The organism is Pseudoalteromonas sp. S4492, assembly GCF_005886115.1.
In the GTDB taxonomy this organism is placed as follows: Bacteria; Pseudomonadota; Gammaproteobacteria; order Enterobacterales; family Alteromonadaceae; genus Pseudoalteromonas; species Pseudoalteromonas gelatinilytica.
On the sequence record NZ_PNCP01000036.1, the window covers coordinates 230,686 to 278,093 of the forward strand.

Consider the following 47,408-nt stretch of genomic DNA (forward strand, 5'->3'; position numbering starts at 1 on the left):
TAGAGTGCGATTTGTGTGCGCCCTGTTGGAGAGGTTTTACAACCCGCTAAAACTGCGGTTGCTAACACAGCCATCATTAACTTTTTCATACTAGTCCTTCAAATACTTAGTGCAATTGAGGCTAATATAGCAAAGCATTGCTTAATTTTATATGAAAATGAACAATCACCCACTCAGTTGTTATCATTTGGTTAATTCTTTTACTTAGCAGGCAAACTAAGTTCACCACAGTGATTCACACTGCTACAATAGTGACCTACTATTTGATGAATGAGTAAACAATGCCTTCCCCTGAGACTTTAAATAAACGCATTTTATTGCCTTTGCTGGCAAGTATTGTCGCGATTACGCCTTTGGCAATTGATTTATATTTACCCGCGATGTTGGTGATTGCCAACGACTTGCAAACAACCATGCCAAATGTGCAAATCTCGCTTAGCATTTATTTAGCAGGTTATGCCCTTGGTATGCTGTTTTTTGGCCCCATTGCTGATGAGCTTGGTAGGCGATTACTCGCTAAAGTGGGCTTAGCATTGTTTGGGATTAGTTCGTTAGCACTGGCGTTCTGTACTAACATCGAATTATTTTGGTCTTTAAGGGCCGTGCAAGCATTCACTGGCGCTGCTGCAACCGTCGTAGTGCCGGGTATTATTCGCCACATTTATCGAGAAAACACCGCCAAAGGCATGTCTTATGTCTCGATGATTATGATGGTTGCCCCGCTAATTGCACCGACCCTTGGCTCATTGATCATGGGTATTTCAACATGGCAGGTTATTTTTATTGCATTAGCTGCCTATAGCTTTGCCATATTGGCGTTAGTGCAAATTCATTTAATCGATATCCCTATTTTCAAAAGCCAGCAACGTGGTTTAGCACTGTTTTTTAATAGTTATAAAACCGTATTTTCACGTCGCAGCGCCCTTGCTGATATTGCCAGCTCGATGTTTGCCTCGTTTGCATTCTTCTGTTTTTTAACATCGGTACCTTATGTATATCTCGATTTTTTTAAAGTAGATGAGCAATTGTTCGGTGTGTTATTCGCTTTTAATGTATTAGCGTTGATGTTTGGTAACTTTATGAATACGCGCTTGGTGCCACGTTTGGGCTCTCGTAAACTTTTGTTTATTGGCCTTGCTATTGGTTTTGTTTCTGGCGCTGCCTTACTGTTGTTCAGTGTGATGCATTTATCGCTGTATTTTATCGTAGCCGCTATCGCCCCGCTGATGATGAGTTTAGGTATTGTAGCGAGTAATGCAGACTCGTTGATACTGATGCAATTTGAGGAAAAGTCAGGTACTGCTACTGCCGTGATTGGTACCTTGAGATTCGGCAGCGGTGCTTTGGTTGGGCCTATCCTTGCTTTTGTTCACCCGCAAAGTGCCATTCCATTTTCTGCGATGATGTTCAGCGCACTGATACTTATCTTACTGGTGCAGCTTTGGCATCGAAAACTGGACAAAAAAAATGCCTGTGAATAACAGGCATTTTTTTATATCACTTTAAAGCTTATTCAGCTTCTTTTGATACCATAACCATTGCTGGGCGTAATAAACGACCGTTTAATGTATAACCTTTCTGCATTACTGCAAGAACAGTATTCGGCGCTACATCATTGCTTGGTTGAATTGACATTGCTTGATGGAATTCAGGGTTAAATTGCTCACCTTGTGGGTTAACAATTTCAACACCAAACTTCGCTACTGCATCGTTAAAGCTTTTCACAGTCATTTCGATACCTTCAAGCACAGGCTTAAGCTGCTCATTTTCTTTATCAGAAAACTCAATTGCACGCTCTAGGTTATCAATAACTGGAAGTAATTCGTTAGCAAACTTTTCAAGTGCAAACTTATGTGCTTTTTCTACATCTTGAGCGGCACGACGACGCATGTTCTCAACATCTGCAGCAGCACGAACAACACTGTCTTTTTGATCATTAATCGTTTGTTTCGCTGCTTCTAGTTCGCTGTATAGTAATGCGATTTCAGCTTCAGGGCTTATTTCTTCGCCTTCCACTTGCTCAGCCGCTTTTTCTGCTGCTTCTACTTCAGCTTGCATTTGTTCAAATTCTTCGTTTAGTTCAACTTCTTGCTCTGGTGATTTTGTCTGCTCAGACATAGCTTACATGCTCCAATTCTTTACAACTGCGGTAATTATGGGGATTGAATTAAAAGATTCAAGAGGCGGATGACCCGATTAACTCAAATTCTTGGATGATTGCTTCGATTTGCGCTGATTTTGGACAAATTATACAAAATCGACTTTGATATTCATGGTTATTAAAGTAAGGAAGGCTGATCACCATTAACTCATTGCAATCAGTAAATGGTAACTGCTCGGTATTTAAAACCGATAAACCATTTTTGAAAGCGAGTTTATCTTCTACAAAATTTAAAAACGATACACCTATATTCAAACTGGTTTGGCAATCAACTTGACGATATAGGTAATTTTCACCTACCACGATGCTGTTATCGGAACCAAGCTTTTGACTTAATTGCCGTGTCCATTGCGTTAGTGAATCATGGCAGTTATGCGGAGCTGTGTTTGCCATCGCCTGCATGCGGTATAAACCTTCCATCAAGGTTTGTTGGCTAAAGACAGTATTAAGCCAAGTCGCAAACTGGTAACGCACTGCATCCGATGAATCTTCAGGTTTACTGATGCAAATATTATGGCTTTGCCCTGCTCTATCGATTAACAATATAAGCCAATTACTGCCATCGAAATCAAGTACCTCTACACGAAAAACCAGTTGAGAGCTAACTTGCGGTAATCCCACACAACAGCACACTTTATAGCGCTGGCTCAAACCGTGGGCAAGCTCGACCAATTGTGCTTGCTGTGGCTGCCAATATGTTGCGATTTCTGACAATGCAAAGAATTCGCTGAGCCAATAATCAAACCCTGCATTGGTAGGCACGCGACCAGCAGAAGTATGCGGCGAATAAAGTAAGCCTTCTTTTTCAAGCCGTGCCATTGCGTTACGTACTGTTGCCGAACATACCGCCATGCCTTTTTGTTTGGCAATGCGGGTAGAGGCAACAGGCTGTCCTTCACCGTTACAGTAAAGGCTCATTACAGCTGAAAAAATTTGTTGGTCACGCGGATTTAATTTCATAATTTATACATCTTGCTTCTTGCCAGTGGATATTTGGGCACAGCAAGTTTATTTCAAGTTATTTTCAAAGCATTAATTTTTAATGTAATCTAGCGATATGAAAGTTTAAGTGCAAATAACATGGATTCACCGTTTAAAACCATAGGTTTAATTGGCAAACCTAATCACAGTGCTGCGGCTGCTACACTTGGTCGTCTACACACATTTTTGCGCGCATTAGGTTTTGAAGTGCTAGTAGAACAACGAACTGGCCGCCAGCTTGATGAGGTTCCTGCAGAAAACTTAGTCAAACTCGTTGATTTAGGTGAACGAGCAGACTTAGCGATTGTCGTGGGCGGTGATGGTAACATGCTTGGTGCTGCACGAGTTTTGGCACGTTTTGATGTGGCAGTTATTGGTGTAAACCGTGGTAATTTAGGGTTTTTAACCGATTTAAACCCAGAAGGTTTTGAAGCCAGCTTGGAACAAGTCTTAAGTGGTCAATTCCTCGAAGAAAAACGCTTCTTGCTTGAAGTTGAAGTATATCGTCACGCCGAACTGAAAAGTGCAAACTTGGCAGTGAATGAAGCAGTACTTCATGCTGATAAAGTTGCCCACATGATTGAGTTTGAGGCCTTTATTAACAACGACTTTGTATTTTCACAGCGTTCAGACGGTTTAATTGTCTCTACCCCAACAGGTTCAACTGCTTATTCATTATCTGGTGGCGGGCCGATTTTGACACCTGAGCTCAATGCGATTTCATTAGTTCCTATGTTCCCACATACATTATCAAGCCGCCCTCTTGTGGTTGATGCCGACAACAAAGTACGTTTAAAGCTCAGTCTTGAAAATACCGATAGCCTGCAAGTCAGTTGTGACAGCCATGTGGTTTTAGCTGTATTACCTGGCGATGAAGTGGTGATAAAAAAAGCAGATAAGCGTCTGCGCTTGATCCACCCTAAAGAATACTCTTACTACAATGTATTAAGAAAAAAATTAAACTGGGGCAGCCGCTTATTTTAAGCGGCTTTTTATCTCAATTGATTGCCAAGGCACCTTGATTAGCGCAAAATATTCAAACTTAATGCTGTATTATTTTAAGGATTCTAAGCCGAAATGAGCTATATCGTTTTTCTTGCTCTATTATTACTTATTACCTTGCTAGGTTGTTACTGGATGGTTGAGAGCAACCGTCGCAAAGCGATTGAAGCTGAAAAAAAGCGTTTTAATCAGCGAGTAAAAGAAATTAATAACGATTTCAAAGACAAACTAATCGACTTTAGTGAAGGGAAGCTTATTCGCCCGAAAAATATTTCGCGGCTAAGCATGATCACCAGTAATTACTTTGTTGTACAAGCCCATAACGAAGAAAACCTCACATACCTTGAATACATTAGTGACCTACTGATTAATACAATCATGATGGAGGCGAGTAAAGCACAAGGCCCAGAACAAATAGACCAACTTGCTGACCGACTTCAGTATTTTATGGCTGAATTACCTTACAATGGTATCGAATACAATAAAGCGTTTTACCAAGAAGCCCTCCCTTCTCTGATCGAAGTAATTAAATATCAGCCCCCCACAGATTTACAGGATGATCAGCCGCCAGCCCAGAGCACACCGGCGCCAAATGATTCATACCAAGAAAATCAGCTGTCAGAATTAAGCAAAGCATAAAAATTTAATTTGCAAAACCCGAAAACACTGTATAAATTAACAGTTAATTGACTGGATGGATAAACAGTATGTTAATCGGGTTAGAAATTAAAAACTTTGCCATTGTAAGTAATTTAAGTACTGAGTGGCACAATGGTATGACAGCCATTACAGGTGAAACAGGTGCGGGTAAATCAATTGCTATTGATGCCCTGTCATTATGTTTAGGCGAACGTGCTGATGCAGGTGCTGTTCGCCCTGGTACTGAACGCGCAGAAATTTGTGCACAATTCGATATTAGCCAGCTCCCTCTTGCCCAACACTTTTTAGAGCAACATTTACTTTCAAGCACTGAAGGTGAATGTTTACTGCGACGTGTTATTTGCAAGAATGGTCGTAGCAAAAGTTATATTAATGGCAGCTCCGTCACCGCTGCACAGTTGAAAGAGTTAGGTCAGTATTTAATTTCAATTCACGGCCAACATGCTCACCAGCATCTATTAAAAGCTGAACATCAGTTACACCTGCTCGATGCCTATGCAGGCCACAATCAGCTATTAGCGGATGTTAAAGAGCGCTATAAAGCCTACCAAGCATTACTTAAAGAGTTTAACCAGCTTGAACAACAACAGCAGCAACAAGCAGCTCAAAAGCAATTACTTGAGTATCAAGTTGCTGAGCTTGATGAATTTGCACTACAACCGGGTGAATTTGAAGAGATTGAAGCTGAGCACCACAAATTAAGCCACAGCCAGACTATTTTAGAATCATGTCAACGAGAGCTACAGCATTTATACGAAAGTGATGAGCAAAGTGCATGTTCGTTATTACAACACAGTGCTCAGCAATTTGCTGAATTGGCAAGCTATGATGAAAGCCTTTCAAGCATTGCATCGTTATTAAGTGAAGCGGCCGTTCAAGTTGAAGAAGCAAGCCGTGAAATTCGCAGCTACGTTGATGTGACCGACTTAGATCCGGCACGATTAGACGAAGTTGAGACTCGTTTAACAGGTGCTATGGACCTTGCCCGTAAACATCACATAAAACCCGAAGAACTGGTCGAATTTCATCAGTCTATTGCCGAAGAATTAGCATCAATTAGTTATAACAGCGACCGCCTTGTGGCACTTGAAAGCGAAATTAGCAATGCGCTTGAACACTACAAACAAGCAGCAAAACAGTTAAGTGAAAGCCGCCATAGTTACGCAGATACACTCAATCAGTTAATTAGCGATAGCATGGCGAACTTATCAATGGAAAACGGCAAGTTTGCGATTGATATCCAACAAACTAGCGATAAAGCACCAAGTGCGATGGGTTTTGATACTGTCTCATTTTTAGTTTCAACCAACCCGGGGCAACCAATGCAAGCACTGTCTAAAGTGGCGTCTGGTGGTGAATTATCGCGTATTAGTTTAGCTATTCAGGTAATTATTGCTCAGCGGGTTACAACCCCAACTCTTATTTTCGATGAAGTTGACGTAGGTATATCAGGCCCTACTGCTTCTGCAGTCGGCAAGCTATTACGCCAATTAGGTAAATCGACCCAAGTTATTTGTGTGACTCACTTACCACAGGTTGCAAGCTCTGGGCATCAACAATTTTTTGTAGCCAAAGAAATTGCAAACGGCGAAACATTCACGCAAATGAGTAAACTGTCTAAAGATGGCCGTATTGATGAAATTGCTCGACTACTTGCTGGTGACAACATCAGTAAAATGGCACGAGCGAATGCCAAAGAGCTTATTAGCGCACATGCATAAATTGATAATTAATACTTTGAGAGTTTAAGTGGGTTAGAGTTTACTAATGAATATTAAAAATATGTTTACCGCTTTAGTATTTGGCTTGATTTTGCTTTTCTCAAACCATTCACAGGGCGCAACAACAGATTCACCTTATCAAGGTGCGCAAATAATCGTTACTTTATTTGAATGCTTTTTAATTGCCCTCCCTACTAGCGCATTATTTTTGATTGTTTGGAGTCGTTGGAAGCATTTACGTTTTAAGCAGTTACTACAAACGGTGTTAAATTCATCGTTAGTTTTCATGCTTATTAGCCTAGTAACAGTCAATCAATTAACACAGAATATATCGTCTTGGTTGATTGCTTTAGCGGTCAGCCATACATTGCTTGTTGGTATAAGTTATTTACTCGTTAAGCAACACACGAATAGAGTGAAAAGTACCCTGACTGGTTGCTGGTAATAGCTCCATAATTTGCACACATTTGCTGGTTAGTATAAGCGCACATTAAGCTTATTCTAACTGCAAATGAAATACTCTTTACTTATCGCTGCGTATTTTCTGTCTTTTTCGTGTGTAGCAACCTCACTGCCAAGCTCTCTATTAAATCAAGTCACTGATCTTGAGAATCAAGGCAAGCTCAGTGAAGCTCTCACTATTCTTGAGCAATACAAGGATAAAAATAACACGACATCAGGCCCTGATGTTGCCATGGCACAAGCGCCTCTTTTGCGTAAACAAGGTCATTATAACGAGGCGATAGAACTGTTACTGCCATTACAGAAGCTAGCTAGTCTGAGTAAAAAGGACCAATACCATATTCAAAAAGAGTTGGGGATCAATTATCGTCGCCAAGTAAAAACAATAGAAGCAAAAAATCATTATATGGCAGCCTTAGCGCTTGCCAACGAGCTTGAAGACAAGAACCTACAAGCACAAAGCCATAGCAATTTAGGTTCGCTATATGACACACTCAATGATCTTGAACAATCAATGCATCATCAGGTAAAAGCACAAGGTTTATTAGAAAACAGCGATAATTATGAACTGGTTGCCACTAATTTTTATAACCTAGCAAATCTTGCTCAAAGACTTGATGACCTCTCTCAATCTGAGTACTTCTATAAAAAAGCACTCGAGTTTGATATTAAAACCAAAAACCAAATGAATATTGCCGATACCAGCTTACAACTTGCCAAGCTGGTGTATAAGCGTGGTGATTTGGAGCAAGCGCTCCCTTTATTAAATAATGCCTATACTCGTTTAGCCGACGTAAAGGCTTATGAAAATATGGCTACAGCTAAACATACATTGATGCAATTGTATTTGAAGATAGACAACCAGCATATGGCGCTCAGCAGTGCTGAGTCTGGTCTCAATGCGGCACTTAAATCAGGATCAACGTTAAGCCAACTCTATTCTTACTTTAATTTAATTGAACTGCATTTAGCACTTAAAAACCCTGAGCTCATTGGTCTTTATTTAAGCCGCACAAAAGAGTTGTTAGTGGGTATTGATAATCGCTTATTGAATCAAAAACAGCATGGCTATACCGCAATTTATGCCGAACTTATCGGTGATTACAAACTAGCAGCAGAGCAGCTAAAGCTTGAAAATAAACTGGCCGAATCTTTGTTTGAAGAGCATTTAAATCAAGCTGTCGAAAAAAACAAAAAGCAACTAACAGCTATTGAGCAACAGCAACGCATTGATGATGAGATTCAAAAAAATAAACTCGCTACGGCACAAATGAATAACCAACGACTAGAAAAACAAATTTGGTTGCTAACCGCCGGTATTGTTTTGTTGTTTAGTACCCTTGCCCTAGTGCTCTATTACTTTAAGCATCGAAAAGCGTTATTTAAAGCAAAGCTTTATCAATATAACTTGATTGAAAAAGACAAAATGCTTGCTGATATTTCCCATGAATTACGCACCCCATTGAGCGTATTGAAACTTCATATAGAAGCGCTTGAACTCGATATTCAAGAAAACCGCGATCTCGCCTACAGCAAGATTAATGGCAAAATAGCGCAACTAAATAACTTAATTTCAGATGTGTACCAGTTGTCTCAAGCTGAAAATAAAACCCTGACATTGAATCTTCAACAATATAATGCCGCGCAGATTTTTGCTGAATACGAGCAAGACATGCGTCGTTATGTTTGCAGTCATCAGCTCACATTTTTTGCTGATATTGTTATAGCAGATGATGTTGCAATCACGGTAGATAAACAAAAACTCGACCAAATTCTCAACAATATTTTTACTAATGCATGCCTTTATACAGACAGCCCAGGCCATGTTCGCCTTAAAGTAAGAGCAAACAAGCAAGAGCTGTTTATTCAAGTCGATGATACCTCTCCAGGTGTCGGTAAAGCACACATTGGCAAGCTCTTTGACCGTTTATATCGTGTCGAAGAATCTCGAAGCCGCGCATCAGGAGGCTCAGGTTTAGGGCTGTCAATTTGTCAGAGCTTTGTTGAATTGATGTCTGGTAATATCAACGCATTACCAGGGAAGTCAGGGGGGTTATGTATCAGAATCTTGCTCCCTTTAAGCAGAAAATAAACCTCTCCATTTTTCCACCACATTTTATTGCTTAAATAGCACTATAAACTACTGTGGAATGGAACCATGTCAGAGTCATTAAAGCATGCTCAATGGGCTAAATCTGTTGAGCGTAAACACCGCCAAAGCCAAATTAAAACAACCAAGAAGTCCCCACTTCCTATTTACGCAGCGTTTGCCAGCTTATTGATAAGTGCAGGGCTTTATTATGCAAGCTACGAAAAACCAATAGAGTACCCACCCCTCTCTGAAGCTGCTAAGCAACGTATTTCTCAGTTCTTTGCAAAGCAATTTTTATTAGGTCAATGGCGTTTAAATCAAATTAAGTACTCAACTGATGCTATTCAAGTGTACGTACAAACACCCTCTGCGATTGCCCTTGAAGGTGAAGCACTAAGCCAATATTTGCATTACGCTCTATGCCCAGCTCCAAGCAAACGCATTTGGCAAGATATTCAAGCAAGAGAGTTATCTGTGTATGTGTTCACCCATTCAATTCGAAAAGGTGAACGTACAGTGTGTAACTAATAGAAAAGCGATGAACGCCAAATCAATTGATTTGACGTTCATCATAGCGATAGCCTGCTCCATAAACGGAAGCGACTATCTTAGGAGAGAACTGTAAATTCTTCAGTTTTTTGCGAATATTTTTGATATGGCTGTCGATTACGCGGTCGGTAATATCAAAATTATTAGGTTGGATATGATCAAGTATCTGCTGCCTAGAAAAAACACGCTTAGGGGCTTTGTACAAAAGCTTAAATACGTCAAATTCCACTTTAGTTAAACCTAAAGACACACCTTTTATTTCAACTTCGAGGGCGTCTTCGTTTAAGCAAATCGCAGCAGGTGAATTCATCGCATCGCTTACAACTGGCGCTGGTGCACAGCGTCTTAAAATAGCTTTTACGCGCATCACCAGCTCTGCACCGCTAAAAGGTTTACAGACATAGTCATCAGCGCCATGTTCTAGCCCTTTTAATCTATCTGCCTCTTCAACTTTTGCGGTTACCATGATAATTGGCACCATAGAAAAAGCGCGGATCTGCTTCATGCACTCCACGCCATCTAAATTAGGTAACATTACATCTAAAATTATCGCATCTGGTTTATTTGCTTTAACCCACGAAACCACAGCACTGCCATCAGTGATGTGGTGAGTGGTAAAGCCAGATGCATTGAAGAACAACAGTACTTGCTCTGCAATATCTAAGTCGTCTTCGACGACTAATATCTGGGGCATTTTTATTTCCGTTTTATATTTTTTTTATTGTTTTTAATTGTTGCTTCACCATCGCTTTAAGCGCATCTGATAAGGTTTCATCTAATAAAACCATGGTCAGAATATCGTGCAGGTCTTCACTGTTCATGACCTCATCGAGTAAATCATTTTCAGATTTTGAACTTGGCTGAAAAAAATTTAACTGCTCGGTATTTGTGTGTTCGCAAAACATTTTCTTTTTATCCATGTTGTTAGCATCAAATATTCAGATGGGCTTCTGCCTCTAATGAACATTAAAACGCAACAATGTGGAGCAAATATGGAGTTAATACGAAATAATGAATTTTATCGATTCTGCAGTAAAATTCATTCGTAGATTGTAGGTAATAAGCGCTATTTTTTCATTATTTTTCTGAATCTTGATTAAATTTTCAAAACAGCTAAAAAGTAGGCAAAAAAAAGCAAGCTAGGCAGCTTGCTTTTAAACAAATGAATCGGCAACTTCGTAATTAAACGCCTAAATAGTCCATAATCCCTTCAGCGGCATTTCGGCCTTCGAAAATAGCCGTTACCACTAAGTCTGAGCCGCGGACAATATCGCCACCAGCAAAGATTTTAGGATTAGTTGTTTGGTGAGTAAACTCGCCTTTTTCTGGTGCATTGATACCGCCCCAATGATTGATTTCAACACCATAAGGTTCTAACCAATCCATTTTATGAGGTTTAAAACCAAATGCCATGAGCACCTTGGTTGCTTCAATAATATGCTCAGAGCCTGCTACTTCTTCAGCACGGCGACGACCATTTTCATCCGGCTCACCGAGTTGTGTTTTCACCATTTTAACGCCAGCAACTTTACCTTGCTCATCAACCACAATACCTTTTGGCTGAACGTTGAAGGTAAACTCAACGCCCTCTTCACGGGCATTTTTAACTTCCCGTTTTGAGCCTGGCATGTTTTCTTCGTCACGACGATACGCACAGGTAACCTGTGTAGCACCTTGTCGAATAGAGGTTCTTACACAGTCCATTGCTGTATCACCACCGCCTAATACAACGACTTTTTCGTTCGCCATATCGATATAAGCTTGCTTGTCTTCTGCATAGCCCATAACACGGTTGGTGTTACCTATTAAGAATGGCAGTGCATCAAACACACCGTCTGCATCTTCATTTTCAAGCCCTGCACGCATACTTTGATAGGTACCCACCCCTAAGAATACGGCATCATATTCAGCCAAAATTTCATCAAGGGTAATGTCAACGCCAACTTCAGTGTTTAGCTTAAACTCGACACCCATTTCCGTGAAGATTTCGCGACGCTTTTGCATCACTTCTTTTTCAAGTTTGAATGATGGAATACCAAACGTAAGAAGGCCGCCGATTTCTGGGTGACGGTCAAACACCACAGGTTTTACCCCATTACGAACTAAAATATCCGCACAGCCCAAGCCAGCTGGGCCTGCACCAATAATAGCCACTTTTTTGTCAGACCAAACCACATACGACATATCTGGTTTCCAGCCCATTTTAAAGGCCGTATCTGTGATGTACTTTTCGATATTACCGATAGTGACAGCACCAAACTCTTCTTCTAGCGTACATGAGCCTTCACATAAGCGATCTTGTGGACAAACTCGGCCACACACCTCGGGTAAGCTGTTGGTACGGTGAGAAAGCTCTGCCGCTTCTAAAATACGGCCAGTACGAATTAACTTTAACCATTGTGGAATATAGTTATGTACTGGGCATTTCCATTCACAGTAAGGGTTACCACAATCTAAACAACGGTCCGCCTGTGAGTTAACTTGAGTCTCAGAGAACGGCTCATATATTTCTACGAAAGATTGCTTACGTGCTGAAATTGGTTTTTTACGCGGATCAACACGTTGTACATCGATAAACTGGTATACATTTTCGCTCATACTACCCCCTTACTGAGCCTGAACACGAAGCTCTGCGCTGCTGCGCGCTCGGTGTCCGAGTAAACTTTTTACATCACTAGATTTTGGCTTAACCAATTTAAACATCGGCATGTATAAATCAAAGTTAGCTAAAATCTGCTCAGCGCGGTTTGAGCCAGTCAGCTCTAAATGCTCAGCAATAAGACCGCGTAAATGCTCTTGATGAGAAGCTAAGCCCTCAAGCGTAACAATTTCAACAAGCTCTGGGTTAATGCGTTTTTCAAAGTCTTTGCCTTCATCAAGAATATAGGCAAAGCCACCTGTCATACCCGCACCAAAGTTAATACCCACTTTGCCAAGTACGCACACTACACCGCCAGTCATATACTCACAGCCGTTATCACCGACACCTTCTACAACTGCTTGTACGCCTGAGTTACGAACAGCAAAACGTTCACCTGCAGAGCCAGCAGCAAATAACTTACCACCCGTTGCCCCGTATAGACAGGTATTGCCAGCAATCGTTGCTTTGTGGCTTTCGAACGATGAACCAAGCGGCGGGCGAATTACCAGCTTACCGCCAGCCATGCCTTTACCAACATAGTCATTGGCATCACCAACGAGGGTCATTTCAAGACCACCCGCATTCCATACCCCAAATGATTGACCCGCTGTACCATGAAGCTCAATAGAGACAGGATCAGCAGCCATACCTTGGTTGCCATGTTTAGAGGCAATATAACCCGATAACATCGCGCCCACAGAGCGGTCGGTATTACAAATACGGCTTACCAATGAGGTGCCCGATTTTTCGTCAATTGCTTGTTTTGCTTTTTCAAGCAAGGTTTCATTTAGCTGACCTAAGTAGTGTGAGCTATTTGGCGCACTACAATACAGTGTTTCACCTGTTGGGTTGTTCGGCACAGCAATCACAGACGACAGATCCACTTTCTTTTGTTTCTCTGTATTACCTTCAATTGCTTCAAGTAAGTCCAAACGACCAATTAAATCAGTTAAACGAGTCACCCCTAAACTTGCCATAATTTGGCGTGCTTCTTGGGCAATAAACTTGAAGTAGTTCATCGCCATTTCAGGCAAACCATGATAATGCTTTTGACGCAGTGTATCGTCTTGCGTTGCAACACCGGTCGCACAGTTATTTAAGTGACAAATACGCAGATACTTACAACCAAGTGCCACCATAGGACCAGTACCAAAGCCAAAGCTTTCAGCACCTAAAATAGCAGCTTTAATGATGTCTAGACCCGTTTTAAGACCACCATCGGTTTGTAAACGAATACGGTGACGTAAGCCATTTTCTACTAGCGCTTGTTGAGTTTCAGCAAGGCCAAGCTCCCATGGGCTACCCGCATATTTCACCGAAGTAAGCGGGCTCGCACCGGTACCACCGTCATAACCTGCAATGGTAATTAAATCGGCATACGCTTTGGCAACACCCGTTGCGATAGTACCGACACCCGGCTCAGACACTAGTTTCACCGAAATTAGTGCTTCTGGGTTTACTTGTTTTAAATCGAAAATTAGCTGGGCTAAATCTTCAATCGAATAAATATCGTGATGCGGCGGTGGAGAAATCAAAGTCACACCTGGCACTGAGTAACGCAATTTTGCAATATACGGCGTCACTTTTTCACCTGGTAATTGACCACCCTCGCCTGGTTTTGCACCTTGCGCCACTTTAATCTGAATCACATCAGCGCTACGTAAGTAATGCGGTGTTACACCAAAGCGGCCAGAAGCAACCTGTTTAATACGTGAGTTTTTCTCTGTGCCGTAGCGAAGCTTGTCTTCACCACCCTCGCCAGAGTTTGAACAACCACCTAAACGGTTCATCGCTATTGCTAACGCTTCATGCGCTTCTGGCGATAACGCACCAATACTCATTGCTGCTGAGTCAAAACGTTTGTATAGCTCAGTTGCAGGTTCTACGTCATCAATACTGATGCCTGCATCAGGCACTTTCAGTGCAAGCATGTCACGTAAGTTAGTGATCGGACGATTATTAACCAGATCAGCGTACGCTACATAGTCACTATATTCTCCAGAACGCACAGCTTTTTGCAGTGTTTGAATAACGTCTGGGTTATAAGCATGGTATTCACCGCCATGAACATATTTTAATAAGCCGCCATGGCTTAATAATTTACGTTTACTAAATGCCAATTTATGAAGCTTGCGTTGGTCATCATCAAAATCAGTGAAACAGGCTCCTTTAATACGACTTGCTACGCCATTAAAACAGGTTTCTACAATCGCGTCAGACAAACCGACTGCTTCAAACAACATTGAGCAGCGATAAGATGCAACGGTACTGATACCCATTTTCGACATGATTTTATACAAGCCTTTATTTATCGCGTTACGATAGGCAAGTGTGACCTCACAATAGCTCTTGTTAAGAATCTTTTTGTCACTCATCGCAACTAAAGATTCATAAGCAAGGTACGGATAAATAGCCGTCGCGCCAAAACCAAGTAATACCGCAAACTGATGCGCATCACGGACACTACCCGATTCGATGATAATATTTGATTCACAACGTAAGTTATTATCAACTAAACGCTTTTGAATAGAACCAACCGCCATTGCTGCCGGAATAGGTAACTGTGTTTCACTGAAGTTACGGTCACTTAACACGAGCATTACGCAACCCGCTGCCGCTTTTTCTTGCGCTTCATCACAAATACGCGTGATGGCGTTTTCAAGGCCTTCTTCTGCAGTGTAAGTAATATCGATTTTACAATAGCTATAATGCGCTTGATCAGCACTTAAAAGCTGTTTCATGTCTGCATACATCAAAATAGGTGTATCAAACTGTAAACGCTTAGCGTGACCAGTTGTTTCGTTGAATACGTTTTGCTCACTACCAATACAGGTTGCCAGTGACATAACATGGTTTTCACGAAGCGGATCAATCGGTGGATTGGTTACTTGCGCAAATTTTTGTCTGAAGTAATCAAACAATGAACGATGACCTTCTGACAGTACCGCAAATGGCGTGTCATCCCCCATTGAACCTGTTGCTTCTTGGCCATTTTCACCCATTACACGAATAACGCTATCAAGTTCTTCGTTGGTGTAGCCAAACATTTTTTGATACTTAAGCAATGTTTCATCATCAAATGAACGATTACCTGCGTCTTTTTCTGCAAGCTGTTCAAATGGCGTTAAACGCTTAACGTTTGCTTCAAGCCATGCTTTATATGGATGACGTGACTTAAGGTCTTGGTCAATTTCATCTGAATGCCAAATTTTACCTTGGTGAGTATCAATAACTAACAGTTCACCCGGGCCCACACGGCCTTTCTCAACCACTTCATCAGGTGCGTAGTCCCAAATACCGACTTCTGAGGCAAGGGTAATAAAACCATCTTGCGTGATTACATAACGCGCTGGGCGTAAACCGTTACGGTCAAGGTTACAGGCTGCAAAACGGCCATCAGACATAACAATACCAGCCGGGCCATCCCATGGTTCCATATGCATTGAGTTAAAGTCATAGAATGCACGTAGGTCTTCATCCATAGCACGGTTCTTTTGCCATGCTGGCGGCACAAGCATACGCATTGCACGGAATAAATCCATGCCACCGGCTAAGAACAACTCAAGCATATTATCTAAGCTTGAAGAGTCTGAGCCGCTTTCGTTAACGAATGGTGCAGCTGATTGCAAATCAGGAATAAGTGGTGAGGCAAACTTGTACGCACGGGCACGGGCCCACTGGCGGTTACCTTGAATCGTATTGATTTCACCATTATGCGCTAAATAGCGGAATGGTTGTGCAAGCGGCCAACGAGGTTGTGTATTAGTAGAGAAACGTTGGTGAAATACACAAATCGCACTGGTCATGCGAATGTCAGCTAAATCTAAATAAAAGTTAGGCAAGTCTACAGGCATCATTAAGCCTTTATAGACAGTGACCAAACCAGATAAGCTGGCAATATAAAAATGTTCATCGTTTTCGAGGCGCTTTTCAGCACGACGACGCGCTACATATAAGCGACGTTCTAAATCTTTTGGACGCCAGCCTTCTGGTGCGCTAACAAAAATTTGTTCAAAGCCTGGTAGTTGTTTTTTTGCAATTGGCCCTAAACATGACGCATCAGTCGGTACTACGCGCCAGCCTTGAATGCTCAAGGTTTCTTTTTCGAGTTCTTCACTCAACACATCTTTAGCTGTTTGCGCAAGTACAGGATCGGCATTTAAAAATACCATGCCTACGGCGTAGTTCTTTCCTAGATGCCAATCATGTTCGCTGGCAATAGCACGAAAGAAACTATCGGGTTTTTGCATTAATAAACCACAACCATCACCGGTTTTACCATCGGCAGAAATACCCCCACGGTGCTCCATGCGATCTAAGCCAGTGATTGCTGTTCGAATCAAGCGATGGCTCGCCTGACCATTGACCTGGGCTATTAAGCCAAAGCCACAATTATCTTTTTCTAATTTTGAGTCGTATAACATAGACCCCTCCCCTTGCTACAACGACTAGCGGTTCAGTCTTTTGTGACAGTGCTAGCAGACGAACAAAACTATCGCCAAATATCCCATGAGTCAATAGAGTTTTGAATACATATTCATATTCATGAATATTTCTCACTTAAAGCACACTTTAAATTCTAAGCTAAATTTTTACATTTAGTCGTATTTTACCCGTTATTTTTTTATGACACTGGTGTCAAATTTAACAACTTGTAAAAAAACAATCTAAAAATCCGCACCTTTACGTTAACGTAAACTGCACGCAATATTGAATAATTATTCACACAATGAATATCAATGCAGTTTTTAATGGGCTCTAGTGCAGTACAGCTGCATCATTATTTACTCTTGGCTTTAGCATAGTTACAAACTATGTATCTGAGCAGCCGACCTTAGTCGCAATGTCTTAGTCTGTTTACCCTTGCGTCAACAATCAGCAATTTAAAAGTGTCCGCTGCGGACACTTTTTCTGTCCGCGGACAGATAACAAACCTGCAATAAAAACAAATTCCAATAAAAATCAACAACTTAAAAGTTGGCACGCTACTGGTATAGATAAGACATCAGCGAAATTAAGGATTTCAAAATGTTCACTATCAGTTTGTTTATGGCTTCTCCACTTACCATGCTTGCCGTTGGCTTCATGATCGTGTGTTTTGAGAATCGTAAGGAGTTAAAATGATTAAGGATACCAGTGCCCAAGATATTACCGTGGCGAAGAAAAACACCATAAAAAAACCACTTATAGTAGTAGCGGGTGTAATACTTGTTGGTGCGCTTGGCTTTCAAGCATTATTTGCAAGTAGCGATGGCAGCATTTCGGTAGATGCAGCGAGCTTACAAATTAGTGAAGTGACTCAAAAGACGCTAATCAGAGATGTGGCCGCGAGCGGTAAAATCGTTGCAGCTAATGCGCCGAAGGTTTATAGCCCTGAACGTGGTTTTGTCGATTTAAAAGTAAAAGCCGGTGACAGCGTTGAGGTAAATGAAGTGATCGCAACCGTAACCAGTCCTGAGCTTACCAACGAGCTAAAGCAGCAGCAATCGGTATTAGCACGTTTAGAAGGTGAATTACAACGTAAGCAACTTGAAGCGCGCAGACAAAAACTGAGCCTGACTAAAGCGCTCGATTTAGCGCAAGTTGAACTCAATGCCGCAGATAGAGAAAACCGCCGAGCTAAAATCTCTATCGAGAAACATTTAATTAGCCAAATAGATCTAGAAAAAGCGGTTGATGACTTAGCCCGTGCCAAGCTTTCTTATAAGCACGCCGAGCAAGAAGTTAATCTAGCCCAAGATACCCTCGCATTTGAGCTAAAAGCAGCAGAGCGTGATCTGGCTCGTCAACAACTAATTGTTGACGACTTACTCAGACAAGTAAATGAACTTACTATCACTGCCAGTGTAAGCGGCATTGTGGGTAACTTATTAGTGCAACAAAAAGAAGCTGTCACACAAAGCCAACCATTAATGACATTGGTCGATTTAAGTAACTTTGAAGCAGAACTGCAAGTACCAGAAAGCTACGCCAATGAGCTAGGTCTTGGTATGCAAGTTGAGCTTACGTTAGGAGCTCGTCATGTCACAGGCACTCTTTCAGCCATTTCGCCTGAAGTGAATAACCGCGAGGTGACAACCCGCGTACGTTTTGACAATGAGATTTCTGGCATCCGCCAAAACCAACGCTTAACCGCACGTATTTTATTAGAGAATCGCGACGATGTATTACAAGTAAAACGCGGCGCATTCTTACAACAAGGTGGCACCCATGCCTATAAGGTTGACGGTGACATGGCTTATTTAATCGATATAAAAACCGGTGCAAGAAGTATTAATGCTGTCGAGATAATTGAAGGCGTAGAGCCTGGCGATAAGCTAATTATCTCGAACTACGATCGCTTTAAAAAAGCAACCACACTGGTTTTACGCTAACAAATAAAAGGAATAATCAACATGCTTACAATGAACAACATCAGCAAAGTGTATCAAACAGATATGGTACAAACACATGCCCTTCGTGACTTTAATCTACAAGTAGAAGAAGGTGAATTTATTGCCGTAACGGGCCCAAGTGGCTCAGGTAAAACCACATTTTTAAACATCGCTGGTATGTTAGAACCATTTAGCGAAGGCCAATACATGCTAGACGGTATTGATGTGGGTAAGCTCAACGACAACCAGCGTGCTGACTTACGTAATCAAAAAATTGGTTTTATTTTCCAAGGCTTCAACCTTATTCCAGATTTGAACCTCTATGAAAATATTGAAGTGCCACTGCGTTATCGCGGTATCAAAGCCGCCGAGCGTAAACGCCGAATCGAGCAATGCCTAGAGCAAGTTGGTTTAGCATCACGCGCTAAACACTTACCGCAACAACTTTCTGGTGGTCAACAACAACGTGTAGCTATTGCCAGAGCTCTTGCAGGTGAACCGCGCTTTTTACTTGCCGATGAGCCAACCGGTAATTTAGATAGCTTAATGGCGCGTCAAGTAATGGAGCTACTTGAGCAAATCAACCGTGATGGCGCAACAATCATCATGGTTACTCATGATCCAGAGCTTGCCCGCAGAGCACCACGTAATATCCAAGTTGTTGACGGCCAATTAGCTGACTTCACCTTGTACCAAGGCACTCAAAATCTTAAAGCGGCTGGAGTGTAACCATGTTCCTTCATTATTTAGATTTAAGCTGGCGCAGCTTTAAGCGCACGCCACTTGTGAGCTTTTTAATGGTACTGGCCATTGCCATAGGTATTGGCGTAACCATGACAAGCTTATCTGTGTATCACATGATGTCAGCAGACCCTATCCCTGAAAAAAGTAGCGACCTTTATACTGTACAGCTACAAACCATGGATGAAGGCCGTACGTGGTGGACAGTCGATAACATGCCACTGCAATTAACTTATCAGGATGCCGTTAACCTTAATCAAGCGAATGCGGGTGGCAAACGTGTCACTATGGTTAGAACGGGTTTTTCGGTTTATTTAGACTCAGATAAAGTTAAACCATTTATTGGACAAGCACGCCTAACCACGCCTGATTTTTTCGATATGTTTAACCTATCATTTATTTATGGTGGGGTTTGGAGCGCGCAACAAGAAGCCGATGCAGCCCCTGTTGTGGTGATCAATAAAGAATTAAACGACAAGCTATTCGCAGGTGAAAACCCTGTCGGCAAAATGGTGTACCTCGATGATGCCAGCTACGAAGTTATTGGCGTCATTGATGATTGGGATATCACCACCAAATATTATGATCTGAACAACGGTGCATTTAATAAGACCGAGCAACTATTTTTACCATTTAGCCTAATGAAAGCACGCCAGCTTGAAAACTGGGGTAATACCAATGGTTGGAAGCACGAAAAAACCAATACCTTTAACGATAAGCTCAATTCTGAAATGGTGTGGTTACAATTTTGGGTTGAACTAAAAACACCTGCAGAAAAACAAGCTTACCAAGACTTTTTAATGGCCTATATGCAAGAGCAACAAAAGCTAGGTCGTTTTAACCGCGAAAAATTAACCGCCACCTTACGCGATGTAAATGAGTGGATGCAGTACAACAATGTCGTTAGCGAAGACAACGAAATTCTGGTTGGCCTAAGCTTTATGTTTTTGGCGGTATGCCTTGCCAACATTTTAGGTCTATTACTAGCGAAATTTTTACGCCGCGCTCCGGAAGTCGGTGTGCGCCGTGCATTAGGTGCCAGCAAACGCCAAATATTCTTTCAACATATTGTTGAGGTCGCGATGTTAGGTTTCTTAGGTGGCATCTTCGGAATTATTTTGGCGCAAGTGGGCTTATTAGGCGTACGTCAAAGCTATAGCTACTACCAAAGCTTAGCCACTATGGATTTAACCATGCTACTCAGCGCACCTGTGATTGCAATTAGCACCTGTGTGATAGCGGGTCTGTACCCTGCTTGGCTGGTATGTAAAACCAACCCTGCTATTTATCTTAAGAGCCAATAAGGAAGACACCCATGTTAGAAATTAAACCTATCTTTCACGCCTTATGCCGCTCAAAAGTTGGCGCTATTTTATTACTGATCCAAATTGCCATCACCACTGCGATTGTCAGTAACGCAGCGTTTATTATTCAAGACAGAATTAGCTATTTAAGCCAAGAGACTGGCTACCCTGAACAAGACATTTTCGTTTTTAATGTCATGATGTTTGGCAAAGATGTGTCGCCATCTCAGCAATATGAGCTTGATGAAGCCATGCTTCGTCAAATACCTGGTGTAGTTGATGCTGCTTATTCGAGTAACACACCGCTTTCGGGCAGTGGCTCTTCGTCAGATTTTAGTTTAAAGCCAGCACCTGAAGAGAGTAAATCAGCGCGTAGCTCTTACATGTTTATCGATGAGCATGGCATAAATACTTATGGTGTAAAACTCATTGCTGGGCGTAACTACACCGAAGACGAAGTGATCGTTACCGATAACTATGATGAGCTTTCAAAAGTAACCGTTGTCACTAAAACCCTACTCGATGAGCTGTTTCCTGACGGCAATGGTTTAGGTCAAACTGTCTATTTTGGTGACATTCCAATGAAAGTAATTGGTGTTGTTGAACTGATGAAAGGCCCATGGCTTAAAGACAGCCGCCCAGATAACGTAGCACTGCTGCCTTTTATTAAGCCTGGTACAAATGCACGCTTTGTGGTTAGAACAGAGCCTGGTCAACGTCAATCAGTCATGAATCGTGTTGAAGAAGCCATGCTGAAAAACTACAACAAACGCGTTATTTCTCGCATTCGTGGCTTAGATGACGATAAAGAGTCATACATGGCTGAAGATACATTAATGATGCGCATGTTGATTGTACTTATTACTATTTTAGTGTTGGTGACGGCCCTGGGTATTTTCGGCCTAACACTGTTCAATATTAGTAAGCGTACTAAACAAATAGGCACTCGCCGCGCTTTAGGCGCCAGAAAATCTGCCATCATCAGCTACTTCTTAGTTGAAAACGCCATGATATGTATAGTTGGTTTAGTGATTGGTGTAATTGCTGCCGTGTATTTAGGCCAGTTACTCATGCAGCACTTTTCAATTGCTCAGCTTGATATTAGCTACGTGCTTGCTACGGCGCTGGCAGTGTTCGTTATGAGTTTATTAGCAGTACTTGCACCTGCAAAACGGGCGGCGAATATCTCACCGAGCATTGCAACTCGAACAATTTAGTTCTCCCAACCTATGCTACACTGGATTAACAGTGTAGCATTCATCTTGCACCCTTATTAGGAAAATAACTAAAACAATAATATGGAAAAAATACTTATCGTCGACGATAACCCAGCCATTTTGGATGCATTGTCGTTATTACTCGAAATTCACGGTTTTGATGTTGTTACAGCAAGTAACCCGTTTGAGGCAATTCAAGCCGTACAATACCAACGCATAGCGCTTGTTATTCAAGACATGAACTTCACCGCCGACACCACTTCCGGCGAAGAAGGCAAAGAACTTTTTTATGCCTTACGAGACATTAATCCTCACTTACCGATTATTTTGATCACCGCATGGACAGAGCTTTCTACTGCCGTTGAACTTGTCAAAGCAGGGGCTGCTGATTATTTACCAAAACCATGGGACGATGCCAAGCTACTTACTTGTGTAAATAACCTAATCGAGCTGGGTAAAGCAAAACAGCAAAACGAAACCTTTACCCGCCACCAGCAAGAACGTGACGCATCTGTGCAACAAGCAAATTTGGTGGGCTTGGTTTATAAAAGTACCGCTATGGAGCACATTGTTAATCTTGCGATTCAAGTGGCTAAATCGGATATTTCAGTGCTGATCACAGGCCCTAACGGCAGTGGTAAAGAGCGCATTGCGCAAATAATACAGGCTAATTCATTATTAGCTGATAAACCCTTTATCACTGTTAATGCGGGTGCTTTGCCAAGCGAGCTTATTGAGGCTGAGTTATTTGGTGCCGAAGCTGGCGCCTATACAGGTATTACTAAACAGCGTATTGGTCGTTTTGAAGCGGCCGATGGTGGCACCCTATTTTTAGACGAAATTGGTAACTTACCACTTTCTGGGCAAATGAAATTATTACGCATTTTACAAACTGGTGAATTTGAACGTTTAGGCTCAACACAAACACGTAAAGTGAATGTGCGGGTGATTTCAGCAACCAATGAAGATTTAAGCCATGCAATTAGAACAGGTCAATTTCGTGAAGACCTTTACTACCGCTTAAATGTAATTGAGTTAAATTTACCAAGCCTTGCCCATCGCCCAGATGATATTTTAGCTTTGGTCGCACACTTTTTACCTGAGCGCACACTGTCACTAAGTACAGAAAAAGCCCTGCTCGCCCATAGCTGGCCGGGTAATGTTCGTGAGCTTGAAAATGCCTGTAAACGCGCTGGCGTTTTAAAACCCACAGGGGTGATTGAGCTTGCTGATTTTGGCTTACAAGTTGAAACAAACAGCCCAACACAAACAAGAGCAGAGCCTAACAGACAAGAGATCGAACTTGCCATGCGCGAATACAAAGGTGTGATTGCTAAAGTGGCTCGCCATTTTGGCTTAAGCCGCCAAGCGCTCTATCGCAGGCTTGATAAATTTAAGATTGAATACTAATGCGTTCTTCGTTTCGATATAAAATCATAACTTTGTGTATTGCAGCGTCTGCATTGCCGCTTGTGTTGGTGTGTTATTTTGCGGGCATAAGCTTGCTTTACAGCCTATTAGCCCTGCTCGCTTGCGCCTTGATCAGCGGATTTTTTGCCGCGCAATTATCAGCTCCGCTCATTGATGGTATGAACTCGCTCGAAACCGGGCTGCTTAATTTTAAAGATGGTGAGCTGGCCACATTATTAGCCTATGATGGCAGTGATGAGCTAGGTGATTTATGCCGGCTTTATAACCAAACCGCAAAACAGCTTCGCCAAGAAAAACAATGGATTTATCAGCGTGAGTTGATGCTCGACAAAGTGCTGCAAAGCTCGCCACAAGCTGTACTTTTGACTAACGACCAAGGCTTTATTGTGTATAGCAACCACAGTGCCCGCAGCTTACTCGATGCTAAATCAGCCCTTGAAGGCGCCAAGCTCGAAAACTTATTAGATTCAAGCTGCGAGCAATTAACGCGTGCCATTCACAAAGGCGTTGATGGCTTATTTACCCTGGACAAAGCAGATCAAGAATCACAAACTTGGCATATGGCAACAGGCCGATTATTGCTTAATAATCAGTTTCATCAACTGTATGTTTTTAAACAGCTGACTCGCGAACTAAGCCGCCAAGAAGTAGAGGTATGGAAAAAAGTTATTCGTATCATTAGCCATGAGCTTAACAACTCCCTAGGGCCAATGTCGTCGATGCTTCATAGCGCGCAACTATTAACGAAAGAAGTCGATGAACCACGCTTAAAACGGGTATTTACCACCATTGAAGACCGCATAAAACACCTTAATGAGTTTGTACAAGGCTATGGTAAATTTGCCAAGTTACCCACCCCTCAACTATCAACGATTAACTGGCCGAGGCTGATTGAGCAATTAAAAAGTCAGTGGCAGGTTGAAGTATCACTTGATGAGCGAGTGACAACTGACGCTGATCACACTCAGCTCGAACAGTTACTTATAAACTTATTAAAAAATGCCTATGAATCAGGGTCAAACCCCGAAGATGTCAGTTTAACTGTGCAACAAGAAGCAAGTGGCACACACATCACAGTGAGTGATAAAGGCAAAGGCATGAGTGAAGCTGTAATGGCAAACGCACTTATTCCCTTTTACTCAACCAAAGCAACAGGCAGTGGCTTAGGGCTAGCACTGTGCAGAGAAATAGTTGAAGCACATCACGGGCAAATAAGCTTACATAACCGCGAGCAAGGTGGATTAAGCGTGCATGTTTTGCTGCCCTAATAGCCTTTAACGCATTCGATATGGATCATGATTAACAAAGAAACCCGTAACATAATATGAGCTTTTGCAATGCTAAGCCGTATCATACTGATTAAATTACCACTTATTTAAACCTCTATGCTAATAAAGCCTTTTCGTTGAAACCTTGCTCATGTAACTTGGCAACGAGTTGTTCAAGCTCCTCATCTTTTTGAGGGGCTACAGGCTGTGTTAATAGTAAAGAAGTCACATTGCCAAAACCTGGGTGATCAAAATCAGGGTTCTCAAGGCCATGTTGTGCTCTTAGCGTTAACAGCATAAGTGCAGCATAAGGTGTAAATTGCCAGTTCATATTATCGAACTCAAAAAACATCTTACTCGGTGGTGATGCTACCTGAGTGACTTGATCGTCACATAACTGATTTAGATAAGCGGTGACTTTTGTTAAGTCAGTACTATTCCAGTTATCTAAAATAGCTTGGTAAGCAAAGTCATCTACAATCGGTTTTAGGGTATTATCACCTTTCGCCCGATCAAACAACAAGATGATAAAATCACCAATATGACTTTTTGAGCGGTTTATCCAGTTTTTCATATAACCGTTTTCGAATAATCTATAAAATTGCCGCGCATAATCATACTGATGTAATAAAACAGCTGTAGCTAATTGAAATACACTACCAGGTGAAATAACTCCTTCGTTTTCAACTCCAAAACGAATAAAACAGCGTTTTTGCTTTATATGCGCAATTGCTAATTCATAGTATCCATAATTTAAATAATAACTTAAGTGCTCTGCATCAATCACGCTGTCCTTAACTAAACTAGCTTGTGCAATATTTTCGTAAATTTTACATTGGCCTGACAGTTCAATATTAAGCTTTTCCCAAGGAGCAAAAGGTAATCGCTCATTAGAAAACTCTTCTCCCTGGGTTTTACCATGCTCAATATAGTGAGTAATTCTAACAATATTATCCTCAAAAATATTTTTATACTTTTCCGGGCCTTTGATTGCACGCTTACGCTTTCGTAAAAATTTTTCTAATTTTTTATTCATTATTAACATGTCACTGCTTTTTTGATGAGTAATAATAAACTTTATTTTTCATACAACTAGCATTTTTTATTATGATAAAATCTCACATTATACTTAGAATTTTTAAGATGTTATGTATATCAATAGTTTAAAAGAAGCACAGCTGTCGCTCTCTAAAAAAGTAAGAGCATCCGATGAAAAGCAGTGTGTTAAAACAATTGCTGGTGTCGATGTTGCTTATAACGAACAATTATCTGAAGTTGTTGGCGCAATTACGGTACTGAATGCTGATACATTAAAAGTACTTGAAGCACAAACTAGTATTGAGCCCATCAGCTTTCCTTATATACCAGGGCTATTTTCATTTCGTGAAGTGCCACCGCTTTTAAATGCATATAACAAACTGACCATAAAACCTGATTTAATTGTTTGCGATGGCCATGGCCTTGCACATCCACGGCGTTTTGGTCTTGCTTGCCACTTGGGTGTCATATTAGATATCCCCACCATAGGTTGCGGAAAAACCAAGTTATTAGGCGAGTTTAATGAACTTGCAGAACACCGCGGCGCAACGGCAGATTTATTAGATAACGACGAAGTTATTGGCAAAGTGTTACGCACACAAGATAACATTAAACCTGTTTATGTATCTATTGGCCATAAAGTATCTTTAGAGACAGCAGTTGAGTGGGTCCTCAAGCTAACGCCTAAATACCGACTTCCCGAGACAACACGTCAAGCTGATCAACTGGTAAATAAAACTTTAAAAGAACATAGAGAAAAGACTTATGAAAAAACATAAATCTTAACTCATTAATAAAGCTTAAGTTTGTATAATATTTTTACCTTCTGAAAATTATCATTTCGAAAAGAAATGACCTCATCTAATGTTAAATTAACTAAATGGTGAAAGCTTAGCTCTTCTAGCTCCAGCCAAGCATGTTTTTTCAGCTCGTATAAAACACCCCAGCTAATATTTGAAACTAAAAGCGTATTAACTGGGAACTCTAACAGCGACGGCAGTAGTTCTGAAAATGTTATATCCGTTACGTCTTGTAAGCTAAGCTCTATAACATTATCAGAAAGCAATTTTTTTATATCGCTAAAACTCGTGATTTTTAGCGGTGAGTCATCAACCTTAGCATTCAAAGAAAAGATATCGTCAATACTCTTATAGATATATATACCGCGAAGCTTATTCTCTTTATTAAATGATAACTTTAAACTTCTTTTATCCCCTGCTTGAAACCTAGCTTCATAATAAGACAACACTGAAGGCTCATTCCATTCATATTCATACTGAATAGGACCAACACCGTAAAATAGTTCAGAGTAACAATCATGCTTTTGAAAATGTTGTGCCATTGCATCAGCAATCCCTCCGTTGACGATACAGCGTACATCACACACCCAGCCATAAGCAGCCTCATAGACAACACCATTAAAAGGCTTACCTTCATGAAAAAGCTGTAAGTTTCCATCCCATTCTTCATCAATGATGCTATCTAATAACTCAAGCCCTTTAATATCGATATAAGGGAAATTGTAATCTCCCAATATTTCGCCATTAAAAAATTGCTTTTTGCTAACAACAACCCCACTTTCAGCATAAATAGCAACGCCCGTAAAGGGCGCTCCTTTGAAAAAGTAGGAACTTTCCTGTTTTACTAGCGCATCAGACACAACAAGTGATGGAGCTTCACATTTCATTTAATAACCAACCCAGCAGAAATTTGAACATGCATTTTATTTTAAAGTTGTGCTTAACTAAGCAAATGGATATAAAAAAAGCCGCAATCAGCGGCTTTTCTCTACACTAAATATAATTATTCAGCGTCTTTTTCTTTGTACTTTGCAGCTGTTTCAGTGATTAGTGGCTGTAATTCACCACGTTGAAACATTTCGATGATAATGTCACAACCACCGATAAGCTCGCCTTCTACCCAAAGTTGTGGGAATGTTGGCCAGTTTGCGTATGCAGGTAACTCTGCACGGATATCTGGGTTAAGTAGAATGTCAACGTAAGCAAACTGCTCACCACACGCCATAAGTGCTTGTGATGCTTGTGAAGAAAAACCACAGTTAGGTAACTTTGGTGATCCTTTCATGTAAAGAAGGATTGGATTTTCAGAAATTTGCTGTTTAATTTTATCGATGGTTTCCATTTACAACCTCAAAAAAGACATTGGCTTACTACATTGGCCTTGAAAAAGTTTCACTGTGGCCTCAGATATATAACTTAAAATCGGCATTCGTAGCCACAATTTTAAATAGTCTTTAGCAATAGCATTGCTGTTTGCTAAAACTTGAGTAAAATACTCAACAATTATAGTAACACTATAATACCACTTGGTATAGGGAAGTACGCTGTTTACCTTGCTATTACCTATAACTGAGTGGACTATCAACCAAGAAGATGGAGATAAAAAATGGCATTTGAACTACCGTCACTACCATACGCAATCGATGCATTAGAGCCACATATTTCAAAAGAGACTCTAGAGTTTCACCACGGTAAACACCACAACACTTACGTTGTGAAATTAAACGGTCTGATCCCAGGCACAGAATTCGAAAACAAATCTCTAGAAGAAATCGTATGTTCTTCAGAAGGTGGCGTATTTAACAATGCTGCACAAATCTGGAACCACACGTTCTACTGGAACAGCCTATCTCCAAACGGTGGTGGCGAGCCTACAGGCGCAATCGCTGACGCGATCAACGCTAAATGGGGTTCTTTCGACGCATTCAAAGAAGCGTTAAACGACAAAGCAGTTAACAACTTCGGTTCTAGCTGGACTTGGTTAGTTAAACTAGCTGACGGCACACTTGATATCGTTAACACATCAAATGCTGCAACGCCATTAACTGATGAAGGTGTTACACCAATCCTAACTGTGGATCTTTGGGAACACGCTTACTACATCGATTACCGTAACGTTCGTCCAGATTACCTAAAAGGTTTCTGGGCATTAGTTAACTGGGACTTCGCGAACGCTAACTTCGCTTAATCTTCTGTTACTAGCAGTAATCAAAAAAAGACGCTTCGGCGTCTTTTTTATTGCCAGTGCACGCCCCTTCTAAGTCGCAGCCAAGCCCTCAGCCAAAAAGCGTAATCAAGATGAGCTTTTTTCAATTAAATTCTTAATTTTCTTGCGCAAAAATTCAAAATCGTGACTAAGCTTTAATTAGCCTTTGCTTTTCTCTTAATCTAATTACACGTCATTTTAGCGGGTTTTCGGAGGTCTCTATGAGTATTTTTGAGCATTACCAATCACGATACGAAGCAGCGCAAGAAGAAGAATACAGTATTGAGGAATTTCTCGAGATCTGTAAGAAGGATAAATCAGCTTATGCCAGCGCACCAGAGCGGCTATTAATGGCCATCGGTGAGCCGGAGATTATCGACACTTCAACCGATGCGCGCTTAAGCAGGCTGTTTTCTAATCGCGTAGTCGCACGCTACCCTGCATTTCACGATTTTTATGGTATGGAAGATGCCATTGAGCAAATCGTCTCTTATTTAAAACATGCTGCGCAAGGCTTAGAAGAATGTAAGCAAGTACTGTATTTACTTGGCCCGGTAGGTGGTGGTAAATCATCCATTGCTGAAAAGCTTAAATACTTAATGCAGCAGGTACCTATTTATTCGATTAAAGGCTCGCCTGTTAACGACCACCCTTTAGCGTTATTTGACCCAAATGAAGACGCTGAGCTTTTAGAAAAAGAATACGGCATTAAACCGCGTTATTTAAAAACGGTGATGTCACCGTGGGCTGCAAAACGCTTAAGTGAATTTAATGGTGATATTAGCCAATTCAGAGTGGTTAAGCGCTACCCATCTATTTTAAATCAAGTTGCGATTGCTAAAACCGAGCCGGGCGATGAAAACAACCAAGACATTTCAGCGCTAGTCGGTAAAGTCGATATTCGCCAGCTTGAACACTTTGCGCAAAACGACCCTGATGCGTATGCCTATTCAGGTGCGCTTTGTTTAGCAAATCAAGGCTTAATGGAGTTTGTGGAAATGTTTAAAGCGCCAATCAAGGTGCTACACCCACTACTTACAGCCACGCAAGAAGGTAACTACAACGGCACAGAAGGTATCAGTGCCCTGCCGTTTAGCGGCATGATTTTAGCTCACTCAAATGAATCTGAGTGGCAAACATTTAAAAACAACAAAAACAATGAAGCATTTTTAGACCGTGTTTACATCGTCAAAGTGCCTTACTGTTTACGTGTTTCTGAAGAAGTTAAGATTTACAATAAATTGCTTGAAAACAGTGAATTACATGATGCCCCTTGTGCACCGGGCACATTAAAAACACTGGCACAATTTACCACCCTTTCTCGTATGAAAGAGCCTGAAAACTCAAGTATTTATTCAAAAATGCGCGTCTATGATGGTGAAAGCTTAAAAGACACCGACCCGAAAGCGAAGTCGTATCAAGAGTACCGCGACTACGCGGGTGTTGATGAAGGCATGACCGGGCTCTCTACCCGCTTTGCGTTTAAAATTCTATCGCGAGTGTTTAACTTCGATACCACTGAAGTGGCGGCCAACCCAGTGCACTTATTCTATGTTCTTGAGCAGCAAATAGAGCGTGAGCAATTTACCGCCGACGTTGAAGAGCGTTACTTAAGCCACTTAAAAGGGTATCTCATTCCTCAGTACGTGGAGTTTATTGGTAAAGAGTTACAAACGGCCTACTTAGAATCGTACTCTGAATATGGGCAAAACATCTTTGACCGCTACGTGACGTATGCTGATTTCTGGATCCAAGATCAAGAATACCGCGACCCAGATACTGGCCAGCTATTTGACCGTGCTGCACTTAACGCAGAGCTTGAGAAGATTGAAAAACCTGCGGGTATTTCAAACCCTAAAGATTTCCGTAATGAAATAGTCAATTTCGTACTACGTGCGCGTGCGCACAACCAAGGCAAGAATCCGCTTTGGACCAGCTACGAAAAACTTCGCACGGTTATTGAGAAGAAAATGTTCTCAAATACCGAAGATCTGCTGCCGGTTATTTCCTTCAATGCGAAAACCTCTGCTGAAGATCAGAAAAAACACGAAGACTTTGTCAATCGTATGGTTGAGAAAGGCTATACCCAAAAACAAGTACGTTTACTTTCTGAATGGTATTTACGCGTTAGAAAATCGCAGTAAAAAACGTTTGTTTTAAGGGGGTTGTTATGGCGCATTTTATTGACCGACGCCTGAATGGAAAAAACAAAAGTACCTTGAATCGTCAACGGTTCATCAGGCGTTATAAAAAACAGATTAAAGAAGCGGTATCTGATGCCATTAATAAGCGTAGCGTAACCGATACCACTAGCGGCGAGAGTATCTCGATTCCGCAACGTGATATCAGTGAGCCTATTTTTCATCAAGGACGTGGTGGCGACCGTGAACAGATCCACCCTGGTAATGACCAATTCTCTACGGGCGACAGAATCAAGCGCCCGCAAGGAGGCGGTCAAGGGGGAGGCAGTGGCGAAGGTGAAGCCAGTGACTCTGGTGAAGGACAAGACGACTTTGTATTCTCTATTTCAAAAGATGAATACCTAGACTTATTGTTCGAAGACCTTGAACTACCTAATCTGCAACAAAACCAGCTCGATAAACTGGTGCAAATGAAAACCCATCGTGCTGGTTTTTGTAACGACGGCATGCCCAGTAATATTGATATTGTTCGTTCATTACAAGGTTCACTCGCCCGCAGGGTGGCAATGACCGCAGGCAAAAAACGTCACCTTGCAGAGCTTGAAGGACAACTCGCGTTACTCAAAGCAGAAGAGCAGCCTAATAAAGCGGCCATCGCTTTACTTGAACGCCAAATTGAGGAGCTGCAAAGTCGCATTAAAGCGGTGCCTTTTATTGATAATTACGACTTACGTTTTCGTAACTATGAAAAACGACCACACCCTACAAGCAAAGCCGTGATGTTTTGTTTAATGGATGTGTCAGGCTCGATGGATCAAGCCACCAAAGACATGGCAAAACGCTTTTATATTTTACTGTATCAATTTTTAACCCGTAGCTACAAAAATATAGAGGTAGTCTACATTCGTCATCATACCCAAGCGAAAGAAGTCGATGAGCAAGAGTTTTTCTATTCTCAAGAAACGGGTGGCACCATCGTTTCAAGTGCATTGAAACTGATGAACGAAATCATCGCCGAGCGTTATAACCCTGAAGAGTGGAACATTTACGCAGCACAAGCCTCTGATGGCGATAACTGGGCCGATGACTCGCCAAACTGTGGCGAAATTTTACGTAATAAACTGTTAAAGGCGGTGCGCTATTACGCCTATATTGAAATTACCGCCCGTGCTCATCAAAGCTTATGGCGTGAGTATCAATCGATAGCACAAACCCACGACAATTTTGCCATGCAACACATTCGTGGCGTTGAGGACATTTACCCAATTTTCCGTGAATTATTTAAAAAGAATCGTCAGCAGCAAGGCGTCGCATAGCCTTGCGAGTGAGGTAAAGTATGGCCGATAAACGTATTAGCGACGGTCCTGATTGGACATTTGATTTATTAGCAGAGTATCAAACTGAGATTGAACGGGTAGCGAAAATTTATAAACTCGATACCTACCCAAATCAAATTGAGGTGATCACTGCTGAACAAATGATGGATGCCTATTCGAGTGTGGGTATGCCGATTGGCTATAGCCACTGGTCGTATGGTAAAAAATTCATTCAAACAGAACAAAACTATAAACGTGGGCAAATGGGTCTTGCTTATGAGATTGTGATTAACTCAGATCCGTGTATTGCTTATTTAATGGAAGAAAACACCCTGCCAATGCAAGCCTTGGTAATGGCGCACGCTTGCTATGGCCACAATTCATTTTTTAAAGGTAATTACCTTTTTAAAACTTGGACTGATGCCAGTTCAATCATCGATTACTTATTATTTGCCAAAAATTATATTGCTAAATGCGAAGAAAAATACGGCATCAATGAAGTTGAGAATCTCATCGACTCATGCCATGCGTTAATGAATTACGGTGTGGACCGCTACAAACGCCCGCAACGTATTTCACTGTACGAAGAACAAAAGCGCCAGCAAGAACGTGAAGATTACTTACAATCGCAAGTCAACGAGTTGTGGCGCACAATCCCTACTTCGCAGCAAGAATCAAAAAAACGTGAGCGCCGCTTCCCTGCTGAGCCACAAGAAAACATTTTATATTTCATCGAAAAAAATGCGCCGCTGCTTGAGTCATGGCAGCGTGAAGTAATTCGTATTGTGCGTAAAATTTCGCAATATTTTTACCCCCAAAAACAAACTCAAGTGATGAATGAGGGCTGGGCTACGTTTTGGCATTACACCATTTTGAACCACCTGTACGATGAAGGTAAGCTCACCGATGCCTTTATGCTCGAGTTTTTACAAAGCCACACCAATGTAGTGTATCAACCGCCCTACAACAGCAATTATTATTCAGGGATCAACCCTTATGCTCTTGGCTTTAATATGATGGTTGATATTCGCCGTATTTGCGAAAACCCAACCGAAGAAGACAAGAAATGGTTTCCGGAGTATGCCGGCAGTGATTGGTTAGAAACCCTGCACTTTGCAATGCAAAACTTTAAAGACGAGAGCTTTATTAGCCAGTTTTTATCGCCAAAAATTATCCGTGATTTTAAGCTCTTTACCATTATTGATCATGAAAAAGAGCCAACCCTAAATGTCGGCGCTATTCATGATGAAATGGGCTATCACAAGGTTCGTGAAACGCTCTCTGCACAATATAACTTAAGTAATCACGAACCAAACATTCAAGTCTATAACGTTGATATTAGAGGAGATCGTTCACTTACCCTGCGTTATGTACCCCATAACAATATTCCATTAGCGAAATCAAAAGATGAAGTACTAAAACACCTTTACAGGCTATGGGGCTTTAAGGTAAAACTGGAACAAGAAACCTCAACAGGTGAAGTTTCATTATTGGGTGAATGCCCAAGCAGTGATACCCGACACACAACAGAGTAGGCAAAATGGATAAAAAAATACTGGTGATCATCGACTCGATAGCCGATGCTAAAACGTCAATATTACACGCAAAACAAAAAGCCAAAGGAGTGAAGCATATTGATATCGTCGCCTTTAGCTATGAAGACACCAACAGTATTTTATATTCTATTCCACCCGATGAAGCGCTCGCTATTCAAGATAAAGAGCTCGCAAAAGTTCGTAATGCGCTAAGCCCTCTTATTAGCGAGCATTTAGACGCTAGCAGCTATACGTTGCAAACACTGTGGCATGAAAACCCAGTGCAGTGGCTTGCCAATGAACTTGATACGTCAGATTATGAAATGCTGATTAAAACTCGCCATATTGACGAACAAACGCAATTTACAGAGCTTGACTGGCAACTTATTCGCTTTAGCCCGTTACCACTTTATTTAGCTGCTGATAACAAATGGCGAAACAATACCAATGTGTTAGCTGCGCTTGATTTGGGCAGCGAAAAAGCAACCAAATACCGCTTAAACGAAGCGATTATTAAAGCGGGATTAGCCTATGCTAATGACTACAACAGCGAGTTTTATGCCTGTTATACCGTGCATGTATCGCCGTTTTTACGTGATTTGGGGATTGTATTTTCAGATGAGCAAGTCATTAATGCATTCGAGAAGCTACCGATAGCGCAGCGTGCCTTAATTGAAGCACATGACTTAAAAGATAAACTTGAGATTAAAGCGGGTGTCGTTGAGCAAGTGATCCCAAGTATTGCAGCAAAATTAAATGCCGATTTAGTGATTATGGGCTCGGTAGGTAATACCGGTATTAAAGGTCATTTAATTGGTAATACCGCAGAAAAGGTTATGAAACTACTTAAAACGGATATTCTCGTTTTACCGCCGCTTGGTGTTTAACCGGTATTACTTAATAGAATTGTTATGAAAAAGGGGCTTATTAGCCCCTTCTTTATAAATCTGTATAAGCTGTCACCCTGTTACGGCCATTTTCTTTAGAGTGATACAAGGCTTTGTCTGCCGCTTCAACCCATTTTTCGTAACGATCAAATTTCTCGTCAAAGCACGCAAAACCGATGCTAACCGTCAGTTGAATTTGTTTGCCACCAAAGTAAATCGATGAATTCTCAATCAGCGTTCTTAATCGCTCAGCGAAGATATGCGCTCCTTCATGATCAGTATCGAGCAAGGTTACCGCAAACTCTTCCCCACCGTAGCGTCCTGCTAAGTCTGTTTCACGTAGAGTTTTACGAAGCAAGTCTGCAATATGACGCAACGCCTCATCCCCACCGCGGTGACCATGTTCATCATTGACCTTTTTAAAGTGATCAATATCGAACATCAATAAGGTGCTGCACCCGCCACTACGAACAATACGCATATATTCTTTGCGTAACTTTTCTTCCCAATAACCGCGATTGGTAAGCTTGGTAAGTGCATCAGTGCGGCTCATTTGTTCAAGCTTGCTGTTGGCTTCTTCTAGCTCTTTTTTATTCACTGCTTCATCGGTCACATCATAAATAATGATACAAATATGCGACACTTCGCCTGTGGTCGTCGTCAGTGGTATAAAGGTGGCATTTTGATACATATGATCCGCTTTACCTGTAATTGGGCGGTAATTTTTAAAGCGGAAAATATACGGCTGCTGCTCCCAGATAGTAAACGAGCGATTATTTAGGATGAACACAGACTCTGATTTGCTGCGGAACCACTTTTCATCGATTGATGGAAATAAGTCGAACAGATCTTTGTCTTTCACCGCACTGGGTAGCAAGCCTGAATGGTTTTCCATAAACCCATTCCATATGCACACTTTATAGTCTCTATCGAGCACTACTAGGCCTACATCAACGGTATTAAACATATCCATTAACCAATGGAGTTCATTCATATTAAAATCGGCTGCAGGCATAGTCTAGTCTTCTAATAAATAAGCTACTTTGTACTTAAGGGTTTTTAATGAGTCCTCGGTGAACAGCAACATCAAATCACAGTTGATATTGTGATTTTCGATGCCATAGCTGATCTCAATCGCCAGCGTTCGTTGCCAGCGAGATTTATTGGCTTTTACTAAATCGGTCACATCACAATGCTGGCCAAGTACCACCGGATGACCTTGGCTAAAACGCATATCGAGCTGTTTTGAAAGCCCTGATAGTATTGCACCTATCAGAATGTTGCTGACATCCATCAACAGCTCAAGCTCAACTTTATCGTTAAGCTCACCTTCGTAATTCATTAGTGATGCAATTTCTTTAAAGCTTGAATCATTTAGCAGTAATAAGGCTTCACCAGACACACCGCCGCCAATAAATCCTTGGCATACACCTGATGTCGTTGCGTTAGCATCAATTGAGCGTAGAGCCATATCTAGCTCATTTACTTCTAATACATTTACATTAGGGATTGGAAGTTTTACGAATACATTAAGAAGACGCGCTAATAAGTCCCCTGCTTGCCCCATAGCCACGTTTGTGAGTTCTTGATAGATGTCACGTACATCAGGGTCAACTTGCTCACCTAGCTTATTAGCAAGTCGTTCACGCATGGCTTTGTCTTTAATGCCATAATGCTCGATGATATTGGCAAGCTTTTCTGCAGAACACGGTTTTTGAATAAAATCGATAGCACCTAACTCAAGCACACGTTGATGGGCGTTAGGCTGGATATCACCAGAAACAACGACAGTAAGCACATGAAGGCCTTGATCTTGAATGGCTTGAAGTACTTCGTAACCATCCATTTCAGGCATGTTTAAATCGAGAAATAGAATTTCTGGCTGGAGTTTTTTGATTTGCTCAATACAGTGCACACCGTCCTCAGCAAACTCAACTTTAATATCCCAATCATCGGGTAAAGAGCGCGCTAATTGTCGACGAGCTAACTTTGAATCATCACAAACTAATACCGATGTTGACATACTCTCTCTCTAAATCCGTACTTTTTAACTAGACACAAATTTGACTAGTAACTTTATTCTTATTTTTATATATAAAAAATAGGGTCACGAACACATGTTAATCAAACTATTGGTTATTTACAATTTTAAATTGTACTAATCCTTGGACCGACTCCTTGAGTATAATACACTGATGTTAAATGCGTTAATTTGAAGGAATCTTATTATGTTACGTCCACTTATATTTGCACTTGGTGCAGTATGCACGTTTAGTTATGCGGGTGATTTATCAGAAAATAGTTTAGATGCTGGTAAGGTTTCTGCGCAGTCAAAGCCTGTCACCTTACTAGGACAAGGTGTTGAAGTTGGTCAAAATGCACCTAATTTTAAAGTAGTAGATGGTAGCTTTACACCCGTCACACTAGACAACTACCAAGGCCAAGCGGTGCTTTTAAGCGTAGTGCCAAGTTTAGACACCGGTGTATGCAGTATTCAAACCAAACACTTTAATGAAAAGGTAGCTTCAGAATACCCAAGTGTAGCCATGCTTACTCTAAGCGCTGACTTACCATTTGCTCAAAAACGTTTTTGTAAAGCAGAGAATATCGACAAAGTGGTGACTTTATCGGATTCTGTATGGCATGACTTTGGTAAGAACTACGGTTTGATTATCAAGGATATGGGCCTACTAACCCGTGCGGTATTTGTATTAGATAAAGAGCATAAAATCGTTTACAAACAGCTCGTTGATAACCTTTCAAAAGAGCCTGATTACGACAGCGCTATTGCTGCGTTGAAAAAACTGTAAAAACTCAATATCAACTCGCATAAAAAAACCGCCCAAATGGCGGTTTTTTCATATCTGCAATTAGGCTATTAACCTAAAAGCTCACCAAGTTGTTGGCTAACAGCTTCAACAGCTTGTGTACCGTCTAACTTGTGGTACTGAGTGTTGCCTGCTGTTGCTTCAGCTTGGTAGTAATCAACTAATGGTTTAGTTTGGTCGTGGTAGATACCTAAACGCTTACGCACTGTTTCTTCAGTGTCGTCATCACGAATGATAAGGTCTTCACCTGTGATATCATCTTTGCCATCAACTTTTGGTGGATTATAAACAACGTGATAAACACGACCAGAACCTGGGTGTACGCGACGGCCGCCCATACGCTCAACAATGATTTCGTCAGCAACGTCAAACTCGATAACGTGATCAACAACCACACCATTCTCTTTCATTGCATCAGCTTGAGGGATCGTACGTGGGAAACCGTCTAGTAAGAAACCTTTTTCGCAATCTGGCTTAGCGATGCGCTCTTTAACTAGACCGATAATAATTTCGTCAGATACTAATTGACCTGCATCCATTACTTTTTTAGCTTCAAGACCAAGTGGTGTACCTTCTTTGATTGCTGCACGCAGCATATCGCCCGTAGAAATTTGTGGAATACCGTATTTGTCCATCAAAAACTGAGCTTGAGTACCTTTACCTGCACCCGGCGCGCCCAAAAGAATAATGCGCATATCATTGTCCTCTGTGTGATACTAATCTTAAAAATGGTCGATCAGTGGAGTTTTGTTTTTAGAGCCTGAATTCTTCCACAACTGAGGCTATACCTCAAGTAACTTATACCAATTGCCTATATTAGCAGCAATAAAAAAGGGAGCCTTGCTCCCTTTTTCAACTCATTCAGTTAAAACGCTTATTTGCTTAAATCTAGCATAAGTTTGTTCAAACGAGTTACAAAGCCTGCTGGGTCTTTTAACGTACCGCGCTCGGCCAGTAATGCTTGGTCAAGAAGTACATGTGACCACTGGGCAAACTTGTCTTCATCTTGTTCAACGTTTAAGTGTTTAACAAGCTGATGCTCAGGGTTAAGCTCAAAAATTGGCTTTTGCTCAGGTACAGTTTGACCTACAGACTCCATTAGCTTTTGCATTTGCGAGCTCATATCATGCTCATCAGCAACAACACAAGCTGGTGAGTCTGTTAAACGATGCGTAAAGCGTACATCTTTAACATTATCACCTAACGCAGTTTTAATACGCTCAACTAGGCCAGCAACTTCTTTTTCTGACTCTTCTTGCGCTTTTTTCGTGTCTTCGTCATCCATGTTGCCTAAATCTAAGTCACCACGGGTGATTGACTGGAATGATTTTTCGTTGAACTCAGTTAAGTAGCTCATCATCCACTCATCAACACGGTCGCTTAGTAGCAATACTTCGATGCCTTTCTTACGGAAGATCTCTAAATGTGGTGAGCTCTTCGCTGCTGCAAACGAATCTGCAACCACATAGTAGATTTTATCTTGCTCTGGCTTCATACGCTCAATGTATTGCTCAAGCGATACATTTTGTGTGCTTTCGTCAGTGTGTGTAGAAGCAAAACGCAATAGCTTAGCAATGGCTTCTTTGTTTGCCATATCTTCAGCTGGACCTTCTTTTAACACCTGACCAAATTCATTCCAGAACGTTTGGTAATCTTCTTCACGATTTTTCGCCATGCGCTCAAGCATTTTCAGTACACGCGATGTACAACCTTTACGGATTGCTTGCGTTACCTTGTTATCTTGTAAGATTTCACGCGACACGTTAAGTGGTAAGTCGTTTGAATCAAGCAGACCTTTTACAAAGCGAAGGTAACTTGGCATGAATTGCTCTGCGTCATCCATAATGAAAACGCGTTGTACGTATAGTTTTAAACCCGTTTGGCGGTCACGGTTCCATAAATCAAAAGGCGCTTTTTTAGGAATATATAACAAGCTCGTGTATTCAGTTTTACCTTCAACCTTGTTATGTGCCCAGCTTAACGGCTCTTCCCAATCATGGCCAATGTGCTTATAAAACTCTTTGTACTCTTCGTCTGTGACTTCTGACTTATCACGAGTCCATAGTGCTGTCGCGCGGTTAATACCTTCCCACTCGCCTGGCTGCGCAGGAATTTTTTCGCCATCTGGACCTTCTGACTCTGGTACTTCTGCTTTATACATTTCAACAGGAATCGAAATATGATCAGAGTATTTAGTTACGATGCTACGTAAACGGAACTCATCAGCAAATTCTGTTTCGTCTTCACGAAGGTGAAGAATAATTTCAGTACCGCGTGTTGGTTTCTCAATCTCTTGTAAGGTGTAATCGCCTTCACCTGCAGATTGCCATTCGATACCTTGGCTTTCACCTGCTTTACGCGTACGTACGGTTACTTTATCAGCAACGATAAATGCTGAGTAAAAACCCACACCAAATTGACCAATCAATTGTGAATCTTTGCTTTGGTCACCTGTTAGGTTCTGGAAAAATTCTGCGGTGCCTGATTTGGCAATCGTACCCAGTGAATTGATCACATCTTCACGGCTCATACCAATACCGTTATCAGTAATGGTGACCGTGTTTGCGTCTTTATCGGCGCTGATACGGACTTTCAAATCTGCATCGTTTTCGTATAAATCGCCATTAGAAAGCGCTAGGAAACGCAATTTATCTGCTGCATCTGACGCGTTTGATACAAGCTCACGTAGGAAAATCTCTTTATTAGAGTAAAGAGAGTGAATCATCAGGTTTAATAGTTGTTTGACTTCTGTTTGAAAGCCTAATGTTTCTTTTTGTGCTGCAGTCATTGTGTAAATCTCCAATTAACAAAGTGTCTAATCTGCACTATGACTCATATATGGGGCAGGCTTTTTGAACTTCAAGGCAAAAAATTAAATTTGCGGGGAAAATTGAGGTTGCTCCATCTAATTAGCAACTTTCATATCGGCTATTACGAGTAAAACTTATCAATTATATTTAAGATATTAACATTGGAGGTTTCAATACTGATTCCAACCTAAAACAAGATCTCTAATTAATAAGTGATACTTAATCTATTAATGAATAAACAATTGCATCAAAAATATGAGCACTGAGTAGCAGGTAAGGTCTGTAATTCTTTGTTCGAGCGCAATACAGAAACGTTCAAATGAGAACACTCTTTAACTCTTCTTAAATTTTTTTCACCAAGAAAAGTCCACATAGCATGACTTGCTTCAAGATCATAATTTCGGTTCCCTAGCCAAGTATTTTCACCTTGACTATAAACTTTATATATAAATTCAGAAGGATACATTTTTCCATCAGAGTCAATATTAGACTTGAAGTAAGCAGTAAAATCCCCTTGCGAATTTAGAAACTTAAAGAACACTGGTTTGTTTGAATCTTTTAAGAAAACATCTAGCGAGGTTTGCACATCAGTAGGCGTAAGCTCAGCTCCTAATTCAACTAGCTTCTCATCAACTTTTTTAATTAGTACTTGTCTATCAATATTATTAGCTACTGATTTCTCAAAAGAATTTAACTCTAAAGAATGAATGTAATCTGAAAATTTACATTCATTAAATACACAGTTTCTCTGTGGCAATTCAATGTTAATATTATTTAATTTGATACTTTCTTTATTACTCAGTAACCAAGCGCCTTTGTAGTTAGACTCTGTAGTAACTGTGAAGAAATATTTTATGGTTAATTTATTCCCTTCATTTATACGCTCACCCTCAACCGTGAGTGTATCTTTAGCAGTGACCAAAAGTTTTAATGGGCATTCTTTGTAAAATTCAGGTTTCTGATTAACCAGATTGCATTTTGTATCTGTAGCAAATGCAACTGAAGAGAATGTATATAAAAAGCTAAGTGTTATCAGTATTTTCATTGTTTAAAATCCTTATCAAACCACTTAATAAGACAATACTACAATTAAAACACAAATTAAACCGTACCCACTTAAGTAACATCTTACAAACAAAAAAGCCTGCTTAAAGCAGGCTTTTGATACCATATCAGGTATTAGTTTTGGTTTACGGCGCGTCGTCCACTAAATGCATGCATTAGGGTCATGCCATCAAGTAAGTCGAGCTCACCACCAACAGGCACACCGTGAGCAATACGAGATGCACTCACTTGGTACTTGTGGCAAAGCTCAGCAATATAATGAGCGGTGGTTTCCCCCTCAACACTTGGATTTGTTGCGAGGATCACCTCATTAATACCGCCTTGTTGCAACTTGCTTTCAAGAATATCAAGGCCAATTTCTTTTGGTCCTATGCCATCAATTGGCGACAAGTGACCCATTAAAACAAAGTAAAGCCCTTGATATTGACCAGTTTGCTCAATAGCGAGTACATCGGTTGGTGATTCGACCACACACAATAAACCACTATCTTGGCGTTTAACACTTAAACAAATATCGCATACAGCTTGCTCTGTAAAAGTACGACAAGATTGACAATGCCCTACTTCATCCATTGCTTTGGTTAATGCATGACCAAGCTGTTTACCACCCTGACGGTCACGCTCAAGCAAATGAAAAGCGATGCGCTGTGCCGACTTAGGGCCTATGCCCGGCTGACATCTTAGCGCTTCAATTAGCTGTGTTAAACTAGGAGATAGTTGCATACAAAATCACTTAGAATGGCATTTTCATACCTGGTGGTAATTGCATACCGCCAGTTACTTTGCTCATGCGCTCTTGAGTTTCTTCAGCAACACGACGAACAGCATCATTACACGCTGCCGCTAATAAATCTTCGATCATGTCTTTGTCGTCTTCCATTAGGCTGTCATCTAATTCAACACGACGAACATTGTGGTTACCAAGCATAGTTACTTTAACTAGGCCTGCACCTGCTTCACCTACAACTTCAAGGTTTGCGATTTCTTCTTGGGCTTTTTGCATGCGCTCTTGCATTTGCTGCGCTTGCTTCATCATGTTACCCATTCCACCTTTAAACATAACTGTCTCTCTTTCTAAACTACTTTAATTGGCATGAAGATAAGGGCTATTGTAACTAATTACAATGCCTGAATACTGTTTTCATCGATTATAGCGCTAAATAACTGCTGAAATTGCACTATATTTTCATCGCTATTTATTACATCAATCGCTTGTTGATGACGTCCCGCATCAATTTTTTGTTGAATTAAATACGGTGAATCAATTACGCCATCAGCAAACTCGATACTAAGCTCAACATTATGGCCGTAAATTTCACTTAATGCGGCATTGAGCTTTTGTCTTAGCACAGCGCTATCTAAATGGCGCTGTGATGAATCAACTTCAATGTGCAGCTGATTATTCTGCTTGGTAAAGATTGAATGCAACGCAAATTGGCGCATGCGCCCACCCAGTCCCATGCGTTTTATTAAATACGCCCATTCATCTTGTTCGTGTGCAAATTTAATACTGCTGATCGGGCTTTCAAAATCATCGGGTACCGGAATACTAGCTTCTTCAACGACTGGCTCTGGCGCTTTTTGCGGATTGATCTGCTCAAGCAGCTCTGGCGCTAAATTTTCGGTGATTGTTTGATGCTTTTCTCTAAAGTCGACTTTTTTTACTTTATTAGTGCTCTCCCCCGTTTGCTGGGGGATGGGCTTTTTTACTTCAGCAGCCATTGCTTGCTGCTGAGGCTGAATATTGGTCGTGGCTTGGTTTTGTTGCCTGAGCGGCTCTACTACCGGCTTTGCTTCAGGCTGTGGCTCTGCTTTTACATCCGTTTGCGTCGCCGCACCACTTAAACGCCCGGCTCCTGAGATATTACGGTCTTGTAAAATACGTGCAATAGCCGATTGCGCTTGGCTTTGCTGCTGTTGCAATTGTGCAGGTGCAGTTTGCTGTTGCTGGGACGCAGCAGCTTCATTTGCTGTAAAGCCCTGATCATAGGCGCTATTCATCACATCATCGTATTGCGCAGCAAGTGATGGATCCATTTCTGCATCATCATCCATGTAATCTTGCGAAGAGTACTCTGGTGTAGAGTAAGCTTGTGAAGAATAATCAGCAGCAGGCATCTGTTCTGAATTACTTTGCTCTTGCTGTTGTGGCACTGGTTTAACGTCAGCGGCCATTGCAGTTTCAGCTGGTTGAGCAGATTGTTCTAAAGGCTTAGCTTCAACTTGCTGATCAGACTCTTGGCTTTGTGCCGTTTCTGCCCTAGCTGTTTGAATAGGTGCTGCTTGTGTTTGCTGAGCCTCTGAAGGCACAGGATTTGTATGCTCAGAGCTTTGCGTTACTGGTGCTTGGGCTGATGCAGCTTGTTCACGTTGCGCCGTTGATTTTTTTAAAATATCGCGCAGAGCACTGGCGCCTGTTGGCTTAACCTGCTGCTGGGTATTCGCTGGAGTTTGGCTTTGTGCAAATTGAGTAGGTTGGAATGCGAGCAGTCGCAACATGATCATTTCAAAGCCAAGTTTAGCATCGGGTGCCCATTGCAAATCCTTTTTACCATTTAATAGTAATTGGTAGTAAACCTGCATCTGCTGTGCATCAGTGGTTTGTGCCACCTGCTCAATAAAATCTCGGTTAGTATCATCAAGTGCCGCTGCACTAGGCACGAGTTGCACAAGTTGAATAAGATGCGTAAGTGCAATTAAATCGTCGAGCAAGGCTACAAAATTAGGGTTTCGGCTAACAACTGCTTTTACTTCTTGAAGTAATGCATCGCCATCTTGGCACAGTAACGCTGCTAACATGGTTTGGCTATATTGGGTATCCATCAAGCCAAGCATGGTTTGCACAGCCTGATGATTAATATTGCCATTGGTTTGCGCAATTGCTTGGTCTGTAAGGCTCAGTGCATCACGCATACTGCCGTCAGCTGCTTTCGCCAAAATAGACAGTGATTTATCGTCAAAACTTAGTTGTTCTTGATTAAGAACATGGGCAAGTTGATCATGAATTTCTGATTGCGACAAAGCATTTAAATTAAACTGTAAGCAACGCGATAAGATCGTCACAGGCAGTTTTTGCGGATCGGTTGTCGCTAATAAAAACTTCACATGCTCCGGGGGCTCTTCCAATGTTTTTAGTAAAGCATTGAAACTATGCTTTGACAGCATGTGAACTTCATCGATTAGGTATACCTTGTAACGTCCACGTGTTGGAGCGTATTGAACGTTATCAAGGATTTCGCGGGTATCTTCTACTTTAGTACGCGATGCCGCATCGATTTCTAATAAATCAATATAACGACCTGCTTCGATGTCAGTACAACTTGAACATTGGCCGCATGGCTCAGCAGAGATACCCTTATCGCAGTTGAGGCTTTTTGCGAATATACGTGCGATGGTTGTTTTACCCACCCCACGGGTTCCAGTAAAGAGATAAGCATGATGGAGTCTATTTTGTGTTAATGCATTAACTAATGCTTGTTTAACATGAGACTGCCCCACTAACTCGTGAAAGGTTTGTGGTCGCCATTTCCTTGCTAGAACCTGATAACTCATTAATTATTCGCCTTCGAATTCAACCAACTTTAAGATTTTGATGCCCATATCAGCAACACGTTGTTCACCACCCAGTTCAGGTAAAGAAACAACAAATGCAGCATCAGTTGCGTTACCGCCTAGCTTAGCGACTAATTTTGCCGTTGCTTCGATTGTGCCACCTGTAGCCAGTAAGTCGTCTACTAATAACACTTTATCGCCAGGGACAATTGCATCTGTATGAAGCTCAAGAGTATCTTCACCATACTCTAATTGGTAGCTTTGTGAAATCACTTCGCGAGGAAGTTTGCCCGGTTTACGAACTGGAATGAACGGAACACCAAGTGCATATGACAGTGGCGCACCAAAAATAAAGCCACGTGATTCAGTACCAATGATTTTTGTAAAACCTTGGTCTTTATATGCGGCAATAAAGCTGTCGATAGTTGCTTTAAATGCCTCAGCGTTAGCCATTAAAGTGGTTACATCGCGGAACATAATGCCCGGCTTAGGGTAATCAGCGATCGTTGCAATGCTCTGTTTGATGAGCGTTGAAGTTGCTTGAGTCATAATTATACTGCTCAAAAAGTTTATCTAACAAAGCTCGAGAGTATAACATCACCTTAGTAGAAAGTCGGTAGCAAGTTTCGAAATAATATAAGTAGCAATAAAAAAGGCTGCATAATGCAGCCTATTGTCTTAAATTTGCTTACGCAGATTAAGATAAAGAAGTGATCCAACCAAGGATAGCGTTAAGGCAGCCAATGCCACCGAATACAGCTAAAAACGCAATGAAATAAGTTGCATTGAACGGATCTTTAAAGTCTTTATCATTCGACATAGTTACTACCTTTATTTAAGCACGACAAAATAAGGCGGACATAATAGTCGAACTGCCCTCATCAATAAAGAGCTTTAGCCGATTTTTAAACCAATGTATTAGTCACCACAATGCCTCGTTCAGCCATGGCACTTAAGGTATTAAGCGCTCCTTGATAAAGCTGTTCTTGACTAAACTGAGGTGCATGCTCTGCAACTACTTGGCACACATGGTTTAAATCGATTCCTGGCTGAGATTCAATCATGTTTAGCAGTAACGCGGTCATCGCATTAGTTGATAAAAACTGCACTTCGTCATCGCTATCCCGATATACCACAAAATAGCTTGCCTCAGCTGCGGGCTCACTTGGTTGGTTATCCACACTGATGGTATGAACTGGAAAACGATAACTCAAATTGCGAGCAAGGGAGCTTAAATACAATGCAGAACTGGTGACTTGATGAGCCGATAAGTTCGTTTCGTTTTCCAGCTCCTTCGCAACCGACACATCGAGCTCAACCCACTCATAATGCGCCAGTTCTAACATGAACGCAGGATCATCACTTTGCATTTCATAGTCATCTGCAAGAAAGGCCAAAAACTCCCCGGCAATATCTAAAAAATAAGGCGATTTACAATTATGTTGACTAAAAAACTGCCTAACGAGTCTGTGCCACGCTTGCTCTGAATATAAACTTTTTAGAACAGGATAGGCAGAGCTGACAAACCCATCCACATTATTAAAAAATAAGTCGCGATAAACTGCCATACGGCGCTCTGAAACATCACTGGGCTTAGCATGTTGCTCAGGGTCGCGGATATGCGCCATAAACGCTTGCTGTACTTGCATAAAATGATTAGGCACTGTGTTTCACCGTTACTTGATTTTGCTTATTGGCTGTGTGCTGCAGTGTTTCAATGGTTTTAAGCTCTACTAATAACTCACTCATCGGCGGAATATTAAAATCACGTTCTAATAAGGTGGGAAATACCCCATGAACGTCATAAGCTTTTTCAAGCAATCGCCAAACAGGGTCAATGACAGGCGCACCATGGGTATCAACCAATAAATCTTCAGCTTCAGTATAATGACCCGCAACATGTCCATAGGCGATGCGCTTTGTTGGTAATGCAGCTAAAAACTGCTCAGCATCATAACCATGATTAATCGAATTAACGTAAATGTTATTCACATCAAGCAGTAATTGACAATCGGCTTCTTCTAACACTGCATTAGTGAACTCAAGTTCAGTCATTTGTTGGCCAGGCGCGCCATAGTAAGAGACATTTTCGATAGCAATTGGCTGCTCTAGAATATCTTGTACTTGCCTAATACGAGAGGCCACATGTTTAATAGCCTCTTCAGTAAACGGAATAGGCATTAAATCATACATATGCCCTTCACCAGAGCAGTAGCTTAAGTGCTCGCTGAATAAACGAATATTATGCTCTTTAAAGAAAGCTTTTAGCGATTGCACAAATTCAATATCAAGCGCTTCTGGTGAGCCAATTGATAACGATAAGCCATGACAAACAAAGGCGTGCTGTTCAGTAAGCTGTTTAAATTGTTTACCAAAACGCCCCCCAAGCTTTAGCCAATTTTCAGGCGCAACTTCTAAGAACTCAATGGGTTTAGGAACATCGATGAGCATTTCATCAAGCATTTCTCGGCGCAAACCTAATCCTATTTGCCCAAAATCTGCTGCTGATTTATTTAACATACTACCTCCTACTAAAAAGGGCCTTTACGGCCCTTTCAAAAGCTAAGTGAGCGTTTAGTGGTTAGAACCACATTTACCTTCGCCACACTTACCTTCTTTAGCTGCT

General features: G+C 41.3%; 43 protein-coding genes (1 of these 43 running past the window's edge). 20 read left to right on the forward strand and 23 right to left on the reverse strand.

Translation table 11 applies throughout. The features are described 5' to 3' along the window. Positions 1-89 carry the beginning of a M48 family metallopeptidase gene (locus CWC28_RS11600; RefSeq protein ID WP_119851981.1) on the reverse strand. Its footprint begins 709 nt before the window's first position, so 89 of the gene's 798 nt are visible here — the first part of the coding sequence; it begins with the start codon at positions 87-89; the stop codon falls past the left edge of the window. A 192-nt stretch (positions 90-281) separates the two neighbouring features. Here CWC28_RS11600 and CWC28_RS11605 point away from each other — a divergent pair, with 192 nt between their 5' ends. Then, complete coding sequence (locus tag CWC28_RS11605; RefSeq protein WP_119851982.1) at positions 282-1,481, forward strand: Bcr/CflA family efflux MFS transporter; 1,200 nt, start codon at positions 282-284, stop codon at positions 1,479-1,481. Positions 1,482-1,509: 28 nt separating this feature from the next. Here CWC28_RS11605 and grpE read toward each other — a convergent pair whose 3' ends face one another. After that, a complete protein-coding gene (gene grpE, locus CWC28_RS11610; RefSeq protein ID WP_063705836.1) occupies positions 1,510-2,118 on the reverse strand; it encodes a nucleotide exchange factor GrpE in 609 nt (202 codons plus the stop codon). A gap of 58 nt (positions 2,119-2,176) precedes the next feature. Continuing rightward, positions 2,177-3,121 carry an HrcA family transcriptional regulator gene (locus CWC28_RS11615; RefSeq protein ID WP_138625183.1) on the reverse strand — a complete coding sequence of 315 codons (945 nt, stop codon included), beginning with the start codon at positions 3,119-3,121 and terminating at the stop codon, positions 2,177-2,179. Positions 3,122-3,241: 120 nt separating this feature from the next. Here CWC28_RS11615 and nadK point away from each other — a divergent pair, with 120 nt between their 5' ends. The 6 genes from nadK (at position 3,242) to CWC28_RS11645 (ending at position 9,607) form a co-directional block, all read left to right on the forward strand. Further along, complete coding sequence (gene nadK, locus CWC28_RS11620) at positions 3,242-4,126, forward strand: NAD(+) kinase (RefSeq protein ID WP_138625184.1); 885 nt, start codon at positions 3,242-3,244, stop codon at positions 4,124-4,126. 93 nt (positions 4,127-4,219) lie between these two features. Then, positions 4,220-4,783 carry a hypothetical protein gene (locus CWC28_RS11625; RefSeq protein WP_063705843.1) on the forward strand — a complete coding sequence of 188 codons (564 nt, stop codon included), beginning with the start codon at positions 4,220-4,222 and terminating at the stop codon, positions 4,781-4,783. A gap of 68 nt (positions 4,784-4,851) precedes the next feature. Next, entirely contained in the window at positions 4,852-6,525 is a 1,674-nt protein-coding gene (gene recN / locus CWC28_RS11630; protein ID WP_063705845.1) for a DNA repair protein RecN, read from the forward strand. Between the two features lie 46 nt (positions 6,526-6,571). Next, positions 6,572-6,970 carry a hypothetical protein gene (locus CWC28_RS11635; RefSeq protein WP_063705848.1) on the forward strand — a complete coding sequence of 133 codons (399 nt, stop codon included), beginning with the start codon at positions 6,572-6,574 and terminating at the stop codon, positions 6,968-6,970. Positions 6,971-7,036: 66 nt separating this feature from the next. Next, on the forward strand, positions 7,037-9,079 hold the full coding sequence (locus tag CWC28_RS11640) for an ATP-binding protein (RefSeq protein WP_138625185.1): 2,043 nt from the start codon (positions 7,037-7,039) through the stop codon (positions 9,077-9,079). 66 nt (positions 9,080-9,145) lie between these two features. Next, on the forward strand, positions 9,146-9,607 hold the full coding sequence (locus tag CWC28_RS11645; RefSeq protein ID WP_138625186.1) for a hypothetical protein: 462 nt from the start codon (positions 9,146-9,148) through the stop codon (positions 9,605-9,607). Positions 9,608-9,629: 22 nt separating this feature from the next. Here CWC28_RS11645 and CWC28_RS11650 read toward each other — a convergent pair whose 3' ends face one another. From CWC28_RS11650 to gltB, 4 genes are all read right to left on the reverse strand, one after another. Next, positions 9,630-10,322 (reverse strand): response regulator, encoded by a 693-nt coding sequence (locus tag CWC28_RS11650; protein WP_063705855.1) that lies wholly within the window; start codon positions 10,320-10,322, stop codon positions 9,630-9,632. Between the two features lie 13 nt (positions 10,323-10,335). Then, complete coding sequence (locus CWC28_RS11655; protein WP_229677558.1) at positions 10,336-10,548, reverse strand: hypothetical protein; 213 nt, start codon at positions 10,546-10,548, stop codon at positions 10,336-10,338. A 262-nt stretch (positions 10,549-10,810) separates the two neighbouring features. Continuing rightward, positions 10,811-12,226, reverse strand: a complete 1,416-nt coding sequence (locus tag CWC28_RS11660; protein WP_063705857.1) for a glutamate synthase small subunit GltD family protein — start codon at positions 12,224-12,226, stop codon at positions 10,811-10,813. Positions 12,227-12,235: 9 nt separating this feature from the next. Beyond that, the gene (gene gltB / locus CWC28_RS11665; RefSeq protein WP_063705859.1) at positions 12,236-16,693 is read right to left on the reverse strand and encodes a glutamate synthase large subunit; all 4,458 of its coding nucleotides are present in this window, start codon (positions 16,691-16,693) and stop codon (positions 12,236-12,238) included. A 696-nt stretch (positions 16,694-17,389) separates the two neighbouring features. On the opposite strand from gltB, the gene CWC28_RS11670 reads away from it, so the two are divergent. The 6 genes from CWC28_RS11670 (at position 17,390) to CWC28_RS11695 (ending at position 24,604) form a co-directional block, all read left to right on the forward strand. Continuing rightward, positions 17,390-18,643, forward strand: a complete 1,254-nt coding sequence (locus tag CWC28_RS11670; RefSeq protein WP_138625187.1) for an efflux RND transporter periplasmic adaptor subunit — start codon at positions 17,390-17,392, stop codon at positions 18,641-18,643. A gap of 21 nt (positions 18,644-18,664) precedes the next feature. After that, positions 18,665-19,372 (forward strand): ABC transporter ATP-binding protein, encoded by a 708-nt coding sequence (locus tag CWC28_RS11675; RefSeq protein ID WP_054551528.1) that lies wholly within the window; start codon positions 18,665-18,667, stop codon positions 19,370-19,372. A 2-nt stretch (positions 19,373-19,374) separates the two neighbouring features. Further along, entirely contained in the window at positions 19,375-20,688 is a 1,314-nt protein-coding gene (locus CWC28_RS11680; RefSeq protein WP_105173978.1) for an ABC transporter permease, read from the forward strand. Between the two features lie 11 nt (positions 20,689-20,699). Continuing rightward, complete coding sequence (locus CWC28_RS11685; RefSeq protein ID WP_105173977.1) at positions 20,700-21,905, forward strand: ABC transporter permease; 1,206 nt, start codon at positions 20,700-20,702, stop codon at positions 21,903-21,905. 81 nt (positions 21,906-21,986) lie between these two features. After that, the gene (locus CWC28_RS11690; RefSeq protein ID WP_105173976.1) at positions 21,987-23,315 is read left to right on the forward strand and encodes a sigma-54-dependent transcriptional regulator; all 1,329 of its coding nucleotides are present in this window, start codon (positions 21,987-21,989) and stop codon (positions 23,313-23,315) included. Continuing rightward, positions 23,315-24,604: a sensor histidine kinase gene (locus CWC28_RS11695; protein WP_138625188.1), complete on the forward strand. Its 1,290-nt coding sequence runs from the start codon at positions 23,315-23,317 to the stop codon at positions 24,602-24,604. Before CWC28_RS11690 ends, CWC28_RS11695 begins: the two co-directional genes overlap by 1 nt. Before the next feature lie 115 nt (positions 24,605-24,719). Here CWC28_RS11695 and CWC28_RS11700 read toward each other — a convergent pair whose 3' ends face one another. Continuing rightward, the gene (locus CWC28_RS11700; protein ID WP_063705872.1) at positions 24,720-25,649 is read right to left on the reverse strand and encodes a hypothetical protein; all 930 of its coding nucleotides are present in this window, start codon (positions 25,647-25,649) and stop codon (positions 24,720-24,722) included. A gap of 103 nt (positions 25,650-25,752) precedes the next feature. On the opposite strand from CWC28_RS11700, the gene nfi reads away from it, so the two are divergent. Further along, on the forward strand, positions 25,753-26,421 hold the full coding sequence (nfi, locus tag CWC28_RS11705; protein ID WP_063705874.1) for a deoxyribonuclease V: 669 nt from the start codon (positions 25,753-25,755) through the stop codon (positions 26,419-26,421). 11 nt (positions 26,422-26,432) lie between these two features. On the opposite strand, the gene CWC28_RS11710 is transcribed toward nfi, so the two are convergent. Together CWC28_RS11710 and CWC28_RS11715 are read right to left on the reverse strand one after the other, a co-directional pair. Beyond that, positions 26,433-27,329: a hypothetical protein gene (locus CWC28_RS11710; protein ID WP_138625189.1), complete on the reverse strand. Its 897-nt coding sequence runs from the start codon at positions 27,327-27,329 to the stop codon at positions 26,433-26,435. A gap of 116 nt (positions 27,330-27,445) precedes the next feature. Continuing rightward, the gene (locus tag CWC28_RS11715) at positions 27,446-27,784 is read right to left on the reverse strand and encodes a Grx4 family monothiol glutaredoxin (protein WP_054551536.1); all 339 of its coding nucleotides are present in this window, start codon (positions 27,782-27,784) and stop codon (positions 27,446-27,448) included. A gap of 264 nt (positions 27,785-28,048) precedes the next feature. Between CWC28_RS11715 and CWC28_RS11720 the strand changes: the two genes are divergently transcribed. From CWC28_RS11720 to CWC28_RS11740, 5 genes are all read left to right on the forward strand, one after another. Further along, positions 28,049-28,630: a superoxide dismutase gene (locus CWC28_RS11720; RefSeq protein ID WP_054551537.1), complete on the forward strand. Its 582-nt coding sequence runs from the start codon at positions 28,049-28,051 to the stop codon at positions 28,628-28,630. Positions 28,631-28,869: 239 nt separating this feature from the next. Further along, positions 28,870-30,792, forward strand: coding sequence for a PrkA family serine protein kinase (locus CWC28_RS11725; protein WP_063705879.1), 1,923 nt, complete (start codon positions 28,870-28,872; stop codon positions 30,790-30,792). 26 nt (positions 30,793-30,818) lie between these two features. Continuing rightward, positions 30,819-32,105, forward strand: a complete 1,287-nt coding sequence (locus tag CWC28_RS11730; protein ID WP_063705881.1) for a YeaH/YhbH family protein — start codon at positions 30,819-30,821, stop codon at positions 32,103-32,105. A gap of 20 nt (positions 32,106-32,125) precedes the next feature. Continuing rightward, the gene (locus CWC28_RS11735; protein WP_063705883.1) at positions 32,126-33,640 is read left to right on the forward strand and encodes a SpoVR family protein; all 1,515 of its coding nucleotides are present in this window, start codon (positions 32,126-32,128) and stop codon (positions 33,638-33,640) included. Between the two features lie 5 nt (positions 33,641-33,645). After that, a complete protein-coding gene (locus CWC28_RS11740) occupies positions 33,646-34,527 on the forward strand; it encodes a universal stress protein (RefSeq protein WP_138625190.1) in 882 nt (293 codons plus the stop codon). A gap of 52 nt (positions 34,528-34,579) precedes the next feature. Here the strand turns inward: CWC28_RS11740 and CWC28_RS11745 are convergent, their stop codons facing one another. Together CWC28_RS11745 and CWC28_RS11750 are read right to left on the reverse strand one after the other, a co-directional pair. Then, positions 34,580-35,542: a sensor domain-containing diguanylate cyclase gene (locus CWC28_RS11745; RefSeq protein WP_063705887.1), complete on the reverse strand. Its 963-nt coding sequence runs from the start codon at positions 35,540-35,542 to the stop codon at positions 34,580-34,582. 3 nt (positions 35,543-35,545) lie between these two features. Next, positions 35,546-36,550: a response regulator gene (locus CWC28_RS11750; RefSeq protein WP_138625191.1), complete on the reverse strand. Its 1,005-nt coding sequence runs from the start codon at positions 36,548-36,550 to the stop codon at positions 35,546-35,548. A 205-nt stretch (positions 36,551-36,755) separates the two neighbouring features. Between CWC28_RS11750 and tpx the strand changes: the two genes are divergently transcribed. Continuing rightward, complete coding sequence (gene tpx, locus CWC28_RS11755; protein ID WP_063705891.1) at positions 36,756-37,337, forward strand: thiol peroxidase; 582 nt, start codon at positions 36,756-36,758, stop codon at positions 37,335-37,337. Between the two features lie 68 nt (positions 37,338-37,405). Here tpx and adk read toward each other — a convergent pair whose 3' ends face one another. The 11 genes from adk to CWC28_RS22735 form a co-directional block, all read right to left on the reverse strand. After that, positions 37,406-38,050: an adenylate kinase gene (adk, locus tag CWC28_RS11760; protein ID WP_063705894.1), complete on the reverse strand. Its 645-nt coding sequence runs from the start codon at positions 38,048-38,050 to the stop codon at positions 37,406-37,408. 179 nt (positions 38,051-38,229) lie between these two features. Then, positions 38,230-40,143 (reverse strand): molecular chaperone HtpG, encoded by a 1,914-nt coding sequence (gene htpG / locus CWC28_RS11765; protein WP_063705897.1) that lies wholly within the window; start codon positions 40,141-40,143, stop codon positions 38,230-38,232. Between the two features lie 269 nt (positions 40,144-40,412). Then, entirely contained in the window at positions 40,413-41,210 is a 798-nt protein-coding gene (locus CWC28_RS11770; RefSeq protein WP_063705899.1) for a hypothetical protein, read from the reverse strand. Positions 41,211-41,344: 134 nt separating this feature from the next. Continuing rightward, on the reverse strand, positions 41,345-41,953 hold the full coding sequence (gene recR / locus CWC28_RS11775) for a recombination mediator RecR (RefSeq protein ID WP_105173974.1): 609 nt from the start codon (positions 41,951-41,953) through the stop codon (positions 41,345-41,347). A gap of 10 nt (positions 41,954-41,963) precedes the next feature. Further along, positions 41,964-42,290 (reverse strand): YbaB/EbfC family nucleoid-associated protein, encoded by a 327-nt coding sequence (locus CWC28_RS11780; protein ID WP_054551547.1) that lies wholly within the window; start codon positions 42,288-42,290, stop codon positions 41,964-41,966. 59 nt (positions 42,291-42,349) lie between these two features. Beyond that, the gene (gene dnaX / locus CWC28_RS11785) at positions 42,350-44,782 is read right to left on the reverse strand and encodes a DNA polymerase III subunit gamma/tau (protein ID WP_063705903.1); all 2,433 of its coding nucleotides are present in this window, start codon (positions 44,780-44,782) and stop codon (positions 42,350-42,352) included. Between the two features lie 3 nt (positions 44,783-44,785). Next, a complete protein-coding gene (gene apt / locus CWC28_RS11790; protein WP_063705905.1) occupies positions 44,786-45,331 on the reverse strand; it encodes an adenine phosphoribosyltransferase in 546 nt (181 codons plus the stop codon). A gap of 148 nt (positions 45,332-45,479) precedes the next feature. Beyond that, positions 45,480-45,602 (reverse strand): hypothetical protein, encoded by a 123-nt coding sequence (locus CWC28_RS22655; RefSeq protein ID WP_254907726.1) that lies wholly within the window; start codon positions 45,600-45,602, stop codon positions 45,480-45,482. Positions 45,603-45,687: 85 nt separating this feature from the next. After that, the gene (locus tag CWC28_RS11795) at positions 45,688-46,431 is read right to left on the reverse strand and encodes an HvfC family RiPP maturation protein (RefSeq protein ID WP_063706196.1); all 744 of its coding nucleotides are present in this window, start codon (positions 46,429-46,431) and stop codon (positions 45,688-45,690) included. 7 nt (positions 46,432-46,438) lie between these two features. Further along, the gene (locus CWC28_RS11800) at positions 46,439-47,302 is read right to left on the reverse strand and encodes an HvfB family MNIO-type RiPP peptide maturase (RefSeq protein WP_138625192.1); all 864 of its coding nucleotides are present in this window, start codon (positions 47,300-47,302) and stop codon (positions 46,439-46,441) included. Between the two features lie 54 nt (positions 47,303-47,356). After that, on the reverse strand, positions 47,357-47,408 hold a 52-nt coding region (locus CWC28_RS22735; protein WP_502704932.1), incomplete at its 5' end, for an HvfA family oxazolone/thioamide-modified RiPP metallophore.

Coding starts and splice junctions, on each gene's coding strand:
- CWC28_RS11605 (WP_119851982.1), top strand. CDS start 282: ATGCCTTCCCCTGAGACTTTAAATAAACGCATTTTATTGCCTTTGCTG.
- grpE (WP_063705836.1), bottom strand. CDS start 2,118: ATGTCTGAGCAGACAAAATCACCAGAGCAAGAAGTTGAACTAAACGAA.
- CWC28_RS11615 (WP_138625183.1), bottom strand. CDS start 3,121: ATGAAATTAAATCCGCGTGACCAACAAATTTTTTCAGCTGTAATGAGC.
- nadK (WP_138625184.1), top strand. CDS start 3,242: ATGGATTCACCGTTTAAAACCATAGGTTTAATTGGCAAACCTAATCAC.
- CWC28_RS11625 (WP_063705843.1), top strand. CDS start 4,220: ATGAGCTATATCGTTTTTCTTGCTCTATTATTACTTATTACCTTGCTA.
- recN (WP_063705845.1), top strand. CDS start 4,852: ATGTTAATCGGGTTAGAAATTAAAAACTTTGCCATTGTAAGTAATTTA.
- CWC28_RS11635 (WP_063705848.1), top strand. CDS start 6,572: ATGAATATTAAAAATATGTTTACCGCTTTAGTATTTGGCTTGATTTTG.
- CWC28_RS11640 (WP_138625185.1), top strand. CDS start 7,037: ATGAAATACTCTTTACTTATCGCTGCGTATTTTCTGTCTTTTTCGTGT.
- CWC28_RS11645 (WP_138625186.1), top strand. CDS start 9,146: ATGTCAGAGTCATTAAAGCATGCTCAATGGGCTAAATCTGTTGAGCGT.
- CWC28_RS11650 (WP_063705855.1), bottom strand. CDS start 10,322: ATGCCCCAGATATTAGTCGTCGAAGACGACTTAGATATTGCAGAGCAA.
- CWC28_RS11655 (WP_229677558.1), bottom strand. CDS start 10,548: ATGGATAAAAAGAAAATGTTTTGCGAACACACAAATACCGAGCAGTTA.
- CWC28_RS11660 (WP_063705857.1), bottom strand. CDS start 12,226: ATGAGCGAAAATGTATACCAGTTTATCGATGTACAACGTGTTGATCCG.
- gltB (WP_063705859.1), bottom strand. CDS start 16,693: ATGTTATACGACTCAAAATTAGAAAAAGATAATTGTGGCTTTGGCTTA.
- CWC28_RS11670 (WP_138625187.1), top strand. CDS start 17,390: ATGATTAAGGATACCAGTGCCCAAGATATTACCGTGGCGAAGAAAAAC.
- CWC28_RS11675 (WP_054551528.1), top strand. CDS start 18,665: ATGCTTACAATGAACAACATCAGCAAAGTGTATCAAACAGATATGGTA.
- CWC28_RS11680 (WP_105173978.1), top strand. CDS start 19,375: ATGTTCCTTCATTATTTAGATTTAAGCTGGCGCAGCTTTAAGCGCACG.
- CWC28_RS11685 (WP_105173977.1), top strand. CDS start 20,700: ATGTTAGAAATTAAACCTATCTTTCACGCCTTATGCCGCTCAAAAGTT.
- CWC28_RS11690 (WP_105173976.1), top strand. CDS start 21,987: ATGGAAAAAATACTTATCGTCGACGATAACCCAGCCATTTTGGATGCA.
- CWC28_RS11695 (WP_138625188.1), top strand. CDS start 23,315: ATGCGTTCTTCGTTTCGATATAAAATCATAACTTTGTGTATTGCAGCG.
- CWC28_RS11700 (WP_063705872.1), bottom strand. CDS start 25,649: ATGTTAATAATGAATAAAAAATTAGAAAAATTTTTACGAAAGCGTAAG.
- nfi (WP_063705874.1), top strand. CDS start 25,753: ATGTATATCAATAGTTTAAAAGAAGCACAGCTGTCGCTCTCTAAAAAA.
- CWC28_RS11710 (WP_138625189.1), bottom strand. CDS start 27,329: ATGAAATGTGAAGCTCCATCACTTGTTGTGTCTGATGCGCTAGTAAAA.
- CWC28_RS11715 (WP_054551536.1), bottom strand. CDS start 27,784: ATGGAAACCATCGATAAAATTAAACAGCAAATTTCTGAAAATCCAATC.
- CWC28_RS11720 (WP_054551537.1), top strand. CDS start 28,049: ATGGCATTTGAACTACCGTCACTACCATACGCAATCGATGCATTAGAG.
- CWC28_RS11725 (WP_063705879.1), top strand. CDS start 28,870: ATGAGTATTTTTGAGCATTACCAATCACGATACGAAGCAGCGCAAGAA.
- CWC28_RS11730 (WP_063705881.1), top strand. CDS start 30,819: ATGGCGCATTTTATTGACCGACGCCTGAATGGAAAAAACAAAAGTACC.
- CWC28_RS11735 (WP_063705883.1), top strand. CDS start 32,126: ATGGCCGATAAACGTATTAGCGACGGTCCTGATTGGACATTTGATTTA.
- CWC28_RS11740 (WP_138625190.1), top strand. CDS start 33,646: ATGGATAAAAAAATACTGGTGATCATCGACTCGATAGCCGATGCTAAA.
- CWC28_RS11745 (WP_063705887.1), bottom strand. CDS start 35,542: ATGCCTGCAGCCGATTTTAATATGAATGAACTCCATTGGTTAATGGAT.
- CWC28_RS11750 (WP_138625191.1), bottom strand. CDS start 36,550: ATGTCAACATCGGTATTAGTTTGTGATGATTCAAAGTTAGCTCGTCGA.
- tpx (WP_063705891.1), top strand. CDS start 36,756: ATGTTACGTCCACTTATATTTGCACTTGGTGCAGTATGCACGTTTAGT.
- adk (WP_063705894.1), bottom strand. CDS start 38,050: ATGCGCATTATTCTTTTGGGCGCGCCGGGTGCAGGTAAAGGTACTCAA.
- htpG (WP_063705897.1), bottom strand. CDS start 40,143: ATGACTGCAGCACAAAAAGAAACATTAGGCTTTCAAACAGAAGTCAAA.
- CWC28_RS11770 (WP_063705899.1), bottom strand. CDS start 41,210: ATGAAAATACTGATAACACTTAGCTTTTTATATACATTCTCTTCAGTT.
- recR (WP_105173974.1), bottom strand. CDS start 41,953: ATGCAACTATCTCCTAGTTTAACACAGCTAATTGAAGCGCTAAGATGT.
- CWC28_RS11780 (WP_054551547.1), bottom strand. CDS start 42,290: ATGTTTAAAGGTGGAATGGGTAACATGATGAAGCAAGCGCAGCAAATG.
- dnaX (WP_063705903.1), bottom strand. CDS start 44,782: ATGAGTTATCAGGTTCTAGCAAGGAAATGGCGACCACAAACCTTTCAC.
- apt (WP_063705905.1), bottom strand. CDS start 45,331: ATGACTCAAGCAACTTCAACGCTCATCAAACAGAGCATTGCAACGATC.
- CWC28_RS22655 (WP_254907726.1), bottom strand. CDS start 45,602: ATGTCGAATGATAAAGACTTTAAAGATCCGTTCAATGCAACTTATTTC.
- CWC28_RS11795 (WP_063706196.1), bottom strand. CDS start 46,431: ATGCAAGTACAGCAAGCGTTTATGGCGCATATCCGCGACCCTGAGCAA.
- CWC28_RS11800 (WP_138625192.1), bottom strand. CDS start 47,302: ATGTTAAATAAATCAGCAGCAGATTTTGGGCAAATAGGATTAGGTTTG.